The sequence below is a fragment of the Lepagella muris genome (assembly GCF_004793975.1).
GTDB lineage: Bacteria > Bacteroidota > Bacteroidia > Bacteroidales > Muribaculaceae > Lepagella > Lepagella muris.
On sequence record NZ_SRYB01000001.1, the window covers coordinates 1 to 57,671 of the forward strand.

Genomic DNA, 57,671 nt, shown 5'->3' on the forward strand with positions numbered 1-57,671 from the left:
GAGCGGGAGAGTAGGTAATCGCCGCCTTATGGAAGCCGACTGAGCGATCAGCCGGCTTCCTTTTTTTGTTGTGGTTGTCGTTGTTATCCCCGGAGGGGATAGCAGCTGCTTGGACGGCTTGGACCTCTTAGACCTCTTTGACTTCTTTGACCTCTTTGTCAATACTGTCATTGATGTCAAATCGGCAATTTGATAATTTGTCAGATTATCAGATTGCCGATTTGTCAGATTGTATTGCTGATGATTATGTGAATTTGCGGCGGTAGATGGTGGGGGAGAAGCCTGTGTGGTGCTTGAAGTATTTCCCGAAGAAGGATTGGTTGGGAAAGTTGAGTGCTACGGAGATCTCTTGGATTGTCATGTCGGTTGTCTTTAGTAGGACTTTCGCTTCCATTATGACGTAGTTCTCTATCCAGTCACCGGCGGTACGTCCGGAGAGTTCTTTCACTACGGATGAGAGATGCTTGGGAGTGATGAAGAGTTTGTGAGCATAGTATGCCACCTGACGTTGTGTGCGGAAATCCTCGCTCACCGACAGGATAAATTTTGCCATTATCTCCTCTTTACGTGATTTCGGGGATTCAACCTTTCCGGAATTTTTCTTATAGTTGATGTCCATCATTTCATAGAGAGCTGCTTGTAGCATGCAATGCACCTTCTGTTTGAGAAATGGTGTCTTCTTTTCCCGTAGTTTCAATCTTATGAACTTTAGGAATGTCTTTATGCCTTCGGCTTCCTCTTCAGTGAGGTCGGTGACCGGTTCGGTACGGTGATGCATGAGGAGAGGAAGTATGTCGGTAAGTTTCGGAAGTACATCCTGCACAAGATGTTTCGAACAGGCCATTATTGAACTTTGAAAATCTTCTGAATATTCGGATAGGTATATGTAATTCTTAGGTTGGATTACGATAAGGGAATTTTTCTTTAATTCGTATTCACGTATGTCGATTCCAATCTTGCCTACCCCTTCCGTACAGATAGCTATGACGAGAGCATCAAGACGGAGGGGATATATGTCGGACATGTGGAAAGAGACACCATGATCAAAGACTATTATGTCTTCGTTCAGGTTGTCTGCATTGACATTGCGTACAATCTGGTGGATTGTCACGAGATCTGAATTGGATGATGTATTCTGAGTATGCATAATTCGGGTCTGGGATTTGTCCGACAATTTAGGATATTGGTATCGGGATCACTATTTCTGTCGTGATGAGAATTTGCGTGCAGCGGCTCTTCCTATGAAGGATATATGGTTGATTATGGTAGATGTCAGTCCGTAGTGGTCCTTCATGATATGAAATCGTTCAAGCAGGGATTTCATCTTGTTCTTGTCGGTCATGCCGTCGCTTAGATAGTCGATAGCCACGGTATGCAGATTGACACAGTTGCCGGGTTTTGATTTGCGGATGCATCGTATTGTCCAGTCATAGTCTGCTGAAAACCTGTATGATGTGTCGTAGAAGGGAGCGATATCCTTCTTGACCATGAACGCCTGATGGCATACCAGCATGCCGTCGGCAAAGGATTGGAATGACAGCACGTCAGGCACTGACAGGTGGCGTGGGGCAATGAAATTGCGTTGACTGTCTACAATCACGGTATCAGCATATATTATGTCGGGATTCTTCATAGCCTCGGCGGCATATTTTCCGAGAATGTCGTCGGAATGGAAAGAGTCGCCGGCATTAAGAAACAGTACGTATTTCCCCTTCGCCAGCCTCAACCCCTTGTTCATGGCATCATAAAGCCCCTTATCAGGCTCGCTGAGGATACGTAGGGAAGGGATTCCGAGTTTACGGGCTATTTGCAGGGTGTTGTCGCTCGATGCGCCATCGATTATTATGTGTTCGAAGTCGCTGCATTTCTGTTCTGCCACAGATTTCATTGTCGCAGGCAGATGGGCTGCCGCGTTAAACGTGATTGTAATTATGGAGATAAGAGGTTGCTGTAGCATGATGAATAATCTGACGTTTTAGGTCAATGCAAAATTAATGAAAAATAGCGAAAAAAGAGGTATTAAACCATATTTTTTATGGATCCTCGGGCATTTCTTTATTTAGAATCAATTCAAATTACGCCGAATAGATGAGATTTAGTTGTAATATTCGTTAGGAAATTCTAATTTTGCATCAAAATAACTCAATAATAATAACTAAAAATAAACATTAACTATGGCTTACGTAATTGGCGATAACTGCATCGCATGTGGCACTTGTATGTCGGTATGTCCGGTAGACGCAATTTCTGAGGGTGATATCTACAAAATCGATCCTGATACTTGCATCAGCTGCGGCAGCTGCGCACAGGTTTGCCCCAACGATGCTATCACTGAGGGTTGATAATCTCAGTATGCAAAGGAATGAAGGCTGTCTTAGATTACTAAGATGGCCTTTTATCGTATTCTTCAGACGATTCCGGGCGTGGGGATGCTGACCGACGGATAATGCACTATTGTATATAAGGCCGTTTTTTATTAATTTTGTAAAAAATCATCCGTGTACCCAACTTTTTACGTTTGGATTCGGTTAATGGATATAAAGAATTGATAAATCCCTTACTATATAAAATGGACAGAATTAAGGTTAAGATCATAAATAAAAGTCATCATCCGTTGCCATCCTACGGCACTTTTGAAGCTGCCGGAATGGACGTGAGAGCATATCTCCCGGAGGGTGCAGTGACGCTTAAACCACGTCAGAGAGCATTGATACCTACGGGGCTATACATACAGCTCCCGCAAGGATATGAGTGCCAGATACGTCCGCGCTCCGGACTTGCGCTCAATTACGGGCTGTCAATAGCAAATTCTCCGGGCACTGTCGATGCCGACTACAGGGGGGAGATTGGGATAATTCTGATCAACCTCGGTGAAGAGGATTATGTGGTCAACGACGGAGAGAGAATCTGCCAGATGGTAATAAAGCAGTATTCCCACGTGGAATGGGAGGAAGTGAGCGAACTCGACCGCACGAAGCGTGAGAATGGCGCGTTTGGTCATACGGGCGTAAATTAAAACCCTGTTTCGGATAGAAACAAGTCAGATTCGTAACAAGTCAGATAGAAATAAGGTCCCTCTTTAAATATTCTCCATTGAAAAAGTATCAACTGATCATATTGCTCGTGTGTGCAGTCTCGGCTGCATTTATCTCCGTGTATGCTGCCGATGGCGGTGAGATTCGCCGGAAAGCCCGTTATTATTATCTTGAGGGGGCACGTTGCCAGGCGGAGAACAACCATCTGGCGGCTTTCGAATATTTCAAGAAAGCATTCATGACCGACCCCTCATACGAAGAAGCGGCATCTGCCTACGGCATGAATCGCCTTATGGTGAAGACCGACACCCTACAAAGCAACCCCGAACTGAAGCGTTCGCTCGATTATATGCGCAGATTTGTCGACGCATATCCTGCCGACCGTAATGAGGCTAACTCGTATGCCTACGTGGCTGCGCGCCTTGATTCCATTGAGGAGACGATAAGGGTGTATCAACGTCTTGACTCGCTATATCCGGGGAAGGAGATGACGCTGCTGCAGCTTGCCGATGCATATATGCACGCCCACCGCGAGGCTGATGCCATAAAGGCATTGTGCAGATATGAGACAGCGCAGGGGAAATCTCCCCAGGTATCGTTGAAGAAGATGAGTTTTATGTTGGCTGCCGGCGACACCGCCGCTGCCATAGATGAGGCGACTGCCCTTATCGACTATAACCGTCGCGAACCGTCGTTCAGGATACTGAAGGGGAATCTATACGAGGTGATCGGGAACAACGACTCCACGCTCGCATACTATAAGCAGGCGGAGGAACTGAATCCCGACAATGGGGCGGCAAAGATGGCGCTTGCCAATTTCTACAAGAATATAGGCGACAGCGTGGCTTTCGACAACAAGATGTATGAGGCACTTCTCTCGGAAGACTTCATACAGGAGGAGAAGATCGCGATACTTGAGGAATATCTTCAGTCGCTTCTCAACGATAAGAGCGACACCGGACGCGGGGATCATCTTTTCAGTGTGCTGATGGAGCAATATCCTCATGAACCCGCAGTGCTCGACCTGGCGGCGCGATATAGCGGTGCGAAGGGAGACTATAAGGATGCCGAGGAGCAGATAGGATATGCAATCGACCTTGACCCCGCCAACGTGGCTTACTGGGGGCAACTGATGCGCTACCAGCTTGCCGACGAGCGTGGCGCGGATGCGATGACCTCATATCGCAACGCTGCAAAGCATATCGATATACCCGACGGGATGAGGCTGATGTATGCCGCTGCCGCCGTTGATGAGAAGAAGTATGATGAGGCTGAGAATACTTATGCCGAGATGATACATCAGGTTAACCCAGAGCTTCCGCTGACAGATTCCGTCACCGACACGCGATTCAGAAATTCATTGAACTTCGATGACCTGACCAGGCTAAGTTCTATCTACACTATGTTGGGCGACACCTACTACAGTGCCGGGGATCTTGACAAGGCTTTCAGGGCATACGACAACTCTCTATTCTTCTATGCATCGAATCCGGTCTCACTCAACAACTATGCATATTTCCTCACGGAGAACGGCGGGGATCTTGACAAGGCTTTGGAAATGAGTACCAAGGCAATCGAGGGTGAGCCGGAGAATGATACTTATCTCGACACGTATGCATGGATCCTTTTCAAGAAGGGAGACTATAAGGAGGCTCTTGAATATCAGAAGAAGGCTATGGAGATTGCCGAGAAAAATGGTGATGTCGCAGCCGAATATTATCATCATATCGGCGATATACTCTTCATGAACCATCAGCCGGATGAGGCGGTGAAGAATTGGAAGCGTGCGCTGGAACTGGAGCCGGATAATGGGTTGCTGAAGAAGAAGGTGGCTCACAAGGCTTTCTTCTATGAATGATATGACGGTTGTCGCCGCCGTCTCCCAATGGATACGGCATCGGAAAAATGAATAGACAGATGAAACAGACAATAAGATATGCCGTATGTGTCATTATGCTGTTGTCAGGGTTACTGATGACGGCGGCACAGGAGGCTCTCGACTCTTCAAGACGAAGCGAGGTGGTGGATTCCATTGTGGCGCAATGGAACGAATGGGAAACGGTATCTATCAACGGAAAACTGAGGATGCCGGGGCTGCCTCTTAGTCCAAGTGTGAAGATTTATATGGAGCGCGACAGTGCGGTGTTGATTTCATTGAGAGCTCCGCTGATGGGTGAGGTGGGGCGTGCCGAGATTTATGCCGACTCGCTGCTCGTGGTCAACAAGATGAAGAAGACATACGTGGCGGAACCCCTTACCGGCTTCATGGCAAATTATCCCATCTCGCTTTCCGATGTGCAGAATCTTCTGCTCGGACGTCCGGTGGTGGTAGGTGAAGGTCTACTGTCTTCCGGATCGCCCGAATCCATTGAACTGTTTTATGAGAATGACGGACAGTTGTCGATGATACCCGCATTGGAGAATGAGCTTGAGGGATTCAACTACGGATATTTGATTGACCGGTGGATGCGTGCTGCCGCACTGATTGTGGTGCCTGTGGAAAAGGAGGATACCTATGTGAGTGTGGAGTATGAATATCCCGGCAAAGGCTACGACATAAATGTGATGTATTATTCCCCCGATAAGAAGAGAGGAGGCACACTGGAACTCGATGATCCTGTATGGGATGGAAGCGGGATATCTCCTATAAGGCTCAAAGGAGGGTATACCCGGATGAAATTTGATGATTTCATAAAATCATTCTAAGTAAGTCAGAAGTCAGAGTAAGTCAGAAGTCAGAGTTAAAGTTATGAAGCGTGTTCCCCGTAATGCAGTTGTGTCGTGGATGGCACTCATGTCGTTAGTCCCATCGGATTATCTGCCGCTTATGCAGGCAGCCAATCCGCAGCAGCAGACCACCGCCAAAAGTCGGCGTGCCAAGTCTTCAGGGAATAAGGCAACCCAGCAGGCATCTAAGAAAGCAGCTCCGCAGACGGCGAAGAAGAAAAGTGCCAAAGCTACCGGGAAACGGAAGACAGAGACATCTTCCGACGTGAAGAGACAGCAGGAGGCTACAAACCGAGAGATTCGTCAGACAGAACAGCAGATAAAGGAGAACGACCGCTCGATAAAGAAGGGGCTAAGTGAACTCGGTAAACTTCAGGACGACATATCCGTATCAAAGAAGCGTATTTCCGAGACAACCGGTAAGATAACGTCTTTGTCAGGGAAAATCAGTAGCCTTGAATCCGGAATATCCGGGAATGAGGCGGAATTGCAGAAGCTTCGTGATGAATATCTCAAAGCCGTGAAGAAGATGAGGTCTGCGAGAAAGAACCGGTCGGCTCTTGCTTTTGTATTTGCATCTGATAATTTCAACCAGGCGTTGCGCCGCATGCGTTATCTGAGGCAGTTTTCCGAATGGCGCGACAGGCAGACTGCCGCCGTGGAGGAGAAGACCGCACAGCTGAAGACGCAGCGCGACCAGCTCTCATTAGTGAAGAAGGAGCAGGACCGGATGCTGATTCAGCAGAAATCAGAGCAGGCGGTCTTGCAGAACCAATATGGTAAGCAGGATGCCTTGGTGGCTCAGTTGAAGGCAAACGGTCAGGCCCTACAGGCGCATCTGAGCAAGAAACAGGCAGAGGCAAACGTATTGCGCAACAGAATCGCGGCATTGATTGCCGAGGAGCAGAGAAAGGCAGAGGAGGAGCGTAAACGCAAGGAGGCTGAGGCGCGACGTGCTGCCGAGGAGAAGGCTCGTAGGGAGGCTGAGGCACGACGTGCGGAGGAGGAGAGACGTGCACGTGAGGAACAGGCGCGTATCGAAAGGGAGCGTATTGCCGCTGCTGAGGCTGCAAGATTAGCGGAGGAGAAGGCGCGTGAGGCTGAACTTCTCGCCAAGAAGGAGGCAAAGGAGAAAGACAGGAAATCGAAGGCTGAGGCGGAGCGATTGAAGAAGGAGCGGGAGAAAGCGGCACAACAGGCTCGTAAGGAGGCTGAACTCCGAAAGAAGGAACTGGCGAAGAAAGAGGCGGAGGAGAGAGAGGCTGCCAAGAAGAGGGAGCGTGCTGCGGCTGATAAGGCGCGAGAGGATGCCAAGTTTGCAGAGGCACGCGGACGTGCCGCACGTTCTGAGAAGAAAGAGGCGGCAACTCCGGCTAAGGCACAGAATGGCAACTTCGCCGCAATGAAGGGAAGTCTCCCTAAACCGGTGGCGGGTTCATTCAGGGTAACGTTGCGCTTCGGACGCCAGTCTTTGCCTAATCTTCCGCACGTGGAATATGACAATCCCGGTATAGATGCCGAGGTAGGAAGAGGGAGTGCCGCCCAGGCAGTATATGGGGGCACGGTATCCGGTGTGTATATGGTGCCCGGCTTTAACACTGTGGTCATAGTGAGTCATGGCAACTATTATACCGTGTATGGCAACTTGTCGTCGGCAGCTGTGAAGGCGGGGGAGGATGTGAAAGCCGGTCAGCGTCTTGGTGTGATTGCCCCGGATGAGGATGATGACAAGCACAGTGTGCTCCATTTTGAGGTATGGCGCAACCGTGAGAAGCTGAATCCGCTTGAATGGATCAGATAGACTCACTCGCCAATCAGATAGACACACACCAATCAGATTAGCGCGAGACGCCTGAGCCTTGTCAGTGAATATATGCCGGATATAATCAGTATTGCGGTCATCACTGCATAGCCTGTCGTAGTGGGAATGAATGAGGCGAGGAATACGCTTGAAGTGGCTATTACTGCCATCGCCATCATCATCATCGATTGGCGTGAGAATCGGAAGGAATATAGTTTCCGGTTGACAATATAATAGATTATCAGGCAGAGTGCATTGTCAGCCACGAGCGAGTAGCCCAATCCGGTAAGCCCGAAGAAATGGAAGAATCCGCAGCTGAGCGAAAGGGTCAGCAGGTTGCACCCTACACCCTCCATCCAGAAAAACAGTTTCTTATTACCTTTAGCGAATGAGATATAGCCGAGCGGAGTCATCAGTGCGCGGAACATTATCCCCAGTCCCATCCATCTCATCAACTCCGTGACGGGGAGAAATTCTGGCGAGAGTAGCACCCGTATGAGAAATGGGGAGGAGATTATTAGCAATCCGGAGGAGGGTCCGATGATGAGTGCGGTGACGATGAATTGACGGTTGACCACATCTCGCATCTCATCATTATCACCTACCGATTTCGACAGGCGCGGGAAATAGTCCATTGCCATCACCGCGAACACTATCCCGGCATATTGCGCCGTAACTGAGTTTGCCGCCTGATAAAGACCTACGGCATCCGTCGAGCCTGTGGAATTGATGTAGATATTGATGAGATATTGGGAGAGGGATTGCAGCAGGTCATTCGACATCAGCAGCATCCCCATCAATAGCAGACGCTTTATTATGGGGCGGTGGCGGCTCCAGCTGAACGGCTCCCTCTCCATTGAATATTGAGGTCGGGTAAGCACACGACGGTAGAAGATAAACAGTGTGGCTGCCAATATTATCATGGCGGGCACTATGCCGCGTGTGCCGAAGAGATAGTATAGCGGCACTCCGGCTACCAACCCCGTCACTCCCCCCACAAGCGAGGCGCGTGAGATGTTTTTCACGTCATGGAATCCCTGAAGCACCGATAGATGTCCGGTGTAAGCCACCGACAGTCCCACTGCAATGCCGAGTAGCATGAACTGCCATTGCATCGATGGGTCGCCAAACGTCAGGATGCTTAGCCAGTGGCTGAAAACCACGCATACAAGGGCGGCAAGAACCGCCGTGAACGTTATTAGTCTACGAGCCACCGACAGGATTGTGGCGAGATTGCGCCGGTCATCGCTGGCTGCCGCCACCTCCTTCACTATGGCAAGATTCAGACCCAGTGAGGAGAAGCGTTGCAACGTCAGCGAGGAGGAGGCGAAGAGCGACGAGACGCCCATGCCCGACGGTCCGAGAAGATATGCCACGAATTTCCCCCGAGTCACGTTGATAAGGATCTGAAGCACCTGCACGCTTCCGAAGAGAGAGATCCCTTTCAGTATGTTTCTATAGGTGTTCTCTTCCTTTACGCGCATAAGATATGTGGGGTTGTCCGGTTATTACAAATCTTCATAACCAATTAACGGAGATATGCCGGAAAAATTCGCTAAATTCGCGAGTAAATGGAGAAAGTAAGTATAATAATACCGGTCTACAACCGGAAGGAGCTTCTTGCACGCACTTTGTCAAGCGTTGCGAAGCAGACATGGCGACCGTTGGAGGTGATAATCGTTGACAATGGTTCGGACGACGGCACCTACGAATATGCGCTTGAATGGCGTGATGCCAACAGCGTGGAGGGTCTTCATGTGGAGGTGATGCGTGAGGAGCGCCGGGGTGCCTGCTATGCACGCAACACTGGCTTGTGTGCAGCCACCGGAAGGTTCACTCTATTCTTCGATTCTGACGACACGATGCGCCCTACGCTCGTGGAGAGAGCGGTTAATGGGTTCCGTGACCATCCGGAGGCAGAGATTGTATGCTGGAAATGTCTTATACACACACTTGACGGAAAAAGTAAGGTGGCTCCGTTTTATCCCGACAGGGGTATGGAGTGCCATCTCGTGCATGCTCTTCTGCGCACCCACGGATATATGGCACCGACAGAACTCTTCCGTAAGGCGGGGGGATGGAATGAGATTCTTCCATGTTGGAACGATTGGGAACTTGGGGTCAGGATGCTCCTTGCCGTCGGGGTGTCGGGGAGAGAGCGAAGGGGAAAAATTGCTGGCGTTCCGGAGATTCTTGCCGACATATATTCCCAGAAGGATTCAATCACCGGGGATAGCTTCTCTCGTAAGGTGGGTCTTTGGGAACGGAGTCTTGAAGCCGTGAGGCAGACGATATCCGCGAGTCGGTCGGAGAATAAGAGGGGGATGCTCCAGACGGTGGCATATCGCGGAATGATATTGGCAGCATGCTATAAAAAAGAGAGCAGACCCGACCTTGCGGCGGATCTGCTTAATGGTATGTCGGACGACAGAAGTCTTTCGTTGATGGCGAAGATAGTGATGAGATTGCTCTATCATTACACGGCATCAGGCGGGAGAGGGGCGTGGCGCATAGCGAGATTATTTCTTGCGCCGTCTGACTGATTTTGCTGCCCCGCTGTTGGATGACGAGGAGGAACTTACCTTGGGCTTCTTGGTAGATGAGCGTTTCTTTGTGGCGCGTTTCTTCGCACGTGCCGCCGATGAGGGTTTCTCTTCCGACACGCTCTCTGCCTCCACTATTGTGCGTTCAGGAATAGTGTCGGCGGCTATACCCTGTTTGCTTTTCTTGGCGTCCTCTTTCTCACGCATGGCGAGATACTCCTCACGGTCGGGCACCCAAAGGTTCTTGCCATAGTTGCGCAGACGGTTGTCGATACTGTCTTGCGCACGCTTGCGGTCATCCTCGTCGGGAAACATCTGTGCCATGGAGAGGTTGCGCAGATTGCGGGTCTTATAGATATCCCCCTTATACATCGTGAGATTAAAATAATCATCTATGGAATGTTGGGCGAGATTATTGTCGTCAGAGAGGAATACGTATTGCTGGGCGAGATAGGGGCGCAGGGCATCGAATTTCACCCAGAACATCGGATATTTCGCCTCGCCGCCGAAGTCGCCGGAGCGGTTGAGCACCGGACAAAGTGCCTCGACACGGGTCTTCATCCTGTTGGAACGGCGGTCAAACTCCCATTTCTCGATTATATAATAGTTGAGCACCTGGGTGGTCGGCACGTCCGCCTCCTCTATGACAAAACGCGGATTCTTCTCCGTAGAGCCTTTGGCTTCCTGGGCATAGATGTCGAAACGTTGCAGCATGTCGGCGACGTTTACCTTGTATTGATCAGTAAACATCTCGCGTCCGTCAAGATATTCGTAGGCGGGAATCTTCCCATCGACCACGAGCCGCAGGATTATACGGAAAAGATTCTCCTGCCCGTCAATCACGTCTTCCGGGAAATAGAGCGGAGAATTTTCAGGCTGCGTGAGGTCGAGCTGGCGGTAGATCTGGCGCATGTAGGAGAGATCGGCATCATGCGGCTCCTTAGTCTCAAAAAAGCCCTGCATCCTGTCGGAGATGACGGGACCACCTTGCACCCCTTTCTTCTCTTTCTCACTGCGTTTGCGCACTCCGCCTGCATTCTCCACCTGCGCATGGAGGGAAAGACCGGAGAGGAGAAGGATGATTGTCAGTATTGTTTTATTAAGAGTCATGATTCGGTGGGTTTTAAATTCAGTTGAGTGCGACGTTGATGGGGGAGATGTCGCGTGTTATGCCGTCCGGTCCTTTCGCCTTCACGTCAGTGATGAAGAAGTTCTTGCCGGGCTTAAGCCGCTTGAACTGTTCCTTCTGCCGACGCGAGAATGATGCACCGTCCGACACTTCCGGTATGGCATTTCCCATGGAATCGAAGAAGACGGTTGAGAACGACACCACGGTGTATGTCACGTTGAGAATGTCGTCGTCAATGGCTGCACCGAGCGATTCCGCAGCCATAAGTGCCGCCTTGGATATTTTCTTTGGTGAACCCTTATAGTGCACCACGTTGCCTTGCGCATCCTTTATCGGGATATATGGTGTAGGGTCGGGGAGCTTGCGCACCCTGAACGTCATGGAGCCGACGTTGCGGGCTGCGCCATCGGTGTTTGCCGTGACGGAGATCACCGCCTCCGAGCCTACCGTCTGCGGACGCGCTATCCAAGAGTCACCGCTGCGTGTGAGCGTCCCGTTGGTCATGGTTGCCTGTATTGCATTCATCGGGAAGCCCGGCACGGAGATGCTGATGGGGTTGTCGATGCCGGCATACAGCACGTTCATGAGCGTCGGTGAGATGGTAGCCATAGGCTCCATGACGGTGTAGGAGGATTTGAACTCACGTCGGTCGATCGAGCCGTCACCCTTCATCACCTCAATGTAGCCGGAATAATCGTGTGTGCCCACTGTGGTGGCGTTCAGCTCGAGCAATCCCTTGTCGTTGGGGAGTTTCGATCCGTTGACAAAGACGGTGGGGCGTTGTGTAGTGTCGATGGCGGCAAGGACGATGTTGGCTGAGTATTTATCCCCTCTCATCACCATCTTTGAGTTGGGAATAACGTAGGCATCAAGGGAGTTCACCCTCACGTCGGAGATATCCACGTTGGTGATGAGATTGGTAAGAGCCTCACTCTCTGCCTGACGTATGTCGTTCTCAAGTTTTGTCAACAGGGTGACGGCGGCTATAGCCGGCATATTGTCGAAATTCCTGTTCTCCCATGAGTTCTCCCCCTCATCAGGTTTCCCTGTTGAGAGCATCGCCTCCATCGCTTTCCTCTTGGTCGGGTCGGTAATGAGCGAACTTACATATTCACGGAAAGCATTTACACTCTCCCTCAGTTTCTTCCCCTCATTCCTCCCGGGACGCAGCATGGTTACGGATGCCGCTTCCAGATCGTCGAGATTCACAATCTGCTCGGGATTGGCATCATTGCCGTCAGCCTGACGGGCGATCGCCAGTTTCAGCGAGTCGATGGTAAGGCATAATGACTGCGACATATCGTGCAGACGGTCCCCCTTCTCATACCATTCCCCCACTTTCGTAGGGTTCTTATCGTAGAGTTCGCTGAGATATCTGAACTGCACCTCATTCTTGGAGGTCATGTTCCGGTTTGTGGTACGGAGCCCGTCATGCACCTGGTTAAACCCGTTGAGCACATCGCTCGAGACGTTGAGGGCGAGCATGGCGGTAAGGACGATATACATAAGGTTTATCATCCTCTGACGCGGTGACATACGGGCTACGTTGTTTCCTCCTGCCATTGTTCTCTTTCGGATTTAATCGTTGTCTGTTCTGTCGGTCTTGACAAATGGATTCGCCCCCGGCTGACCCATCATCGGATTATGCATCCCGATGGTCATGGCGGTGATCATCTTCTCATATACGGAGTTGATCTGCTGCATGTAGCGCGCCATCTTCTCCGACTCCTCGCAATAGCGCGATGACTCGTTGGCTGACTTCTCATACATGTCGCGTATATCCTTCAGACCACGGTTTACACGGTCGATATTGTCAAGCTGTCCCGACACGTGTTTCAACTGAATCTCATAGATGGTGTTCAGTCCGTTGAGATTACGGTTGAGGTCAGCCATCTGTTCGGCATATCCGAGCGCACTCTGCGAGATGTTGTCGGAATTATCGGTGATTGCCTTATATGATTGCAGAAGAGTCTCGCTCACCTCATTGAGTGCGCGTGTGGTCTCCTGAAGACGATCCATCTGTTCGGTCATGCGGAGAATGCTCTGGTGAAGGGTCTCAGCCTCTTCTGCCGGAATGGGAGCTGCTGTTGCTGCAGCTGTACCGCCTACTGCCGCGCCGCCACCGGATATGATGCCCGTCGCGGGCACACCTGCCGACACTATGCCGGAGAATCCTCCTCCGGCAGTGTTCTCGGCAATCTGCCCGTCTGTCGGGGCTGACTGTGCATCCCCTGCGACTACGTCGCCGGTGATGATGATGCCCGAGCCGGATTTGAAGTCGGGACGTTCGTCGGGATTCTTGGAGTCAAGCACGGGAAACACCTCTTCCCATGCGTATTCCTTCGGCGGACGGTCGAACGCCGTCAGTATGAACATGGCGATCTCTGTGCCCATGCCTATGCAGAGAAGAAGGTTGCCTCCGGGGAGATGCAGAATCTTGAAAAGTGCACCCCAGATCACGATTGCCGCTCCGATGGAGTAGGCGAAATTAAAGAAACGTTGTCCACCGGGTCCGTGAAGGAAACGCTCGATGAAATTAGCATATTTGCGAATCTTTACCATGTCTTTATCTCTTTTTCTTTTGGGTTCCTTTGGCGAATCCGATCTGAGAGCGAACGTTGCGGAATCCTATGTAAGATCTTTGTTCATTCTGATATTCCCACATGCGAAGGTCGCTGCGTATGCCGCTCGCCACGTCTTTCCATGAGCCGCCACGCACGATCTTGCGCTTCATCTTGTAGGGGTCTTCCTTAGCCGCATCGTAGCGGTATTCCGGGTTTATGTCGGCGGTAAGGTTGTCGATGCTTTCCGTGAAGGCGGTTGAGGTCCATTCCGACACGTTTCCCGCCATGTCATACAGCCCGAAATCGTTGGGCGTGAATGTGCCCACCTGCGAAGTGATGACGTGTCCGTCGCGCACATAGTCGCCATCCATAGGCTTGAAGTTGGCATAGAAGCATCCGCGTTCATCGTAGGGGAGGGTTTCCTCCCAGGGATAGGGGGATTCGGAATTACCGGCACGTGCCGCATACTCCCATTCAGCCTCCGTCGGCAGACGGTATGGCTCCACATAGATGTTGTCCTTACCGAGCGAACGGCGCAGATAATCGGTGCGCCAGTTGGAGAAAGCATTTGCCTGTTCCCAGCTCACCCCTACCACCGGGTAATTATTGTAGCCGGCATGTGAGAAATACATTCTGGTGTAGGTCTCGTTGTAGGCATTGTCGAAGTCGTTGATCCAGCACGTAGTGTCGGGATAGACGTTGACGATGTAGGTGTTGACGAAATCAAAATCGCCGGTGAGCGGGCGGGTGATTGTCTCCCGTATGATTTCACCATCTTCCGAGAAGTATGCGGTGTCTTTTGAGATTACGGGTAGTTCCGTCGGCACGGGTTTGTCGGTGTTGTATTCGCGGGTCAGCGGGTCGAGGCGGTTCTTACGCTGTGCCGCCGCCGTGTGGTTGAAGATTTCGTAGCGGTAGTTGAGTTGCGTCGGGTCGAGTTCCTTTTTCCCGGTGATGGGATTTGTGCGGTATACGCTCTCGATTGCACGCTGTTCATCCTCATTGGGGTTTCTCCATGGGATAGCCTTGCTCCAGTTGAGGTAAGGCGTCACCGGGTTCCCCTCCTTATCCTCCTCGATCTTGAAAGCCTCGTCCCCACCGTAGGCAGGGTCGGCAAGGCGTTCGCGGATAATGGAGTCGCGCACCCAGAATACGAATTGCTTGTACTTGGAGTTGGTGATCTCGGTCTCGTCCATCCAGAACGCATCGACCGATATGCCCCGTGGGTTGGCTTTGATGCCGGTGATGGAATCATCTTTCGACGGACCCATAGCAATTGAGCCCCTATCGACGAGCACCATACCGTAAGGCGTAGGCTCTGCCCATGCCGATCCGCCGACTCCGGTCACTTCGCCGCCTGCTGATGAGTTGCGTGCGCTGAAGCAGGACGCCAGCATGAGCGGCATAAGCGGAATCGCGACCGCCGACAGAAGCCGGGGTGTTGAAAACGTTAAATATTTATAAAGTCTTTCGGTCATTATGTTAAGCGTTACATTATTCTGATGGATCGGTGTTTATTTCGGTTTTTGCCTGACATATCGATTTTCAGTCTGAATCCCGCCACAATCTCATGGCTGCCTGACGACACTTTTGCAATTGATGATGTCGGATAGTCGTAGGCATAGCCGATGAAGAAGTTCTTGAACTCGGCACCCGCCATTATAGATACGGCATCATCCCAGCGGTAGCCTATCCCGACGAAGAGAAATCGGTTGTAGGTGGCTCTAAGGGTCAATGCTGCCGACAATTTGCTGAAATCAGTCATCATGAGCAGGGACGGCTGCAATAAGAATAACGTGTTTCTCAATGCAATATTGCCGCCGGCGTCAAAATATAGTGTGCGATTCAGGTTTGTCTCATATTGCAGGGTCTCGGTTGATTCCGACCCCTCTATCTCCATCTTTACGGTAGGGGCGGTGAGGTGCATGCCGGATAATCCGATATGGAAGAGAGGATGGGTATAGGAGAGCCCAAGAGAGGCATCTAATGCGTTTCCGGTGAGATCCTGCTTCGGAATGGAGGGATCTTCCGGTTCGTGATAATCGTCATCGTCGGGTATGTAGGCATCGGTGGCACGGAAACGAGAGTTGTAGTAGCCGAGTTGCAGCCCGATGCCGAGTTGTCCCTTGAGGAATTTGAGCTTGTAGCTCCCCTGTGCCGAGATTAGTAGATTGGAGAAGAGTCCGATGCTCTCCTGAAGCATGGTGACTCCTGCGCCCACTCGCTTGTTGAATACCTTGAAGGGCATGTCGGCGGTGGCGACAAAGCTTTTAGGCGCGTTGGTGATTCCTATCCATTGCAGGCGTCCCGCACCACGGATACGGAGCCAGTCGGTGTCGCCTGTCGCTGCCGGATTGTAGAGGGTGGGGAGTGCCCAATGCTGGGTGAAGAGAGGGTCGTTCTGGGCATACGCTGCCGATGCCGACAGAAGTCCCAACAATATCAGAGGGAGAAGCCGGAGCGTCGTCGTTATTTTGCGTGATAGGTTGCTCATTCGAAATAGAAGGTGAGTACGACCATATTTGATTTTACTTTCGATAGGGCTTGCGTCATCTTGAACGACTCCGGATCATCCGTCAGGTCCGGACGCTCATGATGCAGTATGTCGGTCAGTCCGAAGCAGAACTTTATCTCTGGATTCAGTTTGAAGAAGGGGAGATAGAAATCGGCTCCCAGTCCGACGCATAGATAGGCGTCGGATGAATTGAAGAGGAGCGGCTCGGTGCGTTTCTTGCTGACGTCAAACGTGGCCATAGCTCCTGCCGACACGTAGGGACGCACGTTGCGCATACGGTCGCCTGAGATCTTCAGGTCGAGCGGTACAACGACGTATGCCGATTTCACGTCCTGACGGTTGAGCTTGTCACCGAGGGCATCCTGCATCACTACCCCCTTACTCCCGAAATACATTCCCGGAGTGAGGCGAAGGTCGAGATATTTGTGCAGACGAAGGCTGGCAAGCACGTTAACGCAGAATCCGGGTGAGAAGGAGGGCACCTCAGCCACCCATTTCTCCCCGTCGTCGGTCATTAGTCCGTTGTGGGTGAACGATAGGTCCTGCACGTGCATCCCGACAGAGAAACCAAGGTGCCAGGGCTTCAGGTCGGCATACGGACGGTTGAGAATCTTGTCGCCCGGCTTGGCGATTATCTCCGGAACGACGGAAATAATCATTACCAGGAGAAAAACGAGACGCAAGGGTAAGAACTTTATATTGCTGAAGAACTTTATATTTCTAATGTCGGTTATCATGTGGTAAGCAGATGCCAAAATATTTTGACATCTATATGTAATAACGTTGTAGACAACTTGGATATTGTCACAATATTTGACAGATAAAATGGTTAAAAAATAAAAACGAGATATGAACTGGGCAACCCTAATATGCGACAAGCGTCTGGGCATGGAGGAATTTCATGATCCACGGGTGCATATACGCAGCGATTTCCAGCGGGATTACGACCGTATGATATTCTCATCCCCTTTCCGGAGATTGCAGAATAAGACGCAGGTGTTCCCTCTGCCGGGAAGTGTGTTTGTGCATAACCGTCTTACCCACAGTCTGGAGGTGTCATCCGTCGGACGCTCCCTGTCGAGGGAGGTCGTGGCGCGTCTTTCCGGGCGTTATGCCGACGGCGACGTGGCGGAGTCGCTTGCCAGTATCCCCGACATTGTGGCGGCGGCTTGCCTATGCCACGACCTCGGTAATCCCCCCTTCGGGCATTCCGGCGAGATGACGATATCAACATGGTTCAGCGAGGGGGCGGGATTGCAACTGAAGGGTAGTCTCACTCCGCAGCAATGGGCGGATTTCGTCAATTTTGAAGGGAATGCCAATTCTTTCCGTCAACTGACGCATCAGTTCTGCGGACGCCGTAAAGGTGGGTTTGCAATGACCTATAGCACACTTGCCTCAATTGTGAAATACCCCTGGTCATCGCTTAACGTGGGGAGTAAACGGAAGTTCGGTTTCTTCGCTTCGGAGGAGGCAGACTATCGTAAGGTGGCAACCGAACTGGGCATTCCGGAGATTGCCGACGGTGTGTTTGTAAGGCATCCGCTGGTATATCTGACGGAGGCTGCCGACGATATATGCTATCAGATAATGGATATTGAGGATGCCCACCGGTTGGGAATCCTTTCAATAGGAGAGGTGAAGGAACTTCTGTTGGCTTTCTTCCGACCTGCCGACATCGACAAGAGGGTAAGGGCTATGTCTTATCTCGACGACCCCAACGAGCAGGTGGGTTATCTCCGCTCAAACGTGATAGGGGAGCTTGTCATGGGGTGTGCCGATGTGTTTGTCGATAATGAGGGTAGACTGTTGGCAGGGGAGAAGTTGTCGCCGCTGGTGCAGCTTACCGACCCACGGCTCAGTGAGGCGTATGGAAGGTGTGCTAAGGTGGCAAGAGAGAGGATATATGATGCCCCGGACGTGGTTGACGTGGATATTGCCGGCAACAGGATACTGACGTATCTGATGGATGTACTGATGGAGGCGGTGCTCAATCCGGAGAAGAACTTCTCCAAACTGTTGCTTCTGAAAATGCCGAGGCAATACGATATACATGCCGAGAGTCTGTATGAGCGGCTACAGAGTGTGCTCGACCATGTGTCGGGGATGACCGATGTATATGCGCTGGATCTTTTCCGGAAACTCAACGGACACTCCCTTCCCGCCGTCTGACCGATTCTCCTTTCTGACAAATTGACAAAATGACAAAAAATGAAAAATAGACTTGGAATATTATTGATGTTGCTTGTCGGGTGTATGGCGGCTCTTGCCAAGGACTATACACCGGATGAGATTGTGAATCCCAACATCGCTGACCGCAGGGTCTACGTCGCTGACCCCGGCAATCTGGTAAGCTCATCCGTGAAGGCAAAGGTGAATGATGAGCTGTATTCGTTGCGCCGCGCCACGGGTGCAGAGGTAGTGGTGGCGGTTGTGCCGTCAATTGGCGACATGCCGATAGAGGATTTCTCCGAACGGCTGTTTGCCCGCTGGGGTATCGGCAAGTCGGATAAGGATAACGGTGTGCTGATACTGATAGCCCCCGAACAGCGACGTGCACGTATCACCACGGGCTACGGTGTGGAGGGTGTGCTTCCCGACATATCTGCAAAGAAGATAATCGACCGTTCGATAGTGGCAAACATGAAGCGTGACGATCTTGACGCGGCGGTGGAAGCATCGGCACATGACGTGGCGCAGGTGCTGTCTGACCCCGTTGCAGCCGCCGAACTGAAGAGCGATCAGAAGGAGGCATGGGAAGGTGGCGGTCAGCAGGAGTCTATCTCCGGCGACACGATCCTATCGTTTATTGGATGGCTTGCATTCGGGTTCTTCCTCGTGGCGTTCGGACTCTTCTGCTACGACGTTGTGCGTGCGCGTGGTAAGGATCGCTACCGCAAGGCTATGATATGGTATGGGCATCGCACTGCCTACTGGATAATAGCCGTATGTTCGCTTGGTCTGGGTCTGGTGCCTGCCTTGCTTGCGGAATGGCAATACCGAAATGCACGCAACAAACCGATGAAATGCCCGTCATGCGGTGCAAAGATGCGTAAGTTGAGTGAGGAGGAGGATAACGAATTGCTTAACCCGTCGCAGGATTTCGAGGAGAAGATAAAGACGGTTGACTATGACGTATGGGTATGTCCGGAGTGTGGGGTAGTGGAGCGTTACCCGTTCCGTGCCAAACAGTTGAAATATACGGAATGTCCGAAATGCCATACCATTGCCATGTGTCTTGTGCGTGACCATACGATAGTGCCCGCCACCACGCGTCAGACGGGTGTAGGCGAACGGATATATGAGTGTCAGTTCTGTCATTATCGTGAGAATAAACGCTACACCATCCCCAAGAAGGATGATGGTTCGGCAGCTGCATTGGCAGCCGGAGCCATACTCGGATCCGGACGCAGAGGTGGAGGCGGTGGCTTCGGTGGAGGCGGCTTTGGCGGTGGTTTCGGAGGCGGTTCCACCGGTGGAGGTGGTGCCAGCGGAGGTTGGTAAACTAATCAAGGGTGCAACAAAATGAACAAATAAAATTTATTATGAAAAAGAAAAGAGAGGTTCTGTCAGGGGTGGGCACTATGCTGCTTCTGATGTCAGTGGCTTCATGCAACAATAATGCAAAGGATAAATCTGCTGAGGCGGATGCTTGCGGTGCATCATTAGTGGAACTTGAAAGTTATAAATACGACGTGATAGCGGCATACCCTGATAGCGATGCCCTTGACGTGGAGGGTGGAAAATACTGGCGGTTCTCCGGCAGTGGCATCCTCCCATTGAAGGTAGGCGATAAAGATGTCACTACATTGCGCGATTCATTGATGCGTCTTGCCAAGATGGAGATGCCCGGGAAAGACAAGGCTGCACCATTGCTTGACGATGATCTGACAGCCACAACCGTCTCACCCGATTCCGCCAAGGCATGCAGCCAGTCTGTCAACCAAATCAGCGTGGCACTCACCACTCCGGAACTGGTGGTATGGAAAAACTTTTACTACACCTACATGTGCCGTGCCGCACATGGATTCTATTCCACCACCTACATCAACTACGGAATAGAGGATGGTAAGATACTCTCAGTGGCAGACCTCATGCAGCCCGGCTACGAGCAGAAATTGACGAAACTCATCCGCAACCGTATTTCAGAAAACAAAGTGCCGTTGCTTGAGTCCGTTGATAGTGTGTCGATACCCAACAACTTCGAACTCACCACCGACGGCATCAACTTCATCTACGGACTATACGAGATAACCCCCTACGCAGCCGGCGAGATCACGATCGAGTTCAAGAGCTACGAACTTGACTCCCTTCTCACCCCCGCCGCCGCCACCCGTTACTTCGGCATCCTCCCCGACTGACATCCCCCTATAGCTACATAACATTACCGCTTAATTTCGGCAATAAACTTGATTTATTGCCGAAATTAAGCGGTGTCTTACTATTTTTTTTCAATAATCCTTGGGGTTATACATAAAATGAATACGATAAAAGATTGGCTATTTTGAGACTAATGTATTCAGTAGCTGTATTACTTTATGAATCTCGGAGTATGCTTTTAAATCCTCAGGGGAGGCTTGGCAGAGCTGGCATAGCTTTTCGGAATTTGTCGTGGCTCTTTCTAAATCACCATTCTCTGTGAGGTATTTGTAGAGATTGGTGCGTATGAAATACCGTTTCGTTTTTTCATACCCTGGCATATACTTCTGTAGTTCGGGCAGTAGTTGCTCATAGCTCTCATATCGTCGGCAAACTACATTTGGTAAGAAGTGGAGCAGGAACCAAAATTCTGTGCATGGATTTGTTTCTATGAATATTACTCTTCCTGAATATTTCTTTGTGTTGTACTTTTTCTTTGCCCGTTGGTACAACTGCATTTCAGAAGGGTATTGAAACAATCTATCCATATCAAACAGGCATACGACATAATCATATTGCTTGTTCAGGTAGGATTCTACCAGCTTCAGAATATGATTGATGTCGCTATGCTGTGGAAAATCAGGCGCAACTTTGAATGGATAGCGGCATGCTATTCTTAAAGAGTCGAAATAGAACCATTCAGTTTCTCCTTCACCGATGATGGCTATACTTTTTGTTACTGTCCGTCCCATGTCATTGGTTGTTTAGGGTGAGGTATTGGCTGCCAAGGAACGGAAGTTTTACTAATTTCCCTTGCTTGTATGCGTTGTAGGGGGAGAGGTTCTTGTGCAGGCCTAAGTTGGAGAGCCGGACTATACGGGTTTCTCCAAGTTCGTCTTTGTCGGTAAACCATATTATGTCGCGACGGATGAAATCTTCGTTAAGAAGATTGATATCGTGGGTCGTCAGAAGCATCTGGGAGGTGCCATCGCTGTTTGCAAGGAACACTTTCAGAAAATAAGCCAACAGTTCGTAGTGGATGCTTGTTTCCACTTCGTCAATCGGTACGAAACGATTGGTCTTTAAGAGGAAATTTAGAATAACTGCCAATCCCATGAACCGCATTGTGCCATTTGATTCATATTCCTCCGACAGTTCATATAGTCTGTCGCCGACTTTATGCTTGAATGTCAATTCTGTATTGGTGATTTTCCCTTTCCTGAGCATATCCGCCTTTGCCTCATCACCGATAGGGGCATTTTGAATCAATTGTTCCAATTCCGGGGTGATTAATTCTTCCTCTTCATTGAGTGCAACATCTTCAATATTGAAATCTGATGCCTTCAGAAAATTAAGGATGAAATTTTTCAAATCTCCGTTCTCATCTTTATCCAATTGAGATTTGATGTATCCTGACAGCAACATACCGGGAGCCAATACATCTTTCACTTGTTTGGCAAAGTAATCATACACCTCATTAAGTCTTGTTCTTTCCACGTTGCTCTTGCCAAACGCTGCAAGCACGCTACAATTATTGATGGTATTGCCTGAGATGATTCCTTGACTCTTCTTGGCCATTTTAAGATTTGTGCCAAATTCTATGACTGAGGAATCAGTCGAGGCATCATAGGTGCGGCTATACAGTTTGGTGGGACGAATGGAATCATATACAATCAAGGTCTCTGAATGGATATACTTTGCATCCAGTTCAAAACTAAGGATATATTTGGTCTTATTGATATAGAATACCATCGACATTCTTGTCTTTTCATTTCTTGACGAGTCATCCAACATGAATGGAACGACTTGCGTTGTCTCATTTCGGTCTTTGGGCATTCTTAGAACCAACATCCTGAAGAAATTAAAGGCGTTTAAGATATTTGTTTTACCGGATGCATTAGCCCCATAAATGATCCCGATTTTCAGTAATCTGACCCCTTCTTTAACTTCATACGAATATTCATCAGACATAAAAGTGTCTGATGACGGTTCAAAACTGATTTTTTGAGCAGATTTAATAGAGAAAAAATTTTCGATGCTGAATTCTGCTATCATAATTGTCGATTCTATCTGATTTGTAATGAAGTTGTCATAACTTCAATGCAAAAATAGAAATAAAAGATGATATAATGAAATTTTAGTGGTATATTTTGTAGTTTTATTACGAAATATGGATTTAAAACTTAAATTTAAGCGACTTTAATATGGCAGATTATAATATCAATGTGACTTCCCTTGAAGAGTGTTGGCGATTTGAGGGGTGACTTATTGGTTACGGGTCGGGTGATGGTCAACTGATTTCCGTGATACGATATCTCTGTCAGATGATAGACTTGAGTGTATCAGGGTGATTCGGTTGTATCGGTTGTATCGGTTGCGATACAACCGATACAGGCGATACAGGCGATACAGGCGAATCACTTGGGTCGTTCGAACCAGATGAATCACTCGAATTGATATGGCTCAATCAATAGGAGTATCAGCCACTTTTTCAGGGATAAAACTTGAAAATTGGGAACTTGCGAGCTGCAATTATGGTACGGATGGAGTTATGAACACTCTGTAGCCATCTGTTGTCTTCTCAATATATTTTTTCTCCAATAGGCTTTTTATTTGTTTGTTTACAGATCTTATGCTGATATCGGCATTCTCTGCCAATGATTTGTTTGAAATTGCCGGATCCAACATAAGTGATTTTAGAATTATTGGGGCACTTGACGTCAAAAATTCAATCTTTTCTCCGTCATACCACCACACATTCTCTCTCTTGTCGGTGATAAATTCAATATCAGCTTGCATCTCCTCATTTACTAAATTGGTGAAATATCGTCTGAAATGTCTTATTTCATCAAGAGTTGCTTTAGCACCTTTAGATGGCAGGATTCCGACTATTTTGTCCGACATACTCAATGCATCAAGATATTCATACTTCTTTCGGCTCCTTACCACTATCATTGGATAATTATGGCGAGCAAGAATGAAGTTGACCAAAAGTCTGGCAATACGTCCGTTTCCATCTTCAAAGGGGTGTATCCTGATATAACGATAATGGAATAATGCAGCCAAATCTACGGCGTTAATCTCACCTTTAGATTCTTCTTCATTATACCAATCTATCAAATCAGTCATAAGTGCAGGCGTTTCCTCCGGTGAAGCATACTCAAAGCGTTCTCCTGTGCGGGTTATGACGCTATTTGGTCGTGTTTTGTATTGACCTGCGTGCACTATATACGATGTGTACTCACCACCAGGAAGTTTCCTATAGACCTTATAGTCTTCCCGTAGAAGAGTTTTATGGAGCTGGCGAATGAAATTTTGTGTTAATGGCATATCCTTAGTCAAGGATTCAACCTCCATCAGTTTAAGTCCGACATCACTTGCTTTCATGTCGTTATAGTCTTTCAATTCCCCTTCTCCCATCACTTTCCCAAAAATTAGCAGAAGTTCTGTTTGTCCGTATGTTAGGGTGTTGCCTTCAATATGGTTGCTATTATAATTGAAGTCAACCGTAAATCGCATACTGAGTCTATGCCTGTCAGATTCATCTAAAGGCATAAGCGATTGCCATTTTTGATATGTTTGATCAATTGTCATTTGATTCTTAATTATTGTTAAAAGAACCTATATTGGTTCATATAAGGAACCAATATAGGTTCTTTTAACATTTTTTTACATTGCGATATTGCGGAGTTAGTCTTTGTCAGAAGAATGCAAATATACAACAAAATGTTTTGTCTTGAAATAAGTTGGGTCATATTTTTGATTGCAGAATTGTCTTTTCAGTTCTGGCATCTTATGAGTGGGTTGATATTAAGAGGAAGTGCGTTTTTATATCAAGGAGATTATTGGCTTGATATCAATGAGATTGCAGTTGATATAGGATATGTCTTCTTGATATTATGTTGGTTACTTAACGTATGAAAGGTTACTTTTATACATGACGCCTCTATTCATTCCTTCTTATAAGAATGAAGACTTCTTTCTTTGTCATCTGTTTCCGACTCCATGTTACCTGTCGCTTGTTATTTGTTATTTTGCGCGAAGCGCACTGAAGCGTATTGCAAAGTTAGGTATGGAGTATTTGATGGGTATGTTATTTTGATACTGATATGTTCCGGTGATTCTCCTGTATCGCTTGTATCGGTTGTATCGCTTGTATCACTCCGATACAACCGATACAGGCGATACAAATAGGTATAAGTAGATATAGATATGCTTTGATATACATACAGATACGCCCATATACACATGGATACACTCAGATACACACCGATACGGGCGAATCACTTTGTCGTTTACGGAATAATTATTACTTTTGCTATCATGATGAAGTATCGCATGCTTTAAACGGTCAACGATAAACGGTCAACCGTAAACCATAAACGATAAATTAAAAAAACGTCTGGAGGATGAAGCTATCGTCAGCTATATGTGGATATGTGGCATGTGTATGTGCCATGATTTTATTGGTATTGTCATTGGTTATTGATCGGGCTGCGGCACGGCATGAGTCGGAGAAGGCAACCCGTATCACGCGCACTATTCAACATGAGACGCTTAATTCTGTCAAGACTCAGCTTGAGGCTGACGTGCCGATGAAGACTGTGCTTGACCAGCTTGTCGGACTGCATATTTATCCTGATAGCCGTTCGTTTATTTTTGATGGGGATCAGCCCTTCCAGGAGATGGATTATGCCGGAGATGAGAGGTTGCAGCGCGCCTTGCGTTCTGCCATAAATAATAAGGAAATATTTGAGGATGACAGCAAGATTAATCTGAATGGTAAAGACTATATCCTCAACAGATCCGCTATACCGCATACTAAGCTACAGATCTACACACTGACCCCGTATTCTTCCGTGACCGGCTCTTTCGTGCATCTGAAGAAACCGATTCTAATTCTGATTTCGGTCGGTTTTATCCTTATGATGGTGGGGATAGTCATAGTGGTCAACGTCGGTATGCGTCCGCTGAAACGTCTTGCTGTCGCGGCTGACGAGATTGGTGCCGGAAATTTTGATGCACCACTTCCTGAAAAGGTCATATATAGCGACGTGAAATGTCTTCGCGATGCAATGGAGCGTATGAAATCGTCACTCAGTGAGCTTATCGAGCAACGTGCTGCTGAGGCTGCCGAGAGCGGACGGATAAAGAGTGAACTGGAGATAGCAAGTGCACTCCAGCAGTCGATGCTTCCGAGTATGTCGCAGGTGAAGAAGATGAATGATTGCGCCATTCAGAAGGGGGCGATATTGAAATCGGCACGTGAGGTGAGCGGAGATATGTTTGACTTCTATAAGGTATCCCCACGCCTTACTTATTTCATCATAGACGATGTGAGTGGGAAGGGGGTGCCGGCTTCGCTCGTGATGGCTGCCACGAAATACCTTTTCCGCTTTGCCGTGAGTCAGAATCTGGGTCCAAAGGAGATTTGCAACTGCATTAACCGGATACTGAGTGAGGGGAATACCCGCTACATGTTTGTGACGGCTATTGTAGGGCTAATTGATGAGGAGAAACGATGTGTGACTTTGGCAAATGCAGGTCATAATCCACCGATAATGTTGCGAACCACTTCCGAAGGTGTTGACGGGGAGTACATCAAACTGACCCCATCCCTACCGTTGGGACTGATGGAGGATACCGTCTACTCTGAAACGGAACTGACTCTCTCTCCAGGTGATAACCTGTTGCTTTATACGGATGGTTTCGTTGAGGCTGAAAATGAGGATAGCGTGCAATTCGGTGAACAGGAGTTCCTGAAAATTGCAATTGAATATGCAGCGGAGGGAGCCTATCCGCAGCAGCTTGTGGAGAGATTGGCAGATAGGGTTGAGGGTTTCTCCGGAAACAGGCTTAGTGATGACATGACCGCGCTGAGCATCAGTCTTCCCGCTAATGAGGAGGAGATCCGGTTGCAGCTTGGATATGATAAGCATGAACTGGAGAGGATCGTGAATGTGGTCAGTGATGCCAAGATGCGCAACGGTTGGAGCGAAGCCGCCGAGATGCGCGTGAATTTGGTGATAGAGGAATTGTTTGCAAATGTCATAATGCACTCCCATCCTCAAAATGCGACAGATAAGATCATAATCAGCATCCTTCCGGAGAAATCATCCGTGAAGGTTACTATAGAGAACACCGGTGAACGCTTTGACCCGCTCTCCGATGCCCCGACACCGGATTTAAGTTCGGATCTCGACGACCGTAATCCCGGTGGTCTTGGTCTGCATCTGGTATTCAATCTCTCTTACGACGTGAAATACAGATATGAGAATGGAACCAACATATTAACTCTAAATATAAAAACCGAATAATAAAAACTGAATAATAAAAAACTAAATATGAATATAAATGTAACAAACACTCCCGATCTCCTCACAATAGCATTGGCAGGTCGTCTTGACACTGCCACATCCCCTGATTTTGATAATCAAGTGGCTCAATATCTCACTCCCGCAAACGTCAAGGATATAGTCATCGACTGCAGCGAACTGGAATATATCAGTAGTGCCGGATTACGGTCGCTGATAATCGTGCTGAAGGCTGCAAAGGGTGCCGGGCACACGGTAAGACTCACAGGCGTGAAGGAACAGATACGCACTGTCCTTGACATGACGGGTATCTCATCACTGTTTAAGTAACTGAAGTTTCGCAAGCTGCACTTCAGAGGTTTATAGTTTAAGGTTTAAGATTCACGGAAATCTATGAATCTTTTCATTATACAAAATTTAATGATCATAAACCATAAACCATAAACTTTAAACCATAATTCCCCTAACTAACAACAGACATGTTAACTCAATCTCAATTAGGTATATATATTGACAGCCTACAGAATGAGGCGTCAAATCCCTATCATAATCCGAGGCTTATGCTACTTCGCGGAGTGACTGACCCGCAGGCTCTCGCGGATGCTATAGGGAAGGTCATCGCCGCACACCCGGCAATATCAGCAGTAATCTCCCTTGACGATGACAGCAACCCCGTATGGCGACATGGTGCTCCCGTCAGTGTGGAGGTAGAGAGGGTGAGCCATGAGCAATTGATGAATAGCCTTGATGCGCTTATCCTTCCGTTTAATCTTGAAGGGGGTGCATTGAGCCGCATCAAGATATTTGATACCGACCGCGGAATCTACCTCTTCATGGACTTTCACCATACTATCTATGACGGCGTTTCACGCAACATCTTCCTCCGTGATATTGCGCGTGCCCTAAATGGCGAGGAGTTGCAGCCGGAGGAGACGTCGATCTTCGATCTTGGCGAGGAGGAGGCGGCACGTCGCAAATCGGCTGACTATGAGCTTGACCGCGATGCATGGACCGAACTGCTGAAAGGGGCGGAGACTGAGACGGATCTGATCCCGGATGTCAACACTCCGGCTACCGGAGAATATGCACAGTTGCACCATGACATGGGAATTGATGCTGCCGACTATGAGGCATACGCGAAACGCATGGGTATGCCGCGCAGCGTGCCCGCGACAGCCGTATTCTCCCTCCTTATAAGCCGTCTGTATCGTCGTGATGACGTGACGTTTGCCACAATATATCATGGTCGCGACAACAGCCGTTATGACCATACCTTCGCCATGATGGTGCGTTCCCTCCCCGTCAGGGCAATCATTACGAAAGAGACAACAGTGGCATCCCTCTTGGAGCAGGTGAAGAGAAATTTGGGCATAGTGCGTAAACATTCACTCTATTCATTTGCGGAAGCCGCTCAGGATTTTGGCATCAACTCCGACCTGATATTCGCCTATCAGGGTGAATACAACCGTCTGGCGGAGATAGCAGGGTATGAGCCGGAGCAGGTGCCGTTGAAATTCACTGCGACGGGTGCGAAGATAACCCTCAATCTCAACATCATAAACGGACGGCTGGTGCTTACCGGCGATTATCGTGCCGACTTATATTCATCCCACTTCATGCAGGCATTCGCATCGGCTTATTCCGAACTACTGCGCTCGATGATGCGTAGCAGCGGGGATACTCTGACGGGCACATTGTCATCAACAGATGAGGCTGAGATGAGGAAACTCGAACGCTTTTGGTATGGCGGCGAGGGGATCATATCCGACAAGAGCGCGACAATACCCTCACTCTTTGCAGAAAGTGCGCGGCGCAATCCGGATAACGTGGCGGTGGTGTATGATGGCAGAAGTCTTACGTATCGCGAACTCGATTCAATCACCGATGCACTTGCAGCTGAACTCATTGACCGCTTTGGCATACGCCGTGGCGACCGTGTGGGTGTTATGATCGAGAGGTCGGAACTGATGGCGGTGTATCCGCTTGCCATAATGAAGGCGGGGGCTGCATATATGCCGCTTGACCCGCACTTCCCGCAGGAACGACTTGAATTTATGGTGGAGGATGCCGGTCTTGACCTGATCCTTGCCGACACCGGGATTGTGGCGGAGAAACTTCCGGCATATAGCGGACGGGTGTTTGAAGCGTCGTCGCTTGCCGGTCTTCCGAAGGATGCGGCAAAGGTTGATATGTCGGAGTCGGAGTTGCCGATGGTGATACTCTATACTTCCGGCTCGACCGGTAAACCTAAAGGAGTTGAGCTTACGCAGCATAATATCGTGAATTTCTGTGGGGCATACATAGAGATGACCGGACTTTGCGCCACCGATCGCACCGGCGCGTATGCCGCCTTTGGCTTCGATGCCCATATAATGGACCTTTATCCTACGCTCATCAGCGGCGCGACGGTGCATATCTTCAGCGTGGAGCTGCGTATGGACCTCACGGCTATGCACGACTATATCGAGACTCAGGGTATCACCGTTATGTTCATGACCACTCAGATAGCATGGCAGATGGCCACGCTATTTGACTTCACCACGTTGCGCATCCTGTCGGGTGGCGGCGAGAAACTTCCTCCGTTGAATCCGCTCCCTTACCGCTTCTGTAATGCCTACGGTCCGACGGAGTGCTCGGTGTTTGCCACTGCCTTTGAGGTGACAGCCCCGACCGACGGAAGAATCATAGGGCGTCCGATACCGGGTTATGAGGTGCGCATACTTGACCGCGACCTAAATCCGCTCCCCGCCGGACTTACCGGTGAGATCGTAATCATGGGCGACGGGGTAGGTGTGGGCTATCTTAACCGTCCGGACCTTACCGCTGAGAAATTCATCACGATTGATGGCGTGAAGGCATACCGCACAGGGGATCAGGGTCGCTACACTGCCGATGGTGAGATAGAGTTCATCGGTCGTATGGATGGCATGGTCAAACTGCGTGGACTCCGCATCGAGCTTGGCGAGATCGAGGCTGTTGCCACCAGACATGAGGCTGTCAAGGCTTTCTGTGCTGTGGTGAAGGAGATTGGCGGCGCACAGAACCTTGTGGGTTACTACACCACGAAGGATGGTGCCGCGCTGGATGCCGAGGCATTGCGCGCATTTATGTCGGAATCGCTCACCGAGTTTATGGTGCCCTCCGTCATAATGCCATTGAAGGAGATGCCGTTGACCCCCAACGGTAAGATCGACCGCCGGGCGTTGCCTGTGCCGGAGGTTGCCGCTACCGAGATAGTGAAACCGGAGGGTGAGAGTGAGACTGCATTGTTCCGACTCGCTGCCGATGTGTTGGGTCATACCGATTTCGGCGTAACCACCAACCTGCTCTCCGTAGGTCTGACCTCGCTTATGGCGATGCGCCTTGTGGCTGCAATCATGAAGGAGAGAGGGGTGAAAATCACTGCAAAGACCATAATGTCTGACCCCACGATAAGTGGTATCGCTTCCGCTGTCGGCAATGCCGATGCGGTCAGCACTCCGGCTGCCGAGTCCCCTCGTCAGCTGCGACGTTACTATCCGCTTACAGAGAATCAGCGCGGCGTCTACATTGATTGGGAGATGAACCGCCGCGCCCTGCAATATAATATTCCTCAGGCATTCCGTTTTGCCGACGGCACCGACCCCCTGCGTCTGCGTGAGTCCGTAATTTCGGTATTGAAGGCGCATCCCGGACTGCTGACAAGGCTCACCGTGCGTAATGGCGACGTGATGCAGATGCGTTGCGACGAGATGCCGGAGATTGCCATAACGGAACTTGATAAACGCCCCGACTCACAATTCTTCCAGCAGAAGATAGTGCCTTTCGACCTTCTCAGCCAGCCGCTGATACGATGCGAGATATTCACATACGGCAAAGAGGTGTATATGCTTCTCGACGTACACCATATCATCTTCGACGGCGTGTCGGCGATGGTGTTCAGCAATGACCTTGTGCGTGCATATTCCGGTGAGAAACTCACTCCGGAGAGCTACACGGCACTTGATCGTGCGCTTGACGAGCGTGAGCTGATGGCAGGCGACGATGCAGACAAGGCCCGCGAATGGTTTGACTCATTGATCGGCGATTCCGAACCGACGTCATATCCCCACAGCCGCACTCCCGAATCAAGCATATCGGGAGCGATGGGGCGTATCAGGCTACTTATGGACTCTACGGAGATAAAACGTTTCTGTTCCGCCAACGGTCTGACGCCAAGCAACTTCCTTCTTAGTTCATTCCTACAGTTGCTTCACCGCCTTATCCGTGAAGAGTCGGTGCAGATCGTGACGGTCAATAACGGGCGTGCCGATATGCGCCTGCTCAACGATACGGGTATGTTTGTCAAGACTCTCCCTGTTGTGTCGCGTTGCAAGAAGCCGGATATGACGCCCGCCGAGTTTGCCAAGGGTGTGCAGGAGCAGTTCCTCACATCACAGGATTACGACTTCTATCCCTTCACCGAACTTGTGAGCAGCAAGGGTGTTCGTCCCGAAATCATGTACGTGTTTGAGGGTGGCATATCAAGTGTCACAGAGGGGGCACTCCCGTCGGAGAAACTGCTGTTGAGTCTTGACACCGCCAAGGTGCCTCTGACGGTGCTGATATTCGAGCCTAATGCCGGGGAATATGAGATAGTGGTGGAATACGACAAGTCGCTTTATGCTCATAACGACATGGAGTTGTTGGCTACGATGATGCGTACTCTCACGCTGAGTCTGCCGGAAGCCGCCACCGTTGCTGACGGCAAGATGGTCAACGATGAGCAGGCGAGAGTGCTTTCACAGGTGCGCGACGGTATGCATTGCGACGTGCCATATACTACGTTCCACCGCGAGATGGAGAACCGTTGCGACGAGACTCCCGATGCTCCGGCTGTCATAGCCTGCGACAAGCGTATGACCTACCGCGAGTTTGATGATGAGTGCAACCGCATAGCGAATGCACTGATTAAGCGTGGTGTGAAGCCGGGCGACAGGATCGTGATCCTTCTGCCGCGCCGCTCATATCTCATCAGCAGCATCTACGGCGCGATGAAGACGGGTTCAGCCTATATACCCTGTGATCCGGAATATCCGGTTGACCGCATACGTCTCATCACGGAGGATAGCGACGCACGCTACATAATCACCACTGCCGACAAGGTTGATTCATATCCCGGCAAGGCGATCGACATAGAGGAGCTTCTGAAGGAGACCGACACCACACGCCCCGGCATATATCCGGAGGGTGAGTCGGTGGCATATATGATCTATACTTCCGGTTCGACGGGTCGTCCTAAGGGTGTCATGATTCCGCAGCGAGCCATCTGTAACTACGTCTACGGCTATCGCGAACTCTTCTACCGCAACCGTCCGGAAGTCAAGACAGAGATGCTGATTGTGACCATATCGTTTGATGCGTCGCTCAATAATTTGGGCGTGTCGCTCACGAGCGGTCATGCACTTGTGCTTGCCAACGAGGAGGAGTGCAAGGATGTGGTGCTTCTCTCCAAACTGATGCTTGAAAATCATGTTGACTCAGCCGACGTCACACCAAGCCGCCTTGATGCAATGCTCGAATTGCCGGAGTTCCGTCAGGCAATATCGCAATGCAAGCATCTCAATATCGGAGGTGAGGGCTTTGGCTCGGCATTGATCAACAAGCTGTTTGCCGCCGGATTCGAGGGTATGGCGGTGAATGAATATGGTCCGACAGAGACCACTGTCGGCAGCAATCAGGCGAGTCTGCGACCCGATTCTCCGGTGGTTGCCGGTCCGCCGTTCGTCAATTTCCGCCAGCGTATCGTCGACGCATGGGGCTCTGAACTCCCCGTCGGTGCGCAAGGTGAATTGTATATCTTCGGGCGAGGTTTGGGCTTAGGCTACAATAATCTTCCCGAAAAGACAGCCGAGGCATACATAGATTTTCATGGAGAACGCGGCTACCGCACCGGCGACCTTGCCGGAATGACTCCGGAGGGGGACGTGGTTATAGCCGGGCGTATCGACCATCAGGTGAAACTTCGCGGACTCCGTATCGAGCTTGGCGAGATTGAGGCTGTCGCATCACGTTTCGAGGGTATCAAGCAGGTGGCTGCGGCTGTCAGGGAGATGAACAAGATACAGCATCTCTGCCTATACTACACGCGCAGCAGCGATTCAATCGACAAGGAGGCTCTGCGTGCTCATCTCGCATCATATCTGACCGAGTATATGGTGCCGGATGCCTATACCGAGATTGAGAAGATGCCATTGACCCCCAACGGCAAGATCAACCGTAAGGCTCTTCCCGACCCGGAGGTGGCACCTCTGACCGAATATGTAGAGCCGGAAGAGGGACTTGAAGCCGACATAGCCGCTACCTTCGCCAAGATTCTCAATTCCGAGCGTATCGGTGCGAATGATGATTTCTTCAGCATAGGTGGCACGTCGATCAGTGCGATAAAGGTGGTTGCAGCTTTGGCGGGTGCCGGGCATCAGATCACGTATAAGAACGTGTTTGAGTTCCGTACCCCGCGTGAGCTTAGCCGCCATATCCTCGGCAGGAAGTCAGACGAGGGGAAGGCACAGGTGGCAGAGAGCGGAAGTGTCTCTGAGTTTGCGTCGGTGCTTGACACCAACACCCTTGATGCGTTGCGCAATGGCGAGCGTCAGAGGATGCACAATGTGCTGCTGACCGGAGCGACAGGTTTCATGGGTATCCACATGCTTTGCGAACTGCTGAAAGACCCGACGGTCAAAGTGATTTGCGCCATACGGCGTAAGAAGGGTATCTCGGCGGAGACACGACTCCGCACACTTCTCTTCTACTATTTTAACCGTACATTTGAGGAGTGTTTTGAATCGGGTCGTCTGAGTGTCATTGAGCTTGACGTGACCAAACCGATACCGGCAGATGAGTTGCCCGCCGACATCGACACGGTGATTAACTGTGCCGCAAATGTGAAGCATTTCTCGGCGTGCAATGATATTGAGATGGTCAATGTGGAGAGCGTGAGGAATCTGATTGAATATTGCCTTGCATCGGGTGCGCGTCTGGTGCACGTATCCACAGTCAGCGTGGCAGGGGAGAGTCTTAACGGCTATCCCGACCCGTCGATACTTCTTGATGAGCATAAACTCGACTTCGGGCAGAGCCTTGCCAATCAGTATGTAAGCTCAAAATATGAGGCAGAGCGGCTTGTGCTCACCAACGCACGCGACCGTGGACTTAATGCGAAGATAATGCGCGTGGGCAACCTGTCGGCACGAAGCAGTGACGGCGAGTTCCAGATCAACTTCCGTAGCAACGCCTTCATGGGCAAGTTGCGTGCTTACGCCGTGCTTGGGTGTGCACCCTATGCCGTGCTTGATGCGCCGTGTGAGTTCTCGCCGATAGATGAGGTGTGCCGTGCGATACTTGCGCTTGCCGCCACTCCGAAGGAGATGAGGGTGTTCCAGCCGTGCAACAACCATCGTCTGCCACTTGGCGACGTACTTCATCTGCTGTCGGAGATCGGTATCAAGGTTAAGCCGGTGGAGAGCGACGAGTTTATCCGCGTGCGTTCGGAGGCTATGGGCGATATTGACAAGGTGGAGGCACTGCAGCCACTCATGGCATACGAGTCGGAGGCGTCGTCTCATTCCACGTTCATCCGTTATGACGCAAGCTATACGAATCAGGTGCTCTATCGCCTCGGTTTCCGTTGGAACTATACCTCCCACGATTATGTGAAACAATTCCTGAAGGCGATTGAGTCACTAAATTTCTTTGCGTTATGACAGCTGTAAACAATACGGCATCACGTCGCAGTTCGTATCTTGTGGGGAAAGCGTTCCGCAGTTTCCTTCTTGCATCGGTGCTCACGGCTGCCGCCTCGCAGGTGGGCAACCTGATAGATGGTCTGATGTTGAGTCATTTCATAGGTGAGAACGCCATGAGTGCCATCAATATCACCACGCCTGTCACGCAGACGATGTTTGCCATCTGTATCCTTATCGGGGTCGGCGGCTCGATGCTTGCCGGCATGGCGATAGGGAATCATCGCAGGGATGAGGCGTCGGGCATCTTCTCAATGGTGGCTACGAGTGCTGTGGTAATCGGATTGATAATCGGATCTTTGGGGATGGTGTTTTTCCATCCCCTCATATCCACCCTCTGCCCGGATACAGCTCTTATGGGCTACACCGGAGATTATCTTCAGATAGTATTGCCGTCGGCAGCAATCTATATGCTAATGGTTGTGGTACAGATGTTTGTCACTCTTGATGGTGAACCTAAGAGAGTTACCGCCGCACTGACCACGTGTACGGTTGTCAACCTGTCGCTTGACTATGTTTTCATCGTGCCGCTGAAGATGGGTGTCACCGGTGCGGGTATCGCGACTGTGGTCAGCTATGTTGCGGCAATCACTGTGCTGCTTCTCCATTTCCGGAAGGAGGGGACGTTGCGCTATACATTGCCGCGTCAGGGTGCTCTGATAAAGTCTATTGCCACTATGGGGCTACCGTTCGGAATTGCCACGGTGCTGGTGGCGGTGCAGATGCTGGGTAATAACCTTGTGGCGATAAATCTGATGGGCACGGCGGGTATTGTTGCCCTGTCGGTTTGCATGTATCTGCTGAGGTTCTCGATGATTATACTGACGGGTACCCTTGAATCGTTTCAGCCTGTGGCGGCTATCCTCAAAGGGTCGGGCGACAACGGTGGCGTGTCGCTTGTGCTTGGTAAGGCGTATGGCTTCCTGGCATTCAGTCTTACGCTCTTCGCGTTGATCATGATTCTGTTTCCGGGTTGGATAATAAGTCTGTTCGACATTACTGACCCTGATTCGATGGATATGATGCATAGTGCGTTGCCTGCGTTTGCGTTCAACGTCATACTTCAGGCTGTAGTGTATCTCCTGATTCCCGTCTATCAGCTTTATTCCCATCGAAAACTTGCGTTGGTAATCTCTTTCGGTCAGCCTCTCATGCCACTGGTGTGCTTCTGGGCATTGACCACATTGTCAGCTCATGGGTGTGGGATAAATCCGTGGTGGGGTTTTGCGTTGGGTCAGCTTCTTGTGGCGGTCATCGTGTATTTCTGTACTTTATCACGCCGTCATGATGACAGTGCGCCATTCGTTCTGATACCGCGTGCGAATCCCGACCGTATTTTCGACACTACGGTGAAGCCGGATTTCGGCAGTATGCAGGAGGGTCTAAAGGAGACTGATGAGTGGCTGAAGCGACAGGGTGTTGGTGATGAGATTCGCAACCGTGTTGTGTTGGCTATGGAGGAGTCTGTGAAGAACGTGATTCAGCATGGTCTTTCGAAGCGCAGGAAGTCGGCGATCGATGTGCGTATCTCTCTCGAACCGGATAGTATCCGGTATGTGCTCAATGATGAGGGTGTGCCTTTCAATCCGATGACGTGTAAGCCGGATGGGGGGTATGGTCTTACTATTGTGCAGAACATCTGTGATGATGTGAAGTATGAGTATCTGTTTCATCAGAACATTCTTCAGTTGGAATGGAAACGGCATTGATTGTGGAGGTGCCTGCGGGTCTGACTCCGCAGCAGTTGAGTGTGGAGGCCTATAGGGCACTTGCCCGGTTGTTGCGTGAGGAGTGTTGTCTGGAGGTTATGCCTGAGATAGTGAAGGATTCCAACGGGAAACCGTGGTTTCCTTCACGTCCGGATATCCATTTCTCGGTGTCGCATTGTAGGAGTGCGGTAATGGGGGCGATATCTTCGCATCCTGTAGGTTGCGACATAGAGGATATTGTGACTGATGATGATGTGGGGATGCTCCTTGAAGTGGCGTTCAGTGATGAAGATAGGGAGCGCATACTCGCCGCATCTGATCCCCGCAAAGAGTTGACCCGGCTTTGGACTATAAAGGAGTCAAACGTAAAACGTCACGGTGTAATCCCCGACGATCCCCGTCTCTGGCCTTCAATGACTATCCCTTCTGAACTATCTGCAAACACACATACCCCATCTGCAAACCCCTGCAAACCGATATACACCAAAACCGGCATCACGAAGACCTACGCATGGAGCGTCTCCGGCAATTACCCCGTCCCTCGCTTAAAAAATATAATCCTATAATCTTTTATTCAGTAGTCTTTCTATTAGCAGGTAAGGGGCAGTTTGGATTACTTTATAGATACATAAATCATAAAAAAAAACAGATATTTAAAGTTGTAATACGTTTGATTTTTTGATTCAAAATATAATGGTCTATTTTTAGAAAAGAGCATCTAAAATGTGCGAATTTATGATCCGTGGGTACACTCCATAGGTTTTAATTCTTACTTCAAAAACTGGAATGCGTAATTGAATACCCTATAAAATAATTGACTCGTCATACTCAATAATACAAAGATAAATTGTATCTTTCCTCTAAAGAAAATTTTTTATTTATTCTGCTGGTGTAAAATCTCGTAGATTTTATATAAATTTGCACTTAAATTTGAAAAGTATGTCAACTCGGAATAACGTTGAGTTTTATGAACTTCTGAAATCTCGCATCAAAGAGAAGGTCTCAATCTTTTTGATGAGTAATATTTTAGAATATACTATCAATATCAATCAAATCATACGGTTAAATGTATATATAACAAAAGATATGAAACAATTTATTGTAGCATTTATATTTTTGGCGTTTGTAACAAGTTCATATGCCCAAAAAATAAAAAAACACGAAATAGACAAGTTTACAAAGGAGGAATTTGTACAAACTTCTTCTGTTAAACTATTTGATGTGTTTGGCTTTATGAGAAGACATAAATTTGAATGCTACATTGAGAAACATGGGGATATAATCACAATGCCAGCTATTATGGGATTTGATTGTGAGAATATTAATATTGACAAAAACAGTGGTGTTATATTTTTATTGGATAATGATGAAACAATTGAATTGTTAACTGAATTTATAGGAGATACTGACAGGTATAATAGGTTTTCTACCTGTTTTAAATTATCTCCAGAGGATGTGGAAAAACTGAGAAATAACAAAGTCGTATCTGTTCGAATTAATTATGTTGGTGGACACTATGATGCAGAAGTGAAAGAAAAGAATCAATCTAAAATTTCTAATATGCTCAATTTGGTCCTACCTAAGTTGTGATTTCGATAAAATGAATTTCCATTAGAGCAATTAAACTTGTTTCTCTAATGGAAATCCAAAACTTGGATTTTAATAAGATTGATTGATGAATATTTTCAATAACGTTGGCTTGTGAATATATCTCTTTCTGCCATCCTTTTTATATGGTATATCTTTGATAATATCCATGTGATAATATAGAACATTTCGGTTATGCCCAACCAATTGAACGGCTTCGCCGGTTCCAATCCAAATGGTAGGATCTATATTTTCCGATATCGTAGAAATATTAACGTATTCCCAACGAAAACCACCTGCAGTGGTGCGTTTACCCTTACAACATTTAACAATACAACTACTGTCAATTCCAACTAATTCTCCAGCAGATTTCGTGGAATCAAATTCGGCAATAGGTTCTCTATTAAGAGTTAACTGACGTACCGGAATACTTATATTTTTGCTTATCTTTGTTATTATAGCATCTGTAATCGGATGTTCATTATGATAGATAAGTGCTGAAGCTTGAATTTTCGCTTTATAAGAGTTTGACTTTTTCTTTCCATACCATATATTCTTTTCTCCAGAACGAGATTTGGACATTTTTGCACAAGATTCTTGTGAATGCTTTTTGCCGAACATTCCGTTTTTCTCTCCCTTTAAACTAAGGGATAAGCGTTTCCTATGTTCTTTATCAGAATCGATTTCTCTTCTCCATTCTCTCCATTTGGGATCTTTATATAGAGTTTTCATTCTCACGCTTTGAGCTTCTTTTTCTTCTAATGTTCGAGGAGTGCCAGGTTTCCCTATTCGTGCTTGACTCATTTTTGCTCGTTGTTCTTCTGTGAATTTGAATCCGCGAGTGGTATAACCGCCAAGGGTCATATTATATCCATTGGTATAGCTATCATACTTTTCAATATAAAAAGATTCCAATTCATCGAGTTTCAGAGTTGCATCAAAACTGCAATTAAATTTAATTCTTTCAATCACTTCGTATGAGAATGAAGATGGTCCATATTTTTTACGAGCAGCGTCAATTTTATCGCCACCATATCTCTTGTTAATATTCAAAAAAGTTTTTCGTCGTCTTCGTTCCTGTGTGGTTTGTCCAATATAGATTTTTCCAGAAGGACTTGTGTACTTATATATAATACCTATCATACACTGACCTCCTTTCTAAGTAGAATATTGATGATTGTGAAAATCTGATTTCTGACTATAAATATACCGAAGCTCTTGTCACAAAACAATGTATCGCTATAATCAAGCGATATATAAACAGAATAGAATTCTGTAATCCCATTTATTGAATTTTTCATTTGTTTGAATTTTAAATACTTCCGATATGGAAGCATAGTGAGGGGACAACGAAAGGAAGTCTCCTCTTTAGGGATTACGTTGCAAATTTAATAACAAATTTGGATATTTCAAAATACATATTCATTATGAGACGGCACTTTGAAACAATATTTTAGTTATATACGCGAGTTCTGGATAAGGACTCCACAAAAAAATTGAAACGGCAGCTTGAAGAAAGTTACTGTTCTATTTGATAATATTACTGATATTTAGTAATTTAAGGGTATGTAAATGAGATGCATATCATGGTTACTAGGGATAAATTTAGTGAAATTTTTTTGTATTGCAGACGATTTTTGCAAAGAATTTGAAGTCGAGATGTCAAAAACGCTCTCCCTACCTCAAAAGACGCTCCAATACGTAAACGCATGATGTCCGATTCGGAGGTAATCACAATCCTGATCTGTTTTCACTTCAACAGCTACTGGAATTTTAAACATTATTATCTCGGATGCGTGTGTCAACATTAGCGAGACCTTTCCACGCACATTCTCCTATAACCACTTTGTGGAGGGCATGCTGCGCTGCTTTGTGGCTCTTACAATGATTCTGAGGCTCGCATGTTTCGGAATATGTTCGGGCATAAGTTTTGTTGACAGCACATGCATTCCGGTAATCCATAACAAACGCCAGTTCAACATGAAAGTCTTCAAATGTATAGCAGAAAAAGGAAAAACTCAATGGGATGGAACGTAGGTTTTAAGCTGCATCTATTCGGTCGAGGCTACGTCGTAATCGATACCCTCTACATCGGTGCCGAGAAATTCCCCGTTCATTCCGTCAGCACCTTCAACATTTCAGGCGTGATTTAGCCCTTAAATGTTAAAAATGAGCCTTGAAGCAAAACTTTTCACTGAAATATTTTATAGTATAAATACAAAGTTGTAACTTTGTAACCGTAAAACAAGTCGATTATCGGTTTCTACCGAGTCAAAGATAACCGAACCCGTTAGCATCCCGTTGAACTGCTGGCGGGTCACTTTTTTATATATGAATCAGAAGCCACGTTCTATTGATGAACACATAAAGCACCTTCAAAATCGAGGAATGCAATTCCCCGACATGAATTCTGCTGTTGAATTTTTTTCTCGTATCAGTTATTCCCGGTTGAAATATTATTGGCGTGACATGATAGATGATGAAACCGACGGTGATTTCATCGAGGGTGCCTCGTTTGATACCGTGATTGAACGATATTTGTTAGACCACGACCTCAGAATGATATTGTTTGATGCAATCGAAACTATTGAAGTCGCTTTCAGAGCAAAAATCATCAATCACATGTCGAAAGCAGCAGACAATGGCTTATGGTATCTTGATTCTTCATTATTTGAAGATAAACAAAGGCACCAAGACTTTGTGCTTGACCTTAAATACGAGTTTGAGCGAAGCACTGAACCGTTTGCAAAAAAATATATAGCTGAACATTCTAATTGGGATTCGGAATCATTCAGTGGAGACAATCCGGATGCGTGGTTGATTATTGAGATCGCAACTTTCGGAACATTATCCAAAATGTACAAGAACCTTAAAAGTCAGTTACCTCAGCGGTCGGCGATTGCTAATGATTTCGGACTCTATTCCTCAAAAGACTTTTCTAATTGGATTGAAGTTATCTCATTGCTCAGAAACATAGCGGCCCATCATTCCCGACTTTGGAACAGAAGCTTTAGCAAGAAAGTTTCTGATCCAAAAGGGAAACGTGACCGTTGGCTGAACGGAGCTTTTACCGAGCAACAGAAGAAAAAGCCCTATGCCGTAGCATGTGCAGTGGCTTACTTGTGTCGAGCTATCAATCCTCGACATAAGTTTTCGCTCTCTGTCAAAGAATTAGCCAGCAAATATCAAAATATTTCGTTTGGCAAATATGGGTTTCCTATCCGTTGGGAATCAGAGCCTTTGTGGAGATAAACCAAATTTACACATTCCAAATGGCTGACAAATTCAACACATATCAAGAGGGTATTGACTTGGAGTTGTTTCGCTCGTTTTGTGAGGAACATGGTAGGCTTATGTCCTTTTCTAAAGGGGAGCATTTTACAAGACAAGGAAATATGTGCCGGCATTGGGGATTCATAACCAAAGGTCATTTTGCTTATACGGTCATTGACTCGTCAGGAAATGAAAAGATTGTCGGATTTGCATTCCAAGATACGCTCGTTGGCGACAGCTTCAGTATTATCAAAAAAGCAACAAGTCTAACTGATATTGTTGCAATTTCTGATACCGAGGTAATAACTTGTGATGCTACTGACTTTCGCTTACTACTAAATTCAGACCTTAACATCCGGGTAGGTTTTGCGGAAAATTTGTTTGAAGACATATATACCCGTTACTTGCACCTTCATTCACTATCGCCCAAAGAAAGGTATCTACAGATAATAAAAGATTGTCCTGAGATTCTTCAATCTATATCATTGAAGCAGCTTGCTTCATATCTTATGATAACGCCGACCTATCTCAGCCAAATTCGGAAACAACTCTTAATCGAGAAATAATCTCAGGTTAATGCAACTCTCAAAATAGTTTGAGAGTTTTGTCGTAGTTTCGCTATAATTTTGCATCATGGAAACTACTACGAATAATATTCTTATAATTGGTGCCACATCAGGCATAGGATATAGGTTATGGCAACATTATGTGTCGGAAGGTCATAATGTTGCCGTAATTGGGCGAAGGAAGGAAGTCCTTGACAAAATGCAAAAGGATTTTCCGGAACAAACATTCCCAATATGTTGTGATATTTCCGACCTATCGGCTATAAATGAATTATTCAGAAATATCCCTGAAATATTTAGCAATATAGATATTGCTATTGTATGTGCCGGAGTCGGAGAATTAAATCCGGAACTTGATATTGATACCGAATTATCCACTGTATCAGTTAATGTGCAGGGTTGGACCAAAATGGTGGCAACACTCTATAAGTTATTTGAACGACAACAGTCAGGGCAACTTGTAGCTCTGACGTCTATCGGAGGACTTCAACCAACTCCTATAGCTCCATCATATAGTGCGTCGAAGGCGTTTCAGATAAACTATATTAAAGCTCTTCAGAAAAAATCCAAGAATATACCAATAATTGTCACAGAGATACGTCCGGGTCTTGTTGACACAAGAATGGCTAAAGGGGAAGGGTTGTTTTGGGTAATGCCGTTGGATAAGGTGGTACCCATGATAATAAACGCTGTTTCCCGGAAGAAAAAACTTCAGATTGTAACAACTCGATGGTGTCTAATAAATTGGATTTTAAGACATTTAGTATAACTGTAGATTTTATTAGTGGAAATCAATATAAATATGAAACATAGCTTAAGTATTCTATTATTAGCAATTTTCTCTTTTGTAGTTCATGCCGAGGATTACAAAATAAATGTAATCTCGGATAGTCAGAGAAATTTCATATTATATCCGACTGAAACAGGTGTATTCCTTAGACTTGATACACGAAATGGTGTTATTGATGGTATAGTCCCTTCTGATCAAAAAAAGAATAAGCGAATAAATGCTATACCACTAACCGAACAAGCTGAAGCCGGTCGTTTCATATTGTATCCTACAGATCGTTTTTTGACATGGATACTTCTTGATTCAAAAACAGGAGAAATGTGGAATGTCATATTAAACTCAAAAAATAACAACTATATTAATAAAATAAAGGAGTTTGAATAAATCGTCAATTAAATTCAAATTCCGACCAACAAGCAAATGAAAACCAAACTGATCATATCATCACTTCTTGTGTTTTCAGCGTTTTCAATGAAGTCACAAGAGGTCACCAACACCATTCCCTCGCAAGAGCTCAACGAGATTGTGGTTGAAGTCCGTAATCAGCGTTTAGGTGCTGAGGTCTCAACATACTTGGAATAAGAAGTTCCGTCGGTAGAATTAGCACTTCGTTCTGCAGCTTTTGAGAGTCTGTCTTCATCTGACATACTGGCTATCCATTTCGGATTGCTTAGGAAAGATTCTGTCTTAGCGTATGTTGGAATGAAACGACTTAACCATGTGCTATTTTATTGAAGGGATGGCTCCAAAGAGTCCGTTGCGATATGACTTTTGGAAGGATTTGATTTTACCGAGACCTCTGAACTCAACAAGAGAGTATAGGGATGTGGCACCTGATTCGTCTTTTTCGGTAAACCAGATTGAATCTTTGCGCAGTAGATCATCTACCGTGTTCAGCAAGGGATCGTAGTGAGAGGTAATGAGCAGTTGGGATTCGTTTTTCTCACGTAGGAATTTTTCAAGAATGAACTCTACCAGATCGGGATGTAATGATGATTCAATTTCATCAATTGCCATAAATGCCTGACGTTCGATAGCTTCATATATTGCTGTCTCTATGCCAAATGTACGACGGGTTCCGTCTAATTGAAGATTATTTGGCAACATATATGTCTCTATTCCACGACTGTTTTTTACAGTGTGTTGAAACATTGTTTTAATGCTATCAAAATTACTGTTGCTTTTGAGTCTTTCTTTCTCTTCTGCCGATACTTTATTATCGGCAATCATTGCTGATACAAATGCTGTCGGGAGAGTAGTACTGACCTTGTTGGTCTGTACATCCGTGATATTGAAGTCAGCACGATGCACGAAGTCAAGCATATATTTTTTAAGGGCTTCGTTCTCATGTATCTTCTTCCCGGCTATCTCAAACATGTTGGTCTGCGGGTCAATGATTGGTAAAATCTTGCTACGCATCCAATCACGTGCATCATCCATTTTAGTGATGGATATGTTCACTTGATTGCGTGCTGCAAATATCGACATATTGGGAAGACATTTTAGTGTTAGTTCTTCCAATGCCGTCTGACTGATTTTCACCACAGCCGGATTAAACTTGATGAATGATTGCCCCCCATTCAGTTCCCTATTGAAGATTAATGTAGGCTGATTAGTAGTGTAATAATACAATTTTTCATTATACACTTTGGAACTATCTATTTTAAGAATATACCAGTAGCGTACAGATCCTACAAAAAAACGTAGGGAAAATTCTGTCGGTTGATTTTTCGTTTCTGTGTCAAGTAAGAAAGGGATGACTCCGGTAGGCTCATCAATATCCTGGCGTTTCTCAAACCAAAAATCTTTAAGATATGAAAAAGCCTCCAACAGATTGGATTTTCCGGACGCATTTGCTCCATACACTAAAGCAAAACGAAGCAGACGTACTTCTGGAGAGAGCTGCACAATATGATAAGGTTCAAAAGTGGTATCTTTTGTAGCCTCAAAACTAAAAGTAGTCTCGTCTCTAAAGGAGAGATAGTTTTTTATTTTAAGTTATTGTATCATTGTAAATCTATTTTCGCAAATTTAATGATAATATGCCAAATGTCAAAATAAAATTGTGGATTATTATAAATCTATTTTTTTTGATTATTGCGGACTTGGATAAGTTTTATTTGGTGGCGAATTTGTGGCAGATATTTTCAATTAGAAGTTGGGTGGAGGGATTTTTTCGTGCGTGAACCAACTTGAACCAAATGGGGTGAGGGTTATTTTAAAATCTTTACATAAATTTGCAGTAGGAAACTTTTAAAGTAACGCATCATGAAAATCTATTATCTGTTTACGCTGCTCTCTTTCATGGGATTGTGTGCCGCCGGTTGCTCCCAGTCGAATGGGAATGAACCTGCTCCTACTCCGGATCCTAACCCTGAACCCCCTGCCAAGAAGTTGGAGATCAAAATCTCTGCGTCTGTCAAGTCTACTAAAGCCACTGACTTCGGATTTGAGAATGGGGATAAGATCGGTCTGTATGTGGTAAATTATTCCGGCACCACTCCGGGCTCGTTGAGTGCGTCTGGTAATCAGGTGGATAATATGTGCTTCACTTATTCAGGCACATGGACGCCGACGTCGCCTGTGTACTGGCAGGATAATAAGACTCATGCTGATTTCTATCTCTATTATCCATATCGCAGCAGTATAGCTGATATCAATAACTTAGTTGTTGAGGCTCATGCCGACCAGAGTATGGAGGCTAATTATAAGGCATCGGATTTCATGATCGGAAGTACAAAGGACGTTGCTCCGTCGGAGTCTGCGGTGTCGATAGCCGCCACGCATCTTTTCAGCCGCATAAATATCAAGGTGGAGGCAGGTAACGGTTTCACTGAGGAGTCACTAAAGACTGAGGATATGACCGTCAGAATAAACGGATTGAAGAATATTGCAAACGTGAATCTTGTTTCCGGTGAGATACAGCCGACGGGGGAGAGTGAGACTATCATACCTTATAAGTATGGCGAATATTATAGGGCTATTGTGATTCCCCAGTCGGTGGAATATGGAAATCTCATCACAATCGGTGTGGGTGGAAAGAAGTATAATTTCACCAAGGAGTTCCGATTCGAATCAAATAAGGAACATAATTTTACAATCACAGTCAACAAGACTTCCAATGGTATCAACGTCAATATTGATCCGTGGGAGAATGACGGCACTGACAATGGCGGTTCCGCTGAATGAAATGGTTGAAGTTGACTAATAAAGAATCTGCAACATGAAACAATGTCATAAAATATCATCCGTTGTATGTGGTGGCATCCTCGCGCTGACTGCATGTACTGCGGAGCAGTTTGATGATCCGAAAACGGAATCGTCAGAAGATATGCGCATATCCCTTTCCGGACAGATCATGCAGGAGTCTGTGACCCGTGCAAACGATGACGGCTTTGCCGACGGCGATGTCATGGGCGTATATATCGTGGACTATGAGGGATCTAATCCGGGTGTGCTGAAGGCAAATGGAAATCGTGGCGATAATGTGAGGCATACTTTCGATGAGCAAAGCTACAAATGGAACTCTGCCTACGACGTATTCTGGAAAGATAAGCACACTAAGATTGACGTCTACGGTTATTATCCGGTAGGTTCGCCGGATAACGTGAATGCCTATCCCTTCACTGTCTCCACCGACCAGAGCAAACTGCCGGCTGATGGCACGATGGGGGATTATGAAGCTTCCGATTTCCTTTGGGGTAAGGTGAGCGCAGTGGAGCCTACCACCAATGTCATACGTCTGCCGATGACTCACCGTATGGCAAATGCCCGCGTGATGCTTGAGGAGGGTTCCGGCTTTGCCGACGGTGAATGGGTAGGTCTGAAGAAGCAGGTGCTTGTAGCCAACACAATTCAGGAGGCTACCATTGACCTTGCTACCGGAACAGTCACCCCCGTAGGGGAAGTGTCGGCAAAGGCTATCATACCGTCGAACAATGGGAATGAATGGCGTGCAATCGTTGTGCCGCAGACAGTGCCGGCTTCAACCATGATGTTCAGCATCACAATCGACGGCATACCGTATAAATTCTCCAAGAGTGAGGATTTCACCTACGTTTCCGGTAAGATGAATAATTTCACCATCCGCGTTGATAAGAAGGAGGGTAAGGGTGATTACTCTCTTACTCTCATAGGGGAGAGCATTACGGCATGGGAGAATGATCTGGTAAGCCATGATGCCACTTCTCATGAGTATGTGATTGTCAACTCATCGGCAGGTGGTCTGAAGGAGGCTATAATTGAGGCAGGTAAGGATTACAAGACCTTGAAGAATCTTAAAATCACCGGTGAAATAAACGCCATGGACTTTTTCTTCATGCGTGATGAGATGGAGATGCTTCAGTCTCTCAACCTAAAGGAAGTCTGGATAAAGGCTTGGAGAAATGATACAGGTGATGCACAGTATGGTGGGGTGCATAATGAGAATCAGATCCCGAATAGTGCTTTTTATCTGAACTCAAAGAATAGTGGTAAGAGGAGTCTCAATAGGATTGTGTTGCCCGATGCGTTGAAATCAATTGGTCCAAGGGCTTTCTATGGCTGTCAAAATCTCACTGGCTCACTTATAATTCCGGAGGGTGTCGTGGATATACAGATAGGTGCATTCACCGGGTGTAGGTCGTTAACCGGTTCACTATCTTTGCCTTCCTCATTGAGATATATTGGAACGTCTTATAATGGAGATACAGGTGAGTTTGACGAAACAATGGATGAGGGGAATGATTATTATAATGGCACGTTCTCCGGCTGCGGATTTACTTGCGAACTGATTATCCCGGATAATGTCGAGGTGATACGTGGATATGCATTCGACAATTGCAAGAACCTGTATGGAAGCATAAAATTACCTCACAAGCTAAGGTATCTTGGACCGAGGGCGTTCTTCTTGTGTAAAAATCTGACCGGTTCTCTTGAATTGCCGCAGAACGTAAGCAATATTCCTGACGAGTGTTTCACCGGTTGCGGTTTCAACGGCACTCTCACCCTGCATGACGGTATTAATTCAATAGGAATGGATGCGTTTAAGGATTGTCATTTCAAAGGTGAATTGAATCTGCCGAAGAATCTGAAAGTTATCAATGACAACGTGTTTTTCGGGTGTGATTTCTCCGGAGAATTGAAGTTGCCGAAATCGTTGGTGACAATCGGTGACCGTGCGTTTGCCTACAACTGGCGTCTGATGGGCACTCTTGAATTTGGCGAAGGACTCCTGACAATCGGTGCCGGCGCGTTTGCCCACTGTCGGAGCATTGAGGGTCTGGTTTTTCCGGAGAGTCTGGAGAATATAAGATATGAGGCAAGCTATTATGAGGATGGGGGTGCCTTCCAGGGATGTTACGGAATCGGTTCGATAGTGAGCAAGAGTACCGTACCCCCTTACATACAGCAGGGTGCTTTCGATGGTGTCGCGAAGGATAATTTCACTGTGGAGGTGCCGGAGTCAGCCGTCTCACAGTATCAGACAGCTGTGGGGTGGTGCGACTTCAAGCGAGTCGCTGCCCATCACGAGCTTGTGTGCCGTCCGTCAGTTGCATGTGCAATCACTTCCGAGCACAAACAGACTCTCGTGATCAATGCTGAGGGTGAGTGGGAAGTGATGTCAAAACCCGACTGGTGTGATCTGTCACAAATGTCGGGCAAACAGAAAACGGAGCTTACACTCACCATCAAACGCTATGCCCAGACGGATGAACCGCGTGAGGGGGATATCGTATTTCGTCTCAAGGGGAAGGACTATACGAGCAAATGCCACGTGACGCAGTATGGCTATGAATATGAGGAGGATCAGATAATCACACTCCAGCAAGCCACCCGTGGCAACAACGGAGGTATCAACATCGTGATTATCGGCGACGGATATGATGCACGCGATATTTCCGAAGGTAAGCTTCTGGAGGATATGAAGGAGGGTGTGGAACATTTCTTCGGGATAGAGCCATACACCACATATCGTGAGTATTTCAACGTATATACAGCAATACCACTCTCGACAGAGACAGGTGTGGGGACTGTAAACAGTATCCGCTACAACCGTTTCAATACGACCTATACCGGTGGCGTGGGTCTGAAATGCGACTATGATGCAGTGTTTGACTATGCCATGAAGGCACCGACAGTCAATGCCGGAAATCTTGACCAGACGCTTATCATCGTCATTCCAAACAGCACCGATTACGGTGGCATCTGCCAGATGTGGGAATCGGGCGCGGCAATAGCGTTCTGTCCGAAGAGCGACTACGGCTATCCTCTTGATTCGCGCGGAGTGATGCAGCATGAGGCAGGGGGACACGGTTTCGGAAAACTTGCCGATGAGTATATCTATCACAATGCATTTATCGATGCGTGCGGATGCACGTGTTGCGGTCATGTGGATGCTGTCAACTTTGCAAAATCATTGGGTTGGTATGACAATATCGAACTGACGGGGAAGATGCATAGCGTAGGCTGGAGCCATCTGATTTTTGATCCACGCTACAGCAATATCGTCGACATATTTGAGGGTGGATACATGCATAACAGGGGAGTGTATCGTTCGGAGCAGAACAGCTGTATGAACAACGATATCCCATACTACAGCACCATCAGCCGCGAGAGCATCGTGAAGCGCATAAAACGTTATGCCGGAGAGACGTTTGACTTCGAGGAGTTTGTGGCAAACGATAAGCAAGGCACGATGCAAGGCACGCGTGGACTTGACACGGGTTCATCGCAGCAACGCGGTTAGAGTTTCGGTCCGGTCATCCATAAGGGAAGCCCGTTGGGTAAGCGCAACAGATTCAATTCCAAGAATTATTAAAGACTAAATAAGCAATATGAAATGCAATAAGATATCGCTGCTTATCGTTGGATTGGTAGCATTCGGATTCAGTGCCTGCGGCAATGATGATTCCGTCAGGGAGCCTGAACCGACCGACTCACGGATGGTCATGAATTTCAATTTCTCTCATCCATCTCAATCGCGTGCCACTGAGACATCGTTCGAAGTGGGAGACAGGGTCGGTCTGTACGTGACCGATTCCAAGACGGAGTTTGAGATTGCGGGAAATGTTGTGAACAATGAGAAGGCTACTTTCGGAGCTTCCGGTTGGAGCTTCAGCCGAGACCTCTATTGGACCAAAGGCGAATATAATGCATACGGATATTATCCTTATCAGGATGATATCCCAAGCATTACCGACCTGCCTTTTGAAGTGAGAACAGATCAGGCTATCCCTGAAGCCGACGGAGCTTTATCCGGGTATGAGGCTTCTGATTTCCTGTATGGCTCATCGAAAGGCATCCAGGCGTCGGCTGATCCGGTCAACCTGCTTTTCAGGCATGTAATGAGTAAGATTTCGGTAAGAATGATAAAAGGGGAGGACTTTGAGGGAGAACTCCCCGATGATGCCACTGTCTATATCCACAATACTGTGACGGAGGCGACTGTTGATCTTCAGGTCGGCATAGCCACCAAATTGCAGCGAGGAAAAAGCAACACCATCACAGCTTGCCCTGCCGGAAACCACACTTACTCTGCCATAATCGTGCCGCAACGACTTGACAACCGTGTCCCGCTGATCGAAGTCGTGATGAAGGGTGTGTCTTATCTGTTTGAAAGTAAATTCATATTCAAGCAGGGCACTCATCATCTTGTCAATCTTGTGATTGACAAGAATCCTGATCAGATCAAGATTGAGGTAGGCGGTGAAATTGAGAATTGGAACTGATAAGGAATGCAGTAAATTGAAATATAACACATCAATAAATAACACATCAATATATAATAATTACAGCACATCAGAATAAAATAATGACGAAACAAAAAAGAAAATTGCTTACAAATATATCACTATTGCTTCTTGTCATAATTTCGGGAATAGTGGCAGTCTATATTCATGGGCTGCCCTATCCCTTTTTTAATACCGGTGTTGTCGGTAGTGCTGATTCTGCTGTTGGAACCGTGGACCCGACCGTAATGGTGGAGGATATTCCAGACATCATTCCAGACTTCATTAATGATGCGAGGATTGTAGCGGATAATGATTCGGCATTGACTGTCAGTGCTGTGGAAGAGACGACCGCGTCAGATAAGGGAGCGACCGGTAAGGGTGTGGATGTAGCATCCTCAGTCAGATTCGAGGATTCCGATATAAGCCGTATGCAGGCAGGTAGCCATCCATTTGCTAAGGAGGCGAAAAAGGTGCTGACCGGTGGACTTGAACTCGATGACTCTATAAGCCGCAGGAAAATCCTGAATTATTGCGAGCATTTCCGGACAGCATACACCACAAAGGATATCGACTTCATACGTCAGGTGCTGAGTGATGATGCCCTTATCATTGTCGGGCACACGGTGAGGAGAGTTAAGGATGATTCGGGGATAACGATCTCGGCAGACGTGAAATATAATGTCAGGTCAAAGCAACAGTATCTCAAAAATCTGACGGCGGTGTTTGCTGCCAATAAGAAGATTTCGGTGGATTTCTCTGATTTCAGGATAAGGCGTCATCCCACTATGCCGGGTATATACGGTGTGACGCTCAGGCAGAGATATGGTAGCGACACGTATTCCGACGACGGCTATCTTTTCCTGTTGTGGGATTTCCGGAATGTCTCGATGCCTCAGATTCATGTGCGCACATGGCAGCCTGCAGCTGATGTCGGTGATGAGGACGACGTGATAGGTATCGGGGATTTTAACCTTGAATAATAAAGTATGGGAGGAAGAATTATGAAAATATCGGTCAATTTGCTTCTCTTGCTGACATTCCTTTGTTCTCATGGCGATATGTCGGCGATTGATTTCAAGATAACCTCTTTCCGCAGCCTTCCGAATGACGTGTCGGCTTTCATAAGTCCGGTAAAGGATCTTAATGATGAGGATTGCGCCCTCGTCAAGGTGATTGCGTCGGAAGACTTTGCTTTCTCCACTCCGCTCGGCATCGTGAAGCGGGTTGACAATGTGGGGGAGATCTGGCTATATCTACCCCGAAAGTCGAAGAAAATAACTATCAAGCATCCCAAATATGGTGTGCTCCGCGACTATGTCTTTCCGGATAAGATAGAGAGCCATCTGACGTATGAACTCCGCATAGAGGAGCCGCATAATGCGGTGTATGCCGCCGATCTTCAGCCGGGGGTGGTTCCGGTAGTGATGGATACGCTTTTCTTGACAAGGACAGATACCGTCGTTGTTGAAATGCCGAAGGACAGAGTCCCGTTCAGCGTTTCCGCTATTGCCACGTATACTTACGGCGGCAACACCGGGAGTTCATTAGGCGGCATAATGTTGGCAGCGATGAGGACGCATGGCGCATACTTGCGTGTGGCATCTGATTTCGGTAAGGGCGCAAAGGCGGGCGCAGTCTCAGACAGATACGGATATATAGGGGATAACTGTCCTTTCTATTCGGGGGAGACACGCAACATCGGTTTCCAGGTTTCCGCCGGTGCGATACATCGCCTGTCGTCGGTGTTCAATATCTTTGAGGGTATAGGCTACGGGTCAAACCGGAGATATTGGCAGCTGGCGGCTTCGGAAGGTGGTGGATTTGTAAGAAATTCCCATTACAGCTTTGATGGAGTTATCGTAGAGGTGGGCACGACGGCATCGTTCGGCAGATTTATATTTGCAGCATCGGTCGCTACAATCGAGGGTGCGCAATGGTATGGCTCAGTTGGTGTCGGTCTTAAACTCTGACATTATGATATTCAAGATAGCATATAGGATATTGGTCTTAATGGCAATGATATTTGTCGCGTTGGCATTCAGCGGATGCTCAAAGTCGGGCGAACCCTCCCATCTGGAGCCGATTATTAGCGATTTGGAGGTGGATGAGGTCTCACGGACTTCCGCCAGATTGTCGGCAATGGTAGAGAACAGGGGGAACGGTAGTTTCGAACGTTTCCATTTCGTGATTACCGGTGATTGTGATATTGAGATAAGAACGGAAGATATTGATCGACCTTCGGGAAAGGTGGTGACAACGGTTGCAGGCTTGCGCCCCGGATGCGAGTATAGGTTGTATGCCGAGGGGGTGAGGAATAATGCCGTGGTGAAATCCGAGACATTATCATTTTTCACTCTTCCCAACGATCCGCCCACGATATCAGCGTTGTCAGTCGTTGCTGCGGGTCCGACTGCCGCGATATTGGAATTTGATGTCGTTTCCGACGGTGGAGAGAGGGTGTATGAGGCGGGATGCTATCTGAAGAGGTCAGGAGAGACTTCTTCTGTAAATATTGAGGCATATAATTTGTCTGAATCAAAAGGCACATATCTGGTTCATATAAATTCTTTGGAGAAGCATTCCGATTATGTCATCTCCCCCTACGCGGTAAATTCCGTAGGCGAGACGGTAGGGGATGAAGTGATTTTCTCCACCACAGATGCAGTGTCGCTCAGTCGCCCCGGTGATCTTGGGATGATTCTGAAGGATGATGAACTGACAGATGATACGCTTTCTATTTCCGGATATATGAATGGCGATGATTTCAGATGCGTAAGGCGTCTTGCCGGAGCTCCCGTCATTTCCGGCGCAGATTATCACGGTCCATACATATCTCATCTTGATATATCAGACGTAGTCATCAGCGCAGGGGGTGCTTCCTACGATGGGAGCCGTTTTACTGAGCCGGATATAATCACTACCGGTCTGTTCGCATCATGTGACAGGCTGGAATCAGTAGCTCTTCCGCTAAGTGTACACACCATACAGCGTAACGCCTTCTCCGGCTCCCGGAATCTGAAATCACTGACGGTGCCGGCTATGGTCTCTTCGCTGTCGCCTTCGGCAGACTGCGATGCGCTTGAGAGGATTGACGTCTCGGAGGGTAACGCCACATTCAATGGTCATGATGGGGTCGTGTTTAATTCCGGGATGACTGAGATTGTGTGGTTCCCTCATGGAAAGAGTGGGGAATTTATCGTGCCTGCCATGATAACGGAGATCGGTGAGGAGGCATTCGCTTCCTGCCGTATAGAGAAAGTGATATTGCCGAATGGTGTTCACGAGATAGGGCGTAATGCTTTTGCCGGATCAATGCTTCGCGAGATAATGATTCCCGATAATGTGAGGAATATACGCGAGGGGTTGTTTCAGAATTGTGGAGCCTTGAAGAGGGTGGAACTCGGCACATCAGTGGAGTCGGTCGGGGATTATGTTTTCGACAACTGCATGATTGATGAGATCCGGCTGCATTCTTCCATACCCCCATACGTGTCGGCAAATGCATTGAGCAACAATCTTGGTTTGCTTGACCATTGTAAACTTATCGTCCCCTCCGGAAGCAAGCCCATCTATCGGAATCATTCGTGGTGGGGACGTTTTAACAGTATCTCAGAAATTGAATAATAATATGACAGATATATCTGACGACTCATTTCAATCTGTGGAGGATTCGGATTCCGGCTTTGTCACGGATTCGGATTCCGGCATCGGTATTGACGTCGGCTCATTAATGTCGGCTAAATATTCGAATATCATCACGCTTCATGGGTCGGAGTCAGCTCCGTTCAGGCTGTCGTCAGCGATCAGATATGGCAAGCGGTATGTGCTCAAGAGCATAAACAGCAAGTTTACCAATGATTCGCTGTATCAGGTGCTGCTTGCGAAGGAATTTGAGTTGGGTATCAATGTAGATCACCCCAATATTCGCCGCACCATAGCTTTTGAACATATCGACGGCATCGGGAATGCCATAGTGCTGGAATATGTGGATGGCGAGACTCTGGATGAGGCGATGATGAAGAGTCATCTGAAGCCGGAACAGGTGCGTCCGATTGTGGTGCAGATTGCCGATGCGCTTGACTATCTGCATTGCCGTCAGATATTGCACCGCGACATAAAGCCGGCGAATATAATGCTCACCTATTCGGGGCAGAGGGTGAAACTGATTGATTTCAGCCATTCCGACAGTGAATCGTTTGTGATTCTAAAGACAGCCGCCGGCACCAACAAGTATATAGCACCGGAATTGCTTGATGGCGTGGCGCAACCGTCGGTGAAAAGCGATATCTATTCTTTCGGGGTGATAGTGAAGGCACTTGCCCGAATCTCGGACGATTCCGAATTGATGAGAGTGGCAAAAAGATGCAGTGACCCTAATCCCGACGTGCGTCCAGATTCTTTCTCCGGTATATTGCGTCAGTCATCTGGATGGAGAATCGTCGATTCAATAAGGTCTTTTCTTGAATCAAGGATACTTACGTATATACTTGTGTTGCTCCTTATATTGATATGGAGTTTCATAATCATCTCTCTGATATAATCAATCATCCCTCTAATATAATCACCAACAGATATGGAAAATTATGAAAAGGAACTTATCGGTCTCATAAAGATAACTGATAAGAATCTCGGTTATCGTCCGCAGACTCCGAGCGAGTTTAATCAGTTGATTGTGGCTATTAAGAAGAAGGTGGGGCACTCGATAAGTCTGTCGTCTGCCAAGAGACTGTGGGGCTACGTCAACTATAGTAATGTCCCCTCCGTCAATATCCTCAACATATTGTCGCGCTTCAATGATTTCGATGATTGGGAGGATTTCCTGCGTCGGTATGGCACGTTGGGGCTTGATGAGAATTCCCATTTCCTTAATGATAACATGATTGAGTCTGACAATCTGAAAGAGGGTGACGTGCTTCTCATCAGTTGGGAGAAGGATAAATCCTGTTCGCTTCTCTATCTCGGAGACCACAGATACAGGGTTTTGGAGGCGCAGAACATAAAGCTTCTGCCGGATGATGAGTTTATGATGCACTCTGTAGCTGTCGATCTTCCGTTCTATGCGGCGGATATAAGGCGTGGTGATGAGGTGATAACCGGCTACGTGGGTGCACGCAAATCCGGCATAAAGTCAATATCCCTTAAAGAGGCAGACAAGTGACTATGCCGGAGTTCGGAAGAGGTTGTGGGATGATGGTCAGAACATCGGTTTGTGATTGTAGTCGTAGAGGTTGCAGGTCACAGTGACACCATCCACACTGAAGATTATGTTGATGTGAAGATTCTTCTTAATAAGACCTTTATTGCTGAATGCCTCTTTCAGACTTCCCGAACGTGTGACAATTCCCGATTCCTTATACTCCTGCGATCCTTTGGGATTGGTCAGTACTACGTAGACCACCTGAAACATCGGTTCGTTGTCCGGATCCTCTTCTGTCAGAGGTATAAGGTTGGCAGGCTGATTGAAGAAATGCACCAGCTCGGTGTTCTCTGAACTCCTTTCCAGTACTATCAGCGCACGTTGTGTGTCATATCCTTTAGCCGGATCATACTTATACCCGGGCACGACCTCTTCAATATTGACTTTCTTCAAAGCATCGCTCAGGTCGAGAGGATCCTCCTTTGTATAGTATTCGCAATCGGTGCTCCATATCCATTGCTTGTTGTGGATAGAGTAGATTGAGTTTTTCGGGAATCCCCAGATACGGAATTCTCGTATAAGAAACCGGCAATCTTTATAAAGCTCTTCATCCACCTCATCAAATAGACCTTCTGCTGTGACAGCGCGGAAGTGGACCCTGTTGAGAAGCGGTAGGAAATTCAGCCTTAGTATGTCGTTTTCAAAATCGGAGCCTGATAGATTGTTGTTGTCGGCTTTGACAAGCGAGTGTGCGCCATACAGACGCTCGAATCCGGTGACACACTCATGATGAAACGCATCGTCTATTTCCTGATGATTCACATCGTAGGGATAGTAGCCGAAGAAATCTACGCTTCCATCGGATGGCCAGTATTTGGTGGGTGAATATGTCCAGATGTTTCCGTCATACGCCACGGGCTGGTTGTGCATGAAATTGGGCGAGAAGATTGTGGGGGAGTTATTCGTGTCGCGATAGCAGGCAAATATGCCTATTTTATCCCCTGCGGCAAATGCCACGTCGCTTCTCGTGGATTGATGTTGCACATTGGCGGAGTCGGATATGGAGAAGTATACTGCACGAGCCCCGGCATCCGGCATCTCTTCAACTGTATCCGTGCAACTGAAGCATAATGCCGTGAGCATTGATAATATGATATGTCGGTATCTTTTCATGTCGGTAATTGCTTTTATTTCTGTCATCCCTCTATTTCACTACCCCAATTCGAGTTCTCATCTTCATTCCAATCAGCCACTTCCGCACTGAGACTTATGGATTTCGGAGAGATTGACAATTGCAGTTCGTAGGCTTTCCCAGATTTCAGATTGAGTGGTATATTGGCTGAGCATCGGTTGACGGTTTTGATATAGCCATCGGTCAGCAGATCATCGTGGGTAGTAATATTGTAGGTGACTGTTATCATGCAGTCGGTCGGTCCTGAGGGGATAATCATGAGGAAATTGTTGTGGGAAGTCGATGAGTTGTCGCCGCTGCCTGTCATGAAGCCGTTTGCGTCAAGGTGATAGCTGATCTCTTCGGATGCATTCGACTGATTGGTGACTAAATCTCCCCATACGCCGGTGCGTAGGTTCAGTGTGCCGGAGATTGCGAACTGAGGGGATTGCAGTGTCAGTCCGGTTATGGTGATTGTGGTGTTGGGGTCGAGTCCCTCAGTCTTTGGCTGGAGGAAACTTATGCGGGAGAGTGCATGATTGAAGTTAAACTGTACAGTTCCAGACATAAGGTCGATCGTGTTGGCGGCATCCGCATAGAGAAGATCTGTCTGGCGGAGTAGGTCTGCGCTCATCTTGAATGAGAGCTTCGGATCGCCTGTCTCCTTCTTGCCGGAAAGAGAGGTGATGCCGAATGTTTCCCCGAATGAACCGGCGTATGGTGCGTAAGCGAAGAATGAAATGTTATTCCCTGTCCAGCTCGTTTCGGGGGAATAGGTCCACGTGCCATTAGCGGGGGAGTCTGCGGATGAGAGCCATTCCACCAATTGATTATACATGAAGTTGGGCACGTGTCCGCCTGCAGCCTCGGGATTGAAACCCTGCTGACCGGTATCGAAGGCGAACACTCCGTAGCCTGTGAGTTTAAGTTTTTCCACGTCTATCACGGAGGCACGCGTCGTGGAGTTACCACGTAGATA

Annotated in this window: 43 protein-coding genes and 1 pseudogene (1 of these 44 running past the window's edge); 28 read left to right on the plus strand and 16 right to left on the minus strand. The window is 47.6% G+C overall.

The features are described from left to right. Positions 1 to 244 precede the first annotated feature (244 nt). Both E5331_RS00005 and E5331_RS00010 read right to left on the minus strand, forming a co-directional pair. Positions 245 to 1,147 carry a helix-turn-helix domain-containing protein gene (locus E5331_RS00005; protein WP_123482622.1) on the minus strand — a complete coding sequence of 301 codons (903 nt, stop codon included), beginning with the start codon at positions 1,145 to 1,147 and terminating at the stop codon, positions 245 to 247. Between the two features lie 51 nt (positions 1,148 to 1,198). Next, the gene (locus tag E5331_RS00010; RefSeq protein ID WP_123482623.1) at positions 1,199 to 1,957 is read right to left on the minus strand and encodes a glycosyltransferase family 2 protein; all 759 of its coding nucleotides are present in this window, start codon (positions 1,955 to 1,957) and stop codon (positions 1,199 to 1,201) included. A gap of 217 nt (positions 1,958 to 2,174) precedes the next feature. On the opposite strand from E5331_RS00010, the gene E5331_RS00015 reads away from it, so the two are divergent. The 5 genes from E5331_RS00015 to E5331_RS00035 all read left to right on the plus strand — a co-directional run bounded on the left by E5331_RS00015 (position 2,175) and on the right by E5331_RS00035 (position 7,563). Next, entirely contained in the window at positions 2,175 to 2,342 is a 168-nt protein-coding gene (locus tag E5331_RS00015) for a DUF362 domain-containing protein (RefSeq protein WP_123482624.1), read from the plus strand. Positions 2,343 to 2,578: 236 nt separating this feature from the next. Then, a complete protein-coding gene (gene dut, locus E5331_RS00020) occupies positions 2,579 to 3,016 on the plus strand; it encodes a dUTP diphosphatase (protein WP_123482721.1) in 438 nt (145 codons plus the stop codon). A gap of 77 nt (positions 3,017 to 3,093) precedes the next feature. After that, positions 3,094 to 4,893 carry a tetratricopeptide repeat protein gene (locus E5331_RS00025; RefSeq protein WP_123482625.1) on the plus strand — a complete coding sequence of 600 codons (1,800 nt, stop codon included), beginning with the start codon at positions 3,094 to 3,096 and terminating at the stop codon, positions 4,891 to 4,893. Between the two features lie 59 nt (positions 4,894 to 4,952). Then, positions 4,953 to 5,741 (plus strand): lipoprotein insertase outer membrane protein LolB1, encoded by a 789-nt coding sequence (lolB1, locus tag E5331_RS00030; RefSeq protein WP_168355087.1) that lies wholly within the window; start codon positions 4,953 to 4,955, stop codon positions 5,739 to 5,741. Positions 5,742 to 5,784: 43 nt separating this feature from the next. Then, positions 5,785 to 7,563, plus strand: coding sequence for a M23 family metallopeptidase (locus E5331_RS00035; RefSeq protein WP_123482627.1), 1,779 nt, complete (start codon positions 5,785 to 5,787; stop codon positions 7,561 to 7,563). Positions 7,564 to 7,595: 32 nt separating this feature from the next. On the opposite strand, the gene E5331_RS00040 is transcribed toward E5331_RS00035, so the two are convergent. Beyond that, positions 7,596 to 9,047: an oligosaccharide flippase family protein gene (locus E5331_RS00040; protein WP_123482628.1), complete on the minus strand. Its 1,452-nt coding sequence runs from the start codon at positions 9,045 to 9,047 to the stop codon at positions 7,596 to 7,598. 87 nt (positions 9,048 to 9,134) lie between these two features. Between E5331_RS00040 and E5331_RS00045 the strand changes: the two genes are divergently transcribed. Beyond that, positions 9,135 to 10,106 carry a glycosyltransferase family A protein gene (locus tag E5331_RS00045; protein WP_123482629.1) on the plus strand — a complete coding sequence of 324 codons (972 nt, stop codon included), beginning with the start codon at positions 9,135 to 9,137 and terminating at the stop codon, positions 10,104 to 10,106. Here E5331_RS00045 and porN read toward each other — a convergent pair. The 6 genes from porN to porT form a co-directional block, all read right to left on the minus strand. Continuing rightward, the gene (gene porN / locus E5331_RS00050; protein WP_123482630.1) at positions 10,083 to 11,216 is read right to left on the minus strand and encodes a type IX secretion system ring subunit PorN/GldN; all 1,134 of its coding nucleotides are present in this window, start codon (positions 11,214 to 11,216) and stop codon (positions 10,083 to 10,085) included. The genes E5331_RS00045 and porN overlap by 24 nt on opposite strands. A 19-nt stretch (positions 11,217 to 11,235) precedes the next feature. Continuing rightward, positions 11,236 to 12,798, minus strand: coding sequence for a type IX secretion system motor protein PorM/GldM (porM, locus tag E5331_RS00055; RefSeq protein WP_123482631.1), 1,563 nt, complete (start codon positions 12,796 to 12,798; stop codon positions 11,236 to 11,238). A 15-nt stretch (positions 12,799 to 12,813) separates the two neighbouring features. Further along, entirely contained in the window at positions 12,814 to 13,797 is a 984-nt protein-coding gene (gene porL, locus E5331_RS00060; RefSeq protein WP_123482632.1) for a type IX secretion system motor protein PorL/GldL, read from the minus strand. Between the two features lie 4 nt (positions 13,798 to 13,801). Then, the gene (porK, locus tag E5331_RS00065; RefSeq protein ID WP_123482633.1) at positions 13,802 to 15,205 is read right to left on the minus strand and encodes a T9SS ring complex lipoprotein PorK/GldK; all 1,404 of its coding nucleotides are present in this window, start codon (positions 15,203 to 15,205) and stop codon (positions 13,802 to 13,804) included. Between the two features lie 83 nt (positions 15,206 to 15,288). Beyond that, complete coding sequence (locus E5331_RS00070) at positions 15,289 to 16,293, minus strand: PorP/SprF family type IX secretion system membrane protein (RefSeq protein WP_123482634.1); 1,005 nt, start codon at positions 16,291 to 16,293, stop codon at positions 15,289 to 15,291. Beyond that, positions 16,290 to 16,973 carry a type IX secretion/gliding motility protein PorT/SprT gene (porT, locus tag E5331_RS00075; protein ID WP_168355088.1) on the minus strand — a complete coding sequence of 228 codons (684 nt, stop codon included), beginning with the start codon at positions 16,971 to 16,973 and terminating at the stop codon, positions 16,290 to 16,292. Before porT ends, E5331_RS00070 begins: the two co-directional genes overlap by 4 nt. A 190-nt stretch (positions 16,974 to 17,163) precedes the next feature. On the opposite strand from porT, the gene dgt reads away from it, so the two are divergent. The 3 genes from dgt to E5331_RS00090 are packed head-to-tail and all read left to right on the plus strand — an operon-like array spanning position 17,164 to position 20,675. After that, the gene (gene dgt, locus E5331_RS00080) at positions 17,164 to 18,486 is read left to right on the plus strand and encodes a dGTP triphosphohydrolase (protein WP_123482636.1); all 1,323 of its coding nucleotides are present in this window, start codon (positions 17,164 to 17,166) and stop codon (positions 18,484 to 18,486) included. Between the two features lie 39 nt (positions 18,487 to 18,525). Continuing rightward, positions 18,526 to 19,818 carry a TPM domain-containing protein gene (locus E5331_RS00085; RefSeq protein ID WP_123482637.1) on the plus strand — a complete coding sequence of 431 codons (1,293 nt, stop codon included), beginning with the start codon at positions 18,526 to 18,528 and terminating at the stop codon, positions 19,816 to 19,818. Positions 19,819 to 19,859: 41 nt separating this feature from the next. Continuing rightward, the gene (locus E5331_RS00090) at positions 19,860 to 20,675 is read left to right on the plus strand and encodes an RsiV family protein (protein ID WP_123482638.1); all 816 of its coding nucleotides are present in this window, start codon (positions 19,860 to 19,862) and stop codon (positions 20,673 to 20,675) included. 138 nt (positions 20,676 to 20,813) lie between these two features. Here E5331_RS00090 and E5331_RS00095 read toward each other — a convergent pair whose 3' ends face one another. From E5331_RS00095 to E5331_RS00105, 3 genes are all read right to left on the minus strand, one after another. Further along, a complete protein-coding gene (locus tag E5331_RS00095) occupies positions 20,814 to 21,425 on the minus strand; it encodes an RloB family protein (protein WP_123482639.1) in 612 nt (203 codons plus the stop codon). 1 nt (position 21,426) lies between these two features. Beyond that, the gene (locus tag E5331_RS00100) at positions 21,427 to 22,728 is read right to left on the minus strand and encodes an AAA family ATPase (protein ID WP_123482640.1); all 1,302 of its coding nucleotides are present in this window, start codon (positions 22,726 to 22,728) and stop codon (positions 21,427 to 21,429) included. 477 nt (positions 22,729 to 23,205) lie between these two features. Continuing rightward, a complete protein-coding gene (locus tag E5331_RS00105; protein WP_275441013.1) occupies positions 23,206 to 24,228 on the minus strand; it encodes a Fic family protein in 1,023 nt (340 codons plus the stop codon). Between the two features lie 854 nt (positions 24,229 to 25,082). On the opposite strand from E5331_RS00105, the gene E5331_RS00110 reads away from it, so the two are divergent. The 6 genes from E5331_RS00110 to E5331_RS00135 all read left to right on the plus strand — a co-directional run bounded on the left by E5331_RS00110 (position 25,083) and on the right by E5331_RS00135 (position 38,046). After that, positions 25,083 to 26,990, plus strand: a complete 1,908-nt coding sequence (locus E5331_RS00110; protein WP_123482643.1) for an ATP-binding SpoIIE family protein phosphatase — start codon at positions 25,083 to 25,085, stop codon at positions 26,988 to 26,990. Positions 26,991 to 27,017: 27 nt separating this feature from the next. Beyond that, positions 27,018 to 27,317: an STAS domain-containing protein gene (locus E5331_RS00115; protein WP_123482644.1), complete on the plus strand. Its 300-nt coding sequence runs from the start codon at positions 27,018 to 27,020 to the stop codon at positions 27,315 to 27,317. Positions 27,318 to 27,466: 149 nt separating this feature from the next. Further along, positions 27,467 to 34,708 (plus strand): non-ribosomal peptide synthetase, encoded by a 7,242-nt coding sequence (locus E5331_RS00120; RefSeq protein WP_135984265.1) that lies wholly within the window; start codon positions 27,467 to 27,469, stop codon positions 34,706 to 34,708. After that, positions 34,705 to 36,456, plus strand: coding sequence for an MATE family efflux transporter (locus E5331_RS00125; RefSeq protein WP_135984267.1), 1,752 nt, complete (start codon positions 34,705 to 34,707; stop codon positions 36,454 to 36,456). Before E5331_RS00120 ends, E5331_RS00125 begins: the two co-directional genes overlap by 4 nt. Further along, positions 36,441 to 37,022 carry a 4'-phosphopantetheinyl transferase family protein gene (locus E5331_RS00130; RefSeq protein WP_135984269.1) on the plus strand — a complete coding sequence of 194 codons (582 nt, stop codon included), beginning with the start codon at positions 36,441 to 36,443 and terminating at the stop codon, positions 37,020 to 37,022. Before E5331_RS00125 ends, E5331_RS00130 begins: the two co-directional genes overlap by 16 nt. Before the next feature lie 520 nt (positions 37,023 to 37,542). Continuing rightward, the gene (locus E5331_RS00135) at positions 37,543 to 38,046 is read left to right on the plus strand and encodes a hypothetical protein (RefSeq protein ID WP_135984271.1); all 504 of its coding nucleotides are present in this window, start codon (positions 37,543 to 37,545) and stop codon (positions 38,044 to 38,046) included. A gap of 69 nt (positions 38,047 to 38,115) precedes the next feature. On the opposite strand, the gene E5331_RS00140 is transcribed toward E5331_RS00135, so the two are convergent. Next, positions 38,116 to 39,186: an NUMOD3 domain-containing DNA-binding protein gene (locus E5331_RS00140; RefSeq protein ID WP_135984273.1), complete on the minus strand. Its 1,071-nt coding sequence runs from the start codon at positions 39,184 to 39,186 to the stop codon at positions 38,116 to 38,118. A gap of 443 nt (positions 39,187 to 39,629) precedes the next feature. On the opposite strand from E5331_RS00140, the pseudogene E5331_RS20905 reads away from it, so the two are divergent. From E5331_RS20905 to E5331_RS00165, 5 genes and pseudogenes are all read left to right on the plus strand, one after another. Further along, positions 39,630 to 40,097 (plus strand): annotated as a pseudogene (locus E5331_RS20905) (transposase); the annotation flags it as partial. 277 nt (positions 40,098 to 40,374) lie between these two features. Beyond that, positions 40,375 to 41,295, plus strand: a complete 921-nt coding sequence (locus tag E5331_RS00150) for an Abi family protein (protein WP_275441014.1) — start codon at positions 40,375 to 40,377, stop codon at positions 41,293 to 41,295. Between the two features lie 20 nt (positions 41,296 to 41,315). Continuing rightward, positions 41,316 to 41,882 (plus strand): Crp/Fnr family transcriptional regulator, encoded by a 567-nt coding sequence (locus E5331_RS00155; protein WP_135984277.1) that lies wholly within the window; start codon positions 41,316 to 41,318, stop codon positions 41,880 to 41,882. 67 nt (positions 41,883 to 41,949) lie between these two features. Beyond that, positions 41,950 to 42,651: an SDR family NAD(P)-dependent oxidoreductase gene (locus E5331_RS00160; RefSeq protein ID WP_123482653.1), complete on the plus strand. Its 702-nt coding sequence runs from the start codon at positions 41,950 to 41,952 to the stop codon at positions 42,649 to 42,651. Between the two features lie 33 nt (positions 42,652 to 42,684). Then, positions 42,685 to 43,056 (plus strand): hypothetical protein, encoded by a 372-nt coding sequence (locus tag E5331_RS00165; protein ID WP_123482654.1) that lies wholly within the window; start codon positions 42,685 to 42,687, stop codon positions 43,054 to 43,056. Between the two features lie 339 nt (positions 43,057 to 43,395). Here the strand turns inward: E5331_RS00165 and E5331_RS00170 are convergent, their stop codons facing one another. After that, entirely contained in the window at positions 43,396 to 44,580 is a 1,185-nt protein-coding gene (locus tag E5331_RS00170; RefSeq protein ID WP_275441015.1) for an AAA family ATPase, read from the minus strand. A gap of 360 nt (positions 44,581 to 44,940) precedes the next feature. On the opposite strand from E5331_RS00170, the gene E5331_RS00175 reads away from it, so the two are divergent. The 8 genes from E5331_RS00175 (at position 44,941) to E5331_RS00210 (ending at position 55,542) form a co-directional block, all read left to right on the plus strand. Continuing rightward, positions 44,941 to 45,861 (plus strand): fimbrillin family protein, encoded by a 921-nt coding sequence (locus tag E5331_RS00175; RefSeq protein ID WP_135984279.1) that lies wholly within the window; start codon positions 44,941 to 44,943, stop codon positions 45,859 to 45,861. Positions 45,862 to 45,895: 34 nt separating this feature from the next. Further along, positions 45,896 to 49,399 carry a leucine-rich repeat protein gene (locus E5331_RS00180; protein ID WP_135984281.1) on the plus strand — a complete coding sequence of 1,168 codons (3,504 nt, stop codon included), beginning with the start codon at positions 45,896 to 45,898 and terminating at the stop codon, positions 49,397 to 49,399. A gap of 88 nt (positions 49,400 to 49,487) precedes the next feature. Beyond that, entirely contained in the window at positions 49,488 to 50,381 is an 894-nt protein-coding gene (locus E5331_RS00185; RefSeq protein WP_135984283.1) for a fimbrillin family protein, read from the plus strand. A gap of 152 nt (positions 50,382 to 50,533) precedes the next feature. Next, positions 50,534 to 51,364, plus strand: a complete 831-nt coding sequence (locus E5331_RS00190) for a hypothetical protein (protein WP_168355089.1) — start codon at positions 50,534 to 50,536, stop codon at positions 51,362 to 51,364. A 6-nt stretch (positions 51,365 to 51,370) separates the two neighbouring features. Beyond that, positions 51,371 to 52,354 carry a hypothetical protein gene (locus E5331_RS00195; RefSeq protein WP_135984287.1) on the plus strand — a complete coding sequence of 328 codons (984 nt, stop codon included), beginning with the start codon at positions 51,371 to 51,373 and terminating at the stop codon, positions 52,352 to 52,354. A 4-nt stretch (positions 52,355 to 52,358) separates the two neighbouring features. Then, entirely contained in the window at positions 52,359 to 54,008 is a 1,650-nt protein-coding gene (locus E5331_RS00200) for a leucine-rich repeat protein (RefSeq protein WP_168355090.1), read from the plus strand. 4 nt (positions 54,009 to 54,012) lie between these two features. Continuing rightward, positions 54,013 to 54,924, plus strand: a complete 912-nt coding sequence (locus E5331_RS00205; protein WP_135984291.1) for a serine/threonine protein kinase — start codon at positions 54,013 to 54,015, stop codon at positions 54,922 to 54,924. Positions 54,925 to 54,957: 33 nt separating this feature from the next. Further along, positions 54,958 to 55,542 carry a hypothetical protein gene (locus E5331_RS00210; RefSeq protein WP_135984293.1) on the plus strand — a complete coding sequence of 195 codons (585 nt, stop codon included), beginning with the start codon at positions 54,958 to 54,960 and terminating at the stop codon, positions 55,540 to 55,542. Positions 55,543 to 55,578: 36 nt separating this feature from the next. Here the strand turns inward: E5331_RS00210 and E5331_RS00215 are convergent, their stop codons facing one another. Together E5331_RS00215 and E5331_RS00220 are read right to left on the minus strand one after the other, a co-directional pair. Continuing rightward, positions 55,579 to 56,694, minus strand: a complete 1,116-nt coding sequence (locus tag E5331_RS00215; RefSeq protein WP_123482722.1) for a fimbrillin family protein — start codon at positions 56,692 to 56,694, stop codon at positions 55,579 to 55,581. A 23-nt stretch (positions 56,695 to 56,717) separates the two neighbouring features. Beyond that, positions 56,718 to 57,671 carry the 3' portion of a fimbrillin family protein gene (locus tag E5331_RS00220; RefSeq protein ID WP_135984295.1) on the minus strand. The gene runs 144 nt beyond the window's last position, so 954 of the gene's 1,098 nt are visible here — the last part of the coding sequence; its start codon lies beyond the right edge, outside the window — the gene reads right to left on this strand; it ends in the stop codon at positions 56,718 to 56,720.

Excerpts from the sequence above, each read along its gene's own strand:
- E5331_RS00185 (WP_135984283.1), top strand. The coding sequence starts at position 49,488 with ATGAAATGCAATAAGATATCGCTGCTTATCGTTGGATTGGTAGCATTC.
- porM (WP_123482631.1), bottom strand. The coding sequence starts at position 12,798 with ATGGCAGGAGGAAACAACGTAGCCCGTATGTCACCGCGTCAGAGGATG.
- E5331_RS00040 (WP_123482628.1), bottom strand. The coding sequence starts at position 9,047 with ATGCGCGTAAAGGAAGAGAACACCTATAGAAACATACTGAAAGGGATC.
- dgt (WP_123482636.1), top strand. The coding sequence starts at position 17,164 with ATGAACTGGGCAACCCTAATATGCGACAAGCGTCTGGGCATGGAGGAA.
- E5331_RS00115 (WP_123482644.1), top strand. The coding sequence starts at position 27,018 with ATGAATATAAATGTAACAAACACTCCCGATCTCCTCACAATAGCATTG.
- E5331_RS00210 (WP_135984293.1), top strand. The coding sequence starts at position 54,958 with ATGGAAAATTATGAAAAGGAACTTATCGGTCTCATAAAGATAACTGAT.
- E5331_RS00045 (WP_123482629.1), top strand. The coding sequence starts at position 9,135 with ATGGAGAAAGTAAGTATAATAATACCGGTCTACAACCGGAAGGAGCTT.
- E5331_RS00130 (WP_135984269.1), top strand. The coding sequence starts at position 36,441 with ATGGAAACGGCATTGATTGTGGAGGTGCCTGCGGGTCTGACTCCGCAG.
- E5331_RS00035 (WP_123482627.1), top strand. The coding sequence starts at position 5,785 with ATGAAGCGTGTTCCCCGTAATGCAGTTGTGTCGTGGATGGCACTCATG.
- E5331_RS00135 (WP_135984271.1), top strand. The coding sequence starts at position 37,543 with ATGAAACAATTTATTGTAGCATTTATATTTTTGGCGTTTGTAACAAGT.
- E5331_RS00175 (WP_135984279.1), top strand. The coding sequence starts at position 44,941 with ATGAAAATCTATTATCTGTTTACGCTGCTCTCTTTCATGGGATTGTGT.
- porN (WP_123482630.1), bottom strand. The coding sequence starts at position 11,216 with ATGACTCTTAATAAAACAATACTGACAATCATCCTTCTCCTCTCCGGT.
- E5331_RS00070 (WP_123482634.1), bottom strand. The coding sequence starts at position 16,293 with ATGAGCAACCTATCACGCAAAATAACGACGACGCTCCGGCTTCTCCCT.
- E5331_RS00160 (WP_123482653.1), top strand. The coding sequence starts at position 41,950 with ATGGAAACTACTACGAATAATATTCTTATAATTGGTGCCACATCAGGC.
- E5331_RS00005 (WP_123482622.1), bottom strand. The coding sequence starts at position 1,147 with ATGCATACTCAGAATACATCATCCAATTCAGATCTCGTGACAATCCAC.
- E5331_RS00140 (WP_135984273.1), bottom strand. The coding sequence starts at position 39,186 with ATGATAGGTATTATATATAAGTACACAAGTCCTTCTGGAAAAATCTAT.
- E5331_RS00215 (WP_123482722.1), bottom strand. The coding sequence starts at position 56,694 with ATGAAAAGATACCGACATATCATATTATCAATGCTCACGGCATTATGC.
- E5331_RS00165 (WP_123482654.1), top strand. The coding sequence starts at position 42,685 with ATGAAACATAGCTTAAGTATTCTATTATTAGCAATTTTCTCTTTTGTA.
- lolB1 (WP_168355087.1), top strand. The coding sequence starts at position 4,953 with ATGAAACAGACAATAAGATATGCCGTATGTGTCATTATGCTGTTGTCA.
- E5331_RS00120 (WP_135984265.1), top strand. The coding sequence starts at position 27,467 with ATGTTAACTCAATCTCAATTAGGTATATATATTGACAGCCTACAGAAT.
- E5331_RS00200 (WP_168355090.1), top strand. The coding sequence starts at position 52,359 with ATGATATTCAAGATAGCATATAGGATATTGGTCTTAATGGCAATGATA.
- E5331_RS00095 (WP_123482639.1), bottom strand. The coding sequence starts at position 21,425 with ATGGGACGGACAGTAACAAAAAGTATAGCCATCATCGGTGAAGGAGAA.
- E5331_RS00110 (WP_123482643.1), top strand. The coding sequence starts at position 25,083 with ATGAAGCTATCGTCAGCTATATGTGGATATGTGGCATGTGTATGTGCC.
- E5331_RS00150 (WP_275441014.1), top strand. The coding sequence starts at position 40,375 with ATGAATCAGAAGCCACGTTCTATTGATGAACACATAAAGCACCTTCAA.
- E5331_RS00180 (WP_135984281.1), top strand. The coding sequence starts at position 45,896 with ATGAAACAATGTCATAAAATATCATCCGTTGTATGTGGTGGCATCCTC.
- porT (WP_168355088.1), bottom strand. The coding sequence starts at position 16,973 with ATGATTATTTCCGTCGTTCCGGAGATAATCGCCAAGCCGGGCGACAAG.
- E5331_RS00090 (WP_123482638.1), top strand. The coding sequence starts at position 19,860 with ATGAAAAAGAAAAGAGAGGTTCTGTCAGGGGTGGGCACTATGCTGCTT.
- E5331_RS00100 (WP_123482640.1), bottom strand. The coding sequence starts at position 22,728 with ATGATAGCAGAATTCAGCATCGAAAATTTTTTCTCTATTAAATCTGCT.
- E5331_RS00105 (WP_275441013.1), bottom strand. The coding sequence starts at position 24,228 with ATGCCTTTAGATGAATCTGACAGGCATAGACTCAGTATGCGATTTACG.
- porL (WP_123482632.1), bottom strand. The coding sequence starts at position 13,797 with ATGGTAAAGATTCGCAAATATGCTAATTTCATCGAGCGTTTCCTTCAC.
- E5331_RS00085 (WP_123482637.1), top strand. The coding sequence starts at position 18,526 with ATGAAAAATAGACTTGGAATATTATTGATGTTGCTTGTCGGGTGTATG.
- E5331_RS00205 (WP_135984291.1), top strand. The coding sequence starts at position 54,013 with ATGACAGATATATCTGACGACTCATTTCAATCTGTGGAGGATTCGGAT.
- E5331_RS00195 (WP_135984287.1), top strand. The coding sequence starts at position 51,371 with ATGGGAGGAAGAATTATGAAAATATCGGTCAATTTGCTTCTCTTGCTG.
- E5331_RS00010 (WP_123482623.1), bottom strand. The coding sequence starts at position 1,957 with ATGCTACAGCAACCTCTTATCTCCATAATTACAATCACGTTTAACGCG.
- E5331_RS00155 (WP_135984277.1), top strand. The coding sequence starts at position 41,316 with ATGGCTGACAAATTCAACACATATCAAGAGGGTATTGACTTGGAGTTG.
- porK (WP_123482633.1), bottom strand. The coding sequence starts at position 15,205 with ATGCCGCTCATGCTGGCGTCCTGCTTCAGCGCACGCAACTCATCAGCA.
- E5331_RS00015 (WP_123482624.1), top strand. The coding sequence starts at position 2,175 with ATGGCTTACGTAATTGGCGATAACTGCATCGCATGTGGCACTTGTATG.
- E5331_RS00125 (WP_135984267.1), top strand. The coding sequence starts at position 34,705 with ATGACAGCTGTAAACAATACGGCATCACGTCGCAGTTCGTATCTTGTG.